Below are 57,671 nucleotides of genomic sequence, written 5' to 3'. Positions count from 1 at the left end.
ATTCAGATCAACAGCAAGCAAAGAAAAATCCAGATCCTCTGAAAAGCGTTCTAACCCGTAGAATATCCTGAGGGCAGTTCCGCCATAGAATGCCGCCTTTTCAAAAAAACCAGCTCGGTTAAGTCCTGCCAATGTGATCTCCTGCATGATTTCCCTCAATGCATCTTTAGCTTCCTCCTTGTTTGCGGGATGATAACCTTCAAGCCATTCCTTTATCATATTTTTTCGATCATTTTGATTAACATTTCCAGGCTTTCCTTTTTGGGTGCATTTTCGAGCCAGCTTAACATAACATTAAGATCAAATTTAGCAAGGTCTTCTTCCTCCATTCTCAGGTTTCCAAAAACATAATCCCTTGCAGAAGACTGGCTTCTTAAGATTATGCCTGCTGTTGTAGCTATTTTATCACATAGCGCCTTTTCCGGAATCGCTATTATTGCCTGTTGGTCTTTAGACAAGTTCACGGTAGCAAGACCGAAGGCGTAATAAGGCAATTGCAGGTTAGTGTAGGTAAATAGCCCAATATTGGTCTGAAATTTCCTAGAGGCTTTTGTAGTCATTGAAGTGACCGCAAAAACCTTCTCTGGAATTAGTCCGTAATGAGCGAGCGCACTTTCCATTGAAAGATAACTTGGTCCAAGTATATGGTTGGCAAGCAGCGCGCTTTCAGGTCGTTCAGCGCCAAGGGACCTACCTGCGATATAAAGCCCTTTTTTGACCGGCTCAATCAGACCATCTACTTTTAAAGATAATATTTTATCGTTTGGCCTTTTATAGTCTTTCAGAAGGCCTGCCAAAAGCTGGTGGGTCAGCGGTTGGTTAGATAACGCTCTTAGTGCCGCCTGGATATCCATGTTAAATATTTATAAGATAAACGGTTTAATTTCGTTTATCTTATGTCAAAAATACATAAAATATTTAGATATGCAAAATATCAACAAGATAAACGACTATCATTCGTTTATCTTATGTTATCCTTACAGCCACACTGAATTAATATAAACTTAGCACAGAAGGCAATAATCAATCCTTTCATCAGCCTTGGTCAAATACCTTGAGTTCATTGGCACTAAAAGAGGTGACGCTTCGGATAAGGTCCTGATGGCCAGTCTATAGCTGTCCAAATCGCTGGATTTCCTTTGTTAAATAATTTGTAAAAGTCATATACCCCTGTTGATATTGGGGTTTTTATCTGATTTTCAGACTTGAAAATCCTTGCTCCCTCTACTGAGCTTTTGGTATTGATCCCTGAACTCCCTGCGCTCAGGATAAATTTCTCGCTCAGTGCTAAACGCAAAAAACCCACAACTTTCGTTGTGGGTTTTGGCTCCCTCTGCTGGGCTCGAACCAGCGACCCTCTGATTAATCCCGCACGTACGGGACTCGAACCAGTTGAGCTAGTAGACCTGTAAGTATTTCACCGCCGATTATCCTTTCTATCAGCTTTCTGCTCTTTTGTCTTTTGATAAACCTCTCGATCCGTACTGCATCAACCTCTTGCCCGCCACAAGAGAATACAGCCTTTAGTGCCCAAGGTCTGTGTTTAGAAGTAAAAGTTGCCAGCTCAGACCCATTGTGCTCACCCAGTCTCCGCACGTAATCATTCGTATAGCCAACATAATAAATATCGGAAGTAAGGGAATAGAGGATATAAATGTAAAATTCCATAGAACACAAAAAAACCCACAACTTTCGTTGTGGGTTTTGGCTCCCTCTGCTGGGCTCGAACCAGCGACCCTCTGATTAATCCCGCACGTACGGGACTCGAACCAGTTGAGCTAGTAGACCTGTAAGTATTTCACCGCCGATTATCCTTTCTATCAGCTTTCTGCTCTTTTGTCTTTTGATAAACCTCTCGATCCGTATTGCATCAACCTCTTGCCCGCCACAAGAGAATACAGCCTTTAGTGCCCAAGGTCTGTGTTTAGAAGTAAAAGTTGCCAGCTCAGACCCATTGTGCTCACCCAGTCTCCGCACGTAATCATTCGTATAGCCAACATAATAAATATCGGAAGTAAGGGTATAGAGGATATAAATGTAAAATTCCATAGAACACAAAAAAACCCACAACTTTCGTTGCGGGTTTTGCTCCCTCTGCTGGGCTCGAACCAGCGACCCTCTGATTAACAGTCAGATGCTCTAACCAGCTGAGCTAAGAAGGAATATTTATTTATTCTGGTTGTGTTTTTATTAATACTGATCAAAATCCTTTGATCTTTTCTTAAACTCTGATTAATCCCGCTCCTGCGGGACTCAACCAGCTGAGCTAAGAAGGAGTACTGGTCATTTCCTAAAACGAGGTTCTTTGCACTTAACAGCACACATACCCTTGTTCGTTTTGGGAATGCAATATTAGGGCTTTTAAATTATTTATGCAATATTTGCAGTGAAAAATTTTAAAAAAAAATTAACACATAGATATGAGCCTGATAATCATAGGTACTGTAGCTTTTGATGCTATTGAAACTCCTTTCGGAAAAACAGATAAAATTGTAGGTGGAGCAGCAACTTACGCAAGTTTAGCAGCTTCCTACTTTTATAATAAAGCAAAAATTGTAGCAGTAGTAGGTGATGATTTTCATCAATCAGATATTGATACCTTCACCACACACGGTATTGACACCGAAGGACTACAGATTAAAGCAGGTGAAAAATCATTTTTTTGGTCAGGAAAATACCATAACGACATGAATAGCCGTGATACTTTAATTACGGAATTGAATGTACTGGAAAATTTCGATCCAATTATCCCAGAGAGCTATCAAGACTGCGAATACCTGATGTTAGGCAACCTAACCCCACAGGTACAGCAAACGGTAATCAAACGCCTTAAAAACCGCCCGAAATTAATCGTAATGGACACCATGAACTTCTGGATGGATATCATGATGGATGATTTATTGGAAACCATTAAAATGGTAGATGTATTAACCATTAATGATGCCGAAGCGCGTCAGTTATCGGGTGAATACTCATTGGTTAAAGCTGCTAAAAAAATCCTTGCCATGGGACCAAAATATTTGATCATTAAAAAAGGTGAACATGGTGCATTGTTATTCCATGAAGATCAGATTTTCTCAGCCCCGGCTTTGCCTTTGGCAGAAGTATTTGATCCAACAGGTGCCGGCGATACTTTCGCAGGTGGCTTTATCGGCTATTTAGCTAAAGTGGGCACAATTAACTTCAATAACATGAAAAATGCGATCATTTATGGCTCTGCTTTGGCTTCTTTCTGCGTAGAGAAATTTGGAACGGAAAGGTTATTAAATTTAACCAATGAAGAAGTTGCAGCAAGAATTCAGGAATTTGTAAGCTTAAGTGCTTTTACAATAGAAGTTTAATATAAATTAATTGTCATCCTGAGCCTGTCGAAGGACTTAACACGAGCTGTTTCGACAGGCTCAACATGACATATCTTAATTTTAATTGTACCGTTTAAATCTACTCTTACAAAAATCAATTTGGTATAGCCAATACGGCTATCGGTACAAATTTTTCAAAAACAGCTTCGGTATGGGGTGCATCAGGCAACTCGTCGGTTAAATCCTGCCCAGCCCAGTGCTCATAATGTTTACCGTTCCGCCACAGCCTGCTATCGGTCATATCGTAGATCAAACCTTTATAAGCCACCCATATTTGAGGTTTGTCCTGTCCGTTGCGTAAAGCGAGCTGCTGCTTGGTATAGCTGGGTAAATCCATTTAAATTAATTTCGGGTTGAAGATAATTAAAAAAGATTGTCCTTCGATTACGCTCAGGATGACATCTTTTTTAAAGAAACCATTGTCAGTCTGATCGGGTCGAAGATCTTTATATTGGGTATTTCAATTTATTATTCTCATTTGAAGCGCAAAGCTTTTACAAAATACCAAGTTCTCTCCCGTTTTACACTTTTACGCTTCGCTGCCTCGTACCTCGTTGCTGCACAGTATCGCTTCAACCGGGGCTAGGTGGACACCAGTATTTCATTTGTACGGCTGCACGGTGCACAACCCCTTGTTTCTAAACCCGACTGGAGCGAACACGAAGTGCAACGGAGTAAAGCGTAAGGCGGGACTGCCAGCCTCCAAGGACCGCAGCCCAATCATTTCCTAATTTTAAAACACTACTTTAAGATGTTCTTTTAACGCCCTTGCTTTTAAAAACCTCGTAAAGAAAAACATTCATCAACAACAGCCCCATTAAATAAAAATGATCTTCGAAAGGGATTGTACCCACTCTAAAACCAAGGTTTTGCTTATCGTTATACATCACCACAGGTATAGAAGTTAAAAACCCATTTACAATATAGAAAGGAATAAGCGAAATTAGGTAGGCCCTATAGAACTTGTACATAAACCTAAAATCGACATTTACATATTCTACATAGGCCAGCACTATAAATAAAAAGCCAAAATTGATCAGTGTGTACCACCTGTTATAACCAAAAAACAAAATGGCCACACAAAGCCCGAGGAACAAATTACTTACTGCGAGGCTATACTTTTGCAAGTCGTTTTTTGGAAAATAGGCATTCAAACATTCGTAAATAAACACACAGGCATAAGGAACTGTTAAAAAGAATAGAATCTCTTCTAAAGGTAGTCCCAAAAGATTTGCCCCAATAAGGTAATCGGGATTAAAAGACCACACATTGAGCTTGGTAAACAGGATATCCCAAATTAAAAACACCAAGCCCGTGATCAATATTGAAGGGAATACAAACTTCCATTTGCTAAAAAAATGAACCTTTTTATCGAATGATAAAACCAGGGGAAAGAAGATTACAGCAAGATTGATAAGTAGATAGGTATAATTCATGCTAAAGGTGTTTTGTCAAAATTTTAACTTCCGCTGGCGTACATTTTTTACTGTCGATCATAAATTTAGCTACGTTTTTAACCAGTTCGCGATCGGCTAGGCCAAAATTTTCATTTTGATAATGTTTAAGGATCTCTTTTTTATCCTGAGCTAAATCTTTACTAAAGCCGAGAAAAGAAGGTGTATAAAACTCAATAGAAAACCGCATAAATCGAATTTCCATATTTTCCTTATCCATATCAATTGCTTTTTGCATGGTTTTGAGCGATCGGCCCACATACTTAATCTTGTTGTATGGATTCCATGAGTGCTTGGCCTTAAGTGCCTCCAACGTTCCGGTGTAACCAGTAATTAAGGCGGTTTTATTGGCCAGCTTGCTCAGTTTGGTAAATAATGAGTCGGTTAGCTTCGAATTTCCTACCGCTTTAACCATATTAGTTTTTAATATCGCAATTTCTTGGGTAGATAACTGGGCGTAAGTAATATTGCTTGCTGCAAACAGCAGAAAAAATATAATGCGTAGTTTAATCATGAGTTTGGGCAAAGGTAAGAAAAGCTAAGCGCTTTTGCTCTCACTGTCATCCTGAGTGCAGCGAAGGATCTCTAACCGATGAAACACAGAACCCAACTATCGGTCCAACCGAGTTCCAATAAAGATTACTTCCAATAAAAGAAAGATTCTTCACTGCGTTCAGAATGACAAACCTCCCTTTACTGTCATCCTGAGCATAGCGAAGGATCTCCAACCGATGAAATACAGTACCCAAACTATCGATCGAATCAAGCCCCCATAAAGATTACCCCCAATAAAAGAAAGATTCTTCGCTGCGTTCAGAATGACAAAACACTTTAGTTAAAATCATAAAAAACATTTATTTTTAATTATGGATCATAATTATTTCGTTTACATTTTAACCAATAAAAACAAAACTGTGGTTTATACCGGAGTAACAAACGATCTAGAAGCAAGACTTAGACAACATATAGAGAACAAAGAAAATAAGTTCGCTTTTACTTATAAATATAATTGCCACTATATGGTTTATTTTGAGCGGTTTGAACACATTGAATATGCTATTGAACGAGAAAAAGAAATAAAAGGCTGGACAAGAGCAAAGAAGAATGCGTTAATTGAACGTAAAAACAAAAATTGGGATTTTCTTAACGACATGATTGTTGAAGGATAAATCATTTGTTGATCTTGGCGTTATAGTGTCATCCTGAGCATAGCGAAGGATTTCCAACCGATGAAATACAGCACCCAAACTATCGATCGAATCAAGTCCTCATAAAGATTACTACTAATACAAAGAAGATTCTTCACTGCGTTCAGATTGACAACCACACCGAATGACAAAAAACAAAAACAAAACGCAATAAAATTCCTTTATTTACACCATGGAGAAAAAACCCAGGGTTACCATTATCGGTGCTGGCTTTGCAGGTTTGACTGCTGCAGCTTTATTGGCTAAGGATGGTTGTGATGTTACGGTGATCGAAAAAAACGAAATGGCCGGTGGCAGGGCCAGAACCTGGCAAAAAGACGGATTTCTTTTCGATATGGGCCCCAGCTGGTACTGGATGCCAGATGTTTTCGAAAACTACTACAACTTATTTGGCAAAACGACTTCTGATTTTTATGCGCTAAAAAGATTAAGCCCTTCTTACCGTATTTATTTTGGCAAACAGGATACTATTGATGTTCCAGCAACATTAGCTGATTTATATGCTTTATTCGAAAAACTAGAGCCAGGAAGCAGCAAAAACCTAAAACACTTTCTTGATCAGGCCAAATACAAGTACGATGTAGGCATGAATGAGTATGTTTTTAAGCCTTCGCACAGTGTGATGGAATATTTCGATCCCAGATTGGCTGTTAGTGGAATCAAATTGCAGCTTTTGGGCAATATGCGTAAACATGTTTACCGGTTATTCAAGAATGAGCGTTTGAGGAAACTTTTAGAATTCCCGGTTTTGTTTTTAGGTGCCACGCCACAGAACACACCTGCCCTATACAGTTTAATGAACTATGCCGACCTGATTTTAGGCACTTGGTACCCTATGGGCGGCATGCACAAAATTGTGGCTGCTATGCAACAAATAGCCGAAAGTGAGGGCGCAAAATTTATTTTCGATACCGAGGTAACCAAAATTGAAGTGAAAAACAACCTGGCAGAGTACGTAATTACCAACAAGGGCAACTTTAAAAGTGATTTTGTGGTGGGCAATGCCGATTATCACCATATTGATCAACATCTTTTTGATAAACCTTACCGTAATTACAACGAAAAATACTGGAATGAAAGAACAATGGCTCCCTCCTGCCTTTTGTTTTATATCGGATTAAATAAAAAACTAGACAATATATTACACCACAACTTATTCTTTGATGAGGATTTCGATCAACATGCCGAAGAAATCTACACCAATCCGCAATGGCCATCAAAGCCCCTATTTTATGCATGCTGTCCTTCCGTAACGGATAAAAGTGTTGCACCGGAGGGCTGTGAGAACCTTTTCTTTTTAATTCCGGTTGCACCTGATTTAGCAGATAGCGAAAGTAAAAGGGAAGAATACTTTAATTTATTGATCGAACGCTTTAAAGATTTAACCGGTAACGATATTGGCGGTAACATTTTGTTTAAGCGCAGTTATGCCATGAACGATTTTGTGGAAGATTACCATGCCTTTAAAGGAAATGCGTATGGATTAGCAAACACTTTGAAACAGACGGCTTTTTTAAAACCTAAGATGAAAAGTAAGGTAACAAATTTTTTATACACCGGACAGTTAACCGTTCCGGGCCCCGGTGTACCACCTGCAATCATATCTGGGCAAGTGGTAGCAAAAGAAATAAAAAAAAAGTTAAAAAAAGCTTGACAAATTTAAAATTTCCCTTATCTTTATAACCACAAAACAAAAATACTGCAATAAAGCTTCAAAACACATAATCGTTCGGGGTTTGCATTTGTTTCGAAATAAGAGAGAAGGCGAATTGTTGAAAGAAAAAATAAGAATCAACTAACCAAATATATGATAAGCAAAAAGGCCTGATTTTTCAGGCCTTTTGCTTTTACGGTCTTTTCCACTTTTGGCTATTTCATGCTCCATAACTGTTTTTGAATACTGCCTTGGGTTGATAGACCCGATAGCGCGTAAAGCCAGCAACTGAGGAACGAAACGTGGACTTGAAGAGATAGCGGGAGCAACCGAAACTAAGAACTACCAAACATTGCGCTCCAAAAAGAAAATAAAAAGGCCCAGATAAATCTGAGCCTCCAGTTTTTCGATGGATGTATCTTAAGCCACTTCTGATGCGGCAATTTCTTTCGAATATGTTTTTAAGTATTTTTTAAGTATCCCTCTTGCTACATGGATACGTGTTTTTACTGTTCCAATCGGAATAGCCAACATATCTGCAATTTCGTGATACTTATATCCTTCAAAATAACGAATAAAAGGCACATAATACTCTTCAGGCAATTGCGAAAGGGCTTTATCGATATCGCCTAATACAAATTTACTTTCTGCCTGATTTTTAGTTGCACTAAATGAAAGGTTTGCAGAAGAAATATCTTCGCTCTGCGTAATTAAAGTATTCGTTTTTACTAAACGGCGATAGTTGTTAATGAAAGTATTTTTCATGATGGTAAATAACCAACCTTTTAAATTCGTACCCTCTTTAAACTTATTGTAATAAGTGATCGCTTTCAGCATGGTATCCTGAACCAAATCATTTGCGTCTTCTGCGTCTTTTGTAAAATTTAAAGCATAAGATCTAAGCGATACCGAGTGATGGTTAACCAGATGATTGAATTCAAATTTTGTCATGATATTTAGCTTTAGGTAGATAAAAAAAACAAATGAATTATTGTCCATTCGCTATAACCTAAACAAACTTAGTACCAAAATTTTCTGGCATGGCGCCAAAAGCGTATAACCACATAAGGGCTGGCTTTCGTCACAGAATATTTACTTCTCTTTCTAAAGTGACTCCAAAAGTAGACTTTACACTGTCTATAATCTGTTCAGAAAAATTATACACTTCTGTGCCAGTTGCGCTGCCATGGTTAACTAAAACCAAAGCCTGGTTTTTCCAGGTACCTGTTTGGCCTATCACTCTACCTTTCCAGCCACATTGCTCAATTAACCAGCCGGCGGCCAATTTAATTTTATCATCAGCTGTAGGGTAATGTACCACATCGGGGTGTTTCGCCACAATATCAGCAAATTCATATTTTTCAATCACCGGATTTTTAAAGAAACTACCTGCGTTGCCAATAGTAGACGGATCGGGCAGTTTGCTTACTCGGATATGCGATACAGCAGATGAAACATCAGCAATATCCGGCTTTTCGATGCCCCTGTTCAGCAGCTCGGTTTCAATGGCACCATAGGAGGTATTAATTTTTGCTTCCGCCGATAAACGGAAAGTAACGGATGTAATAATATACCGGCCCTTCAACTCACCTTTGAAAATGCTTTCGCGGTAACCGAAATGGCAATCGTCATAAGTAAAGGTTTTGATTTTTCCTGTTTTGATCTCAAAAGCGTTGCAGCTTTGGAAAACATCTTTAAGCTCTACCCCATAAGCACCAATATTCTGTATTGGCGAGGCACCCACAGTACCAGGAATCAGGCTTAAATTTTCTACGCCTGCAAAATGATGCCCAACACAGTAGTTCACAAAATCGTTCCATACTTCGCCGGCACCGGCTATTACCAACACTTTATCATCAATCATTCTGGATTGAATGCCTTTGATGCTGATTTTAACAACTAATCCCTTATAATCCTGAGTAAATAACACATTACTCCCTCCACCAATAACCAAGAGCTTTTGAGATTTTACGATTTCGTTTTTAAAAAGTCTGGCTAAATCTGCTTCAGAAAATATCTCGGCAAAGTAACTTGCCTTAACATCGATACCAAACGAATTATACGGTTTTAACGAAATATTTTCCTGGATTTGAAGCATATTGATTCTGGGTTATGCTGCAAAAGTAAAATAAAAAATAGTTAAGGAACGATTTTGGTAATCCCCTTATCGAAATTAAAGCTTAAAGTGTCGGCTTTTTCTCCTTCAACTACTACTTTCGAAAGCTGCCAGCCGATGAAAGCTGGTTTGGTTTTGGCAACGTCCAATAAATGATACCTTTCTTTGGTTAATTTAGCACTAATCAACCCTACACTATCCGACTCTGCCTGACTCAAATGTTCTATCTCACTCTCGAGGACAGCTAAAGTATCATCTAACTCATTTCCTTTTTTTAGACTATCAGCATAAGCCTGAGGAGAAATATTGTAAAGGCTATCTAATTTGGAACTATCAAAATTCAAATCCTGATTATTATTTTCGTGTTTAGCTTCTACAAGTGCAATAGCGCGATCTTTATTCGTTTTTTTACCGCATGATGTGATGACAACAAGCGACAAAAGCACAAAGGCATAGTAAATTTTTCTCATGGCATAGGTTTAATAAAAAAGAACAAGCATCCTGCCAAGAATGATTAAAGTATAAAACAAAACCTGTGGGCCTTATTTTTTTAATGCCTCATCAATTTTCTTTTTAATTGCCTTACCTTCATTACTCTGTTTTAACCTGCTCGAGAGTGCACTGTATAATTCTTCAGGCGAGCCAAAATCCAGCCCCATACCTGAGGAGCGGAATGGGCTATAATATAAAGGGATTAATTTACTCAATTCCATAAGCGCAATAGGTGAATCAGCATTTTGTTTAATAAAATTCAATTTTTTTTTATCTCTAAAGGCAGCTAATACATCTTTTGTTTGCTGAAGATAAATCCCACCACTAATTATCTTTGCAGGTTCCAAATTATATGGATTTTCAATATCCAATTTAACATCTTCCAAAAAAATTGTTTTCAGATTAGCACTTCCGCCCACATACCAAACCTTCTGTTTTATCTTGGCTTTTACTTCAGCTAAGGTAATAGCTCCACGTTCATCAATAAAAACAAAACCCGCTCGCAAAAGTTTACCCTCCAGGTCGGACGTGGCCGATAGTTGAAAATGATTGCCATCCATTGGCCTCACCAAAAACAAATCCTTTTTTCCTGCAACTGTTGCATTACTTACCAGGTAAGCAAATTTTGCATTTTTAGGATTTTGAACTACCCCTTCTACTGTGAATTTAATTGTTTGTGCATGTAGCGAGCCTACGAAAAGTAGCACCATGCAAAAAATTAGTTTTCTCATAGGTTATTATATTTATAACACTAAATATAAAACTAATTAGTTAGTTAAAAAATATTTTTAGTCGTTTTTCCTTACAATAATAGCCAAAAAGACTTCCTTTATCTCTAATTTCGAAAATTGCAAAAAACAGCACTAGATCTAAAATATTTTTTTTTCCAAACACTTCTATTTAATTACCAATTAATATTTAAAAATCTTTTTTAGTTCTTTTTCTAAATTTTCGCCGCGTAAATCTCGACCAACAATCATACCTTTTGGGTCAATAAGATAATTTACAGGAATGGTTTCAATGTTATAAATCTTTTGTGCTATATTTTTAAAATCGCTTAATTGGAGCCACGTTGTTACCTTATCTTTTTTAATAGCTTCAAGCCAGTCTGTTTTCCGTGATAATTCGTCTCTCGTTATGCTTATTATCTGAAATCCCGATTTTTTATATTTATTAAAAGCTTTAATAAGGTTAGGGTTTTCTGCTCTACAGGGCATACACCAGCTTGCCCAAAAATCGACCAATAAGTATTTACCTTTAAAATCATTTATACTATAAATTTTACCGGTAACATCGGGCAATGAAACGTTTTTCATCATGTTACCAACTTTGAGTTGTTTTCCTAGTAGTATTGCATTGATTAATTTTTCTGCTGACGGGAGTGCCTTTATTTCAAGACCTAAAGTATTAAGTAAAGAATCGATTTCTTTTGGTTCGGCTACAATTCTTGGTTTGCCATGAGGCCTATCTGCATACTGCCAAAGTGCATATAAACCTACCGGGGAATTTGCATTTAATTTTATTGCAGGTAAATAAATATTTTGATCAAGTGCAATATCTACCGAATCTCTTATTTGCCAAATCTTTTTTTCGACATCGGTTATTTTTTGATTTTCGTAGTTAACATTACTAACCAATGTTTCAGCCTTTTTTGAAAAAGCATTAGCGTGTTGATCAAGTTCAATTATGCCTAATGCTATTTCCGTGTATGTTTCTGGAATTTTTGGAATCAGATCATTGCTGAATGTAATATCATAACTCCCTGGAGTCATCCAAAACCTATTTGAAGTAAGCCTCTTATCTTTCCAATAAAAATCCAATATTAAATTTAATGGTTCGGCAAGTTCAGTTTCGTAATTAAAATCCTGATTTTTAACTATAACAGTATCAATTTTTCCATTTAACCTTGCTAGGTCATATCTTTTTATTACAACTTTCAACGGCTGTAGGCTAAGTGAATTAAAATCTGCTTTTAATCTCAACATGCCCTTCACAGCTTGTTGGGCATTTGCAAAGGTTATAAAACTGATTAATGTTGCAAGAATGAGTAAATACTTTTTCATATTTTATAAATACGACTGGCAATTCAATTATAGTTTTGCCTTGGCATCGATACTTTTCTTCAGTTCAATACCTTGTTTACTGTTTTGAAGTTTGGGTGAAAGTTCATTAAACAATTCGCTTGGCGAACCCCAGAGGCTGGTAAATTTGTCTCTGTGAGCGGCATCAAACAGGGAAGTGGTTTCTTTAACACCATAATATGATATTGGAGAATCTGGATATTTCTTTATAAACGAGATCAATTGCCTTCCCCCATCCCTTACGGCCATTTTATACTCATCATCTTGTTTTGTTAGGATTCCACCTTCAATGATTTTGGACGCTTTGGTTTTGCCATATTCGTCAATCGATAAGGTTAAATTCTCTAGGACTACAAGCCTTGCATTCCTCCTACGACCTGTTACCCAAATTAAATTTCTAAATTTCGACAACGCCTCTTCTTTAGAAATATTCCCTCTTTCTTCAACAAAAACACTTGCATACTGATAATCTTTACCTTCGAGATCGAATGTTCCATTAAACTCAAATTTCCCATTTACCACAGGTGTTACCATAAATATTTTCTCATCTGAAAGTGGGATCTGTTGAGATAGGGTTGTTAAATAAACATATTTAATGCTATCTGTATTTGCAATTACCCCCTTAATCGTAAACTTGGCGATTTGGGCACCTGCCGACGACGCAATAAAAACCAAAAGAACGAATAAGTACTTTTTCATATTTATCTATTTATAAAGTAAATATAAACTAATTACCTAGTTAAATTACATCAATCAGTTTTTATTAAGTTCTTCCTTACAAACAACAAACCAAAAGCCTTTCCTTTTTCTTTGCCTCTATTTTTATGATGAACCTTATGTGCTTTTCGCACGGCTTGCAAATAAGTGTTGTCGCTTTTAAAAGTTTTAAATCTCCGGTGCACAAACCAATCGTGTACCACAAAATAAATCAGACCATATAAAGTAATCCCTAAACCAATAAAAAACCGGTAACTTAAATTATCTCGATCGGCATACATTAAAAACAAGGATACTGCAGCAAATAATGCGGCAAACAGATCGTTCCATTCGAAGAATGATTTTGCTTTTTGGTGATGGCTTTTATGCATAAACCATAGTGGTCCATGGAATAAATACTTGTGTATAAACCAAGACAAACACTCCATTGCTAGGATGGTAAACAATACAATAAAGATGTTGATTAGTGCTGACAAATTTTCTAAACGATTGGTTTGTAAAGATATATAAACAGCGCAAGAAACAAAATTATGTCATAAAATTGTAAGCTTAATGCGCTTTTCAACAAACCTTTCATGACTAATCATTTTTTAGCACTATTTTTGACTAAAATATTAAAAAAGTCAGAAAGTAGAAAAGTAAAATGATTGTAGCCGATAAAAAGAGAGAGCAAATTATTGATGGCGCTATAAAACGCTTTATCCATTTTGGTATTGGTAAAACCACAATGAACGATATCGCAGAAGATCTTTCCGTTTCCAAACCATCGCTTTATTATTATTTCCCGGATAAAAAGCATTTAATTATTGGAGTAATAGAAAGGGTATTTAACGACTTCTTTGAGTTGATTAAAAAGAAATACAATCCAGATCAACCTTTGGAAGACATTCTTTTTAGCACCATAGAAGTGAGGAACACTTTCTTCCAAAAATATTACATGTTAAGGATTACGGAAGGCATTCCTGATTTATTGAACGATGATGTGATCAAAGGGAAGTTACAAACGCTTAAAAGCTCGGAAAAAGATTTCTTCGCAGAAATTTTTAGTCAGGCAAAAGGAAAGGGAGAAATTGAGCACGATGATACTGCGCATGTTGCAGAACTTTATCTGGAAAGCTTGATGGGCCTTTGCACCATGTGCATTATGGAAACCGGTAAAGATCTTTTCCCCGATAAAAAAGCATTAAACAAAATGACACTGAAGCAAAAAAACCTCACCACCATATTTGTGAGAGGTTTACGATGTTCAGACTGAAATACGGCGGCCGCAACAACTGACAAACCGGTTGTAAACAGGCCACAAATTTTAAATAGATAAGAACCCAAAAACAAAAAAACAATACATTATGCTTAGAGTAAAAATGGTAAGGTTAATGCTCATACTGCTAATCGGCTCGGTTTTACCGCAGCTGGTGCTTGCACAGCAGCAAGTTACCTTAAAAGATGCGCTAACCTATGCGCTCCAAAACAACACCAAGATTCGAAACTCGAAATTGGATATTGAAGGCGGAAGATACAAGGTGGAGGAAGTTAGGGCACAGGCCTTGCCTCAAATTACAGGAAATGTTGGTTTAACTTATAATCCTATTATCGGTCAGCTGGTTGCTAATTTCGGCGGACAGACACAGGCGATCAAATTAGGTCAGAACTGGAATTCGACTGCAGGTGTTCAGCTTTCGCAACAATTATTCAATCAACAGGTTTTTACTGGTTTACAGGCTGCGAGATCGAGTGAGGAATATTACAACCTTACTTCAAAATTAACTGAAGAGCAGATTATCGAGCTGGTGGCCAACAATTACTACCAGGTTTTGGTAAACAGACAACAGTTAAACGTAATTGATACCAATATTAAAAACGTTAAAATTGTAGAAAAAATTGTTTCAAACCAGTTTAAAAACGGTTTATCCAGAAAAATCGATGTTGACAGGATCAATGTAAACCTAACTAACCTGAATACACAACGTGAGCAGGTGATTAATGCCATTACCCAATTGGAGAATCAGTTAAAATTCTCGATGGGTATGCCGGTTTCTACGCCGATCAGCTTACCATTTACCGAATTAACAGAAGTAACTACTTTACCTGTATTTACAGACTCTATCGATCTGGCAAACAGAACAGAGGTTAAACTTTTGGATAATCAGGATAAACTTTTATCACTACAAAGAAAGGCATACGTTGCCGAATACTATCCATCATTGGCTTTAACGGGTAATTATACCTACTCGAGCCAAAGTGATGGTTTCGATTTCTTAAAGTCGAATGCTGCTGCAATCGGATACGGCGCATCGGCAGTTGGTCTAACTTTAAAAGTGCCAATTTTCAATGGTTTTTTAACACGTTCAAAAATCCGCCAGGCAGATGTAGATATTAAAAAAGCAAGAGAGAGCAGAAAAGAATCTGTAAACTCCTTAAACCTGGCTTATGAGAACGCAAAAATCCAATTGCGCAACAACATCAACACCATTAAATCGCAACGTAAAAATGCCGATTTAGCGCAGGAAATTTACAAAAGCACACAAAACAATTATAACAATGGCTTAGCTTCTTTAACCGATCTTCTGGATACAGAAAATGCACTTACTGAGGCGCAGAACAGTTATACACAGGCTTTATTAAATTACAAAATAGCCGAAATACAATTAATCAAATCAAACGGAAATATTAAATCACTAGTACAATAGAAATGAAAAGAGTAATTACCATAATTATCGTAATTGTTGTTGCACTCGGTGCAATAGCTTATGTTCTAAGCAACAATAAAAAGAAGAACGAAGAAAAAACTGCTTTCATTGCTAAAGGTGGTGGTGCTGTTGCCGTTCGGGTTGCTCAGGTAGAGAGAAAAGCTGTGAATTTAGATTTCAGTGCAAACGGAAACTTCATTCCTAAACAAGAACTTAACTTCTTATCAGAAAATGCAGGTCGTGTTACGGCTATTTATGTTGATGAAGGTGACCGCGTAAGCAAAGGCCAGGTTTTGGCACGCGTTGATGCAGAAATTATCAATACAGACAGAGAAACTGCTGAAGCAACTTACCAGAATGCAGTGAGAGACGAGGCCAGATACCAGAGCTCATTCTCAACTGGTGGTGTTACGCAACAACAGTTAGATCAGGCTAAATTGGCTACAAAAAATGCAAAACTGCGTTTACAGGCTTCACAAAGAAGACTAAGTGATGCCAACATCAAATCGCCTATCAATGGTATCGTAAACAAAAGATACATCGAAGTTGGTGCTTTTGTAAATACCCAGGGCACCGAGTTATTCGAATTAGTTGATGTTTCTAAATTGAAACTGAAAGTAAACGTTAACGAATCGCAGGTTGCCAATCTTAAAATCGGCGATCAGATCGAGATCAAATCTTCGGTTTTCCCAACTGATAATTTCTCCGGAAAAGTAACTTTCATCGCTGCTAAAGCTGATGCAACATTAAATTTCCCGATTGAAATTGAAGTAGAGAATAGTCACAAAAACACTTTAAAAGCCGGTATGTACGGAACTGCAATATTCAAGTTCCCTAAACAAGCGCCAAGCATCCTTATTCCACGTACTTCGTTTGTAGGTAGTGTAAGTAGCAATCAGGTTTTTGTATTGGATAAATCTAACAACACATCTAAAACCCGCACTGTTGTGGCTGGCCGTATTTTAGGAGACAATGTTGAAATTCTTGATGGCTTAAAAGAAGGTGAAACTGTAATCACCAGCGGGCAGATTAACTTAACTGAGGGTACTCAGGTAAGTATTGTAAAATAGTCCACTTGGCAGTTATCAGTCTACAGTTTGTCATCCTGAGCCTGTCGAAGGACGATATTAGTTCAATTGCAATAAATAATTAAAATGAAGATAACAGACATATCTATAAAAAGGCCTTCGCTGGTTATTGTGGTGTTTACCGCACTTACTTTGCTTGGGCTACTAAGTTACTTTTCGTTGGGTTATGAATTACTTCCAAAATTCTCTAACAACGTAGTATCTATTTCGACCATCTACCCTGGTGCTTCACCAAATGAGGTTGAAAATACCGTAACCAAAAAGATTGAGGATGCGGTATCATCGATGGAAAACATCAAGAAAATCAACTCTGTATCGTTTGAGAGTTTATCTACGGTTACCATCACCTTAACTGATGCGGCAAACATCGATATTTCCTTAAATGATGCACAAAGAAAGGTAAATGCTATCCTTTCTGATCTGCCAGAGGATGTAAAAACGCCGTCATTAAGTAAATTCTCTTTAGATGATTTACCAGTAATTACCATGTCGGCATCAGCCAATATGGATGACATTACCTTTTACGATTTAATTGATAAACGTATTGCTCCGGTAATTTCGAGGGTGAGTGGTATTGCTCAGGTTAACTTAGTTGGTGGTTCGGAACGCGAAATTCAAGTATCGTTAGATGCTGATAAATTACAAGGCTACAACCTTTCAGTTCCACAGGTGCAGCAATTAATTTTAAGTTCTAACCTAGATTTCCCTACAGGAAGTGTTAAAACCCAAAACCAGGATGTATTGATCCGTTTATCGGGTAAATACAGAAGTATGGAAGAGTTGAGAAACCTGGTTTTAACAACGACTAAAGATGGTGCACAGATCCGTTTAGGTGACGTTGCCGACGTTCAGGATTCGCAAAAAGAAACTGAAAAACTGGCACGTATCGATCGTAAAGCATCTATCGCCATTCAGATCATTAAACAAAGCGATGCAAATGCGGTAGAAGTGAGTAAAGGTGTACATGCCATTATTGCCAAACTAAAAGGTGAATACAAGGCCAATAACCTCGACATCAGAATTGTAAACGATAGTTCAATCTTTACCTTAGAATCAGCTGATGCGGTAATCCACGATTTAATCCTGGCGGTTATCTTGGTGGCTTTCGTAATGCTTTTCTTCTTGCACAGTTTACGTAACGCGTTAATTGTAATGGTATCGATTCCGGTTTCATTAATCGCTACGTTTATCGGGATTAGCTTGTTCGGCTTTACCTTAAACTTAATGTCGTTATTGGGACTATCACTCGTGGTAGGTATCCTGGTGGATGATGCGATTGTGGTACTGGAAAATATCCAGCGACACATGGAGATGGGCAAGAACAAAGTAAGAGCAGCATCTGATGCAACAAGAGAGATTGGTTTTACCGTAGTATCTATTACTTTCGTAATTGTGGTAGTGTTCTTCCCGATTGCGGTAAGTACGGGTTTGGTATCGAACATCTTACGTCAGTTCTGTATTGTGGTAATTATTGCAACGTTGCTTTCGTTAGTAGCTTCATTTACCATTGTACCTCTTATCTTCTCTCGTTTTGGTAAGTTAGAACGTATTGAAGGTAAAAACCTATTTGGCCGTTTCATTCTTTGGTTCGAAAAACAATTAAAGAAATTTACCCTTTGGATTACCAGCATTTTAACATGGTCGTTAAACCACAAAGCCTTAACATTAATTATTGTTGTGGTGATGTTCTTTAGCTCATGTGGATTATTGGTAGGCGGTTTTATCGGATCGGAGTTTTTCCCTAAATCAGATAAAGGTGAGTTCCTGGTGCAGTTAGAGTTACCAAAAGATGCCTCTTTAGAGCAAACCAACTTTTTAACGCAAAAAGCTGAGGCTTTCTTGGATAAACAACCAGAAATTACACAGTTAATTACTACAGTTGGACAATCGACCGGTGATTTCGGTGGTACACAGGCTACAGCCTATAAATCGGAGATTAATGTTAAACTGGTTGAACGCGATGAGCGTAAAGGCGTTTCTTCAGATATTTTTGCCACTAAAATGAGCCGTGCACTGGCTAAAGAATTAATTGGAGCAAAAGTTAAAACCGTTCCGATCAGTATTTTGGGTATTGCAGAAAACGCACCGATCCAATTGGTGGTGATGGGTTCTGATTTAGACAGCGCATTGAAGTATGCTGAAGGTGCTCAAAAAGTGCTTGCGGCTATCCCTGGTGCTACAGAGATTAAATTATCAGTAGAAAAAGGAACGCCTGAGATTAACGTTCAGGTAGACCGTGATAAGATGTCGGCCGTTGGCTTAACTTTACAAACTGTAGGCTCAACCATGCAGACTGCTTTTGCGGGTAATACCGATGGTAAATACCGTAAAGGTGAATACGAGTACGATATCAATATTCAGTATCAAAACTTCAACCGCCAGAATATTGATGACGTGCGTAACCTGATTTTTGTAAACAGCGATGGTAAACAGATCAAGTTATCACAATTTGCAACCATTACAGAAGGTTCAGGTCCGAGTCAGTTAGAGCGTTTAAATAAATCTACTTCGGTATCAGTTAAGGCACAGTCAATCGGTAGACCAACAGGAACCGTGGTTGCTGAGTTCCAGGCGAAACTGGAAGAGCTGCAAAAAAATGGCAAACTTAAAGCCCCAATTGGCGTAAGTTATAGCTGGGCGGGTGATCAGGAAAATCAGAGCGAAGGTTTTGGTACTTTAGGTATTGCTTTATTGGCTTCGATCATTTTGGTTTACCTGATTATGGTTGCGCTTTACGATAGTTTTATCTATCCATTGGTGGTAATGTTTTCGCTGCCTTTAGCGGTAATCGGAGCATTGTTAGCTTTAGCTTTAACCAATAACTCAATCGGTATCTTCACCATTTTAGGTTTGATTATGTTAATGGGTCTGGTAGCGAAAAACGCGATTATCCTGGTCGATTTTACCAACCACTTAAAGGCCGAAGGCAAAGAGACTAAAGAAGCGCTTGTATTAGCCAACCACGCACGTTTACGCCCAATTTTAATGACCACCATAGCCATGGTATTCGGTATGCTTCCGATTGCATTGGCAAGCGGTGCAGGTGCCGAATGGAAAAATGGTTTGGCCTGGGTTATTGTTGGTGGATTAACCAGTTCATTATTCTTAACCTTAATTGTGGTACCAGTGGTATATTTAATATTCGACAGAATGTTAGAACGTTTAGGCTTTAACAAAAAAGGAAAAACAATCGATGAGTTAATGGTAGAACCATACAAACACAAAGATGTAAACGAATACGATTTAGATCACGGACATTAATAAACATCCAGATTAACAATCAATTTAGCCCCGATCCCAAATCGGGGCTTTTTTATGGCTTTTTTTTTTAGCCACGCAAGCACAGAAAACAAGAAAAATTTATCCGCGAACGGGTATCCCAATCCGCAGCCATGGTTCGTGTCCGCACGAACCATTTCTTTTTGCCACGGAACGCGGAGGCATGGAAAATTATGCCTAAGGAATGTCGCCCATCAATTTGCTAACCCAATACCCTCGCCATATTGTGGGCTCTACCAACCATTTTATTTTTCACTTGCTGCATTTAGAAATTTTGATGCCCGGATAATATACAATGTTGTCTTCAAACAAATTATGTAGCAACATTGTATATTAGGGATTATGTTTAAACTCATTCTAAGTCTGTTCCTGATCTGTTCTACCCTTCTGGTTAATGCGCAACACCCTCCTGTTTTCCCGGCGATGACTACTGATTCGAACTTCGTTAAGGTTTCAAACTTAGATATCACGCTGGTAAAATACAGTTACAAACCTAATGGCATTAAATTTTTAGTTGTACATGATAATGAAGATACTGGTGTAAAAGCAGGTTTTGATTATATCCGTTGGAGCGGTGGCGAGCTCATCGACAGTCAGTATGGCGGTGTAAGAGATTATTATTTCACCTATATGGATGATCAATATCGTATAGATCCCAACGCCATTTATACCGAGGCAGGTGTAAAAACAAGGTTAAAAAAAGACTTTTTCAGCTCTAACGAAGTTGAAAAAGCAATACTTAATGCAGGCAAACAAATTGTCGATTTTTACGATCCAAAAGCCACAGGTTATTTTTTAACCTTGCATAACAATGCCGATGGTGGTTTTGGCATTTCCTCTTATTTGCCAGGTTACGATTTAGCGAGTACGGCCGATTCGGTTTACATCAACTTCCAGATGGATGGCGATGATCTTGTTTACGTAACCGAGCCAAGGTTGTTCAGCAGTTTAAAAAAGGCAAATGTGAATGTAATTCTTCAATCTAAATTTGTTTCCAATGACGGTTCGCTTTCGGTGTATGCCATGCAAAATCACATTCCCTATATTAATGTGGAAGTGCAGCATGGGCATCAGGACGAAAATTTAAGATTGATTGAGCTGGCTGTCGCAGCCCTTAAAGAACATGGATTGGTGAAGAAAGAGTAGATTATTAAGCATTTTCATAACTCTCCTTACTAAATTTTGATATTTATGTACAGGTAGCGCACTCCAAATGAAATAATGGTTTTAAAATTAGGAAATGATTGGCCTGTGGTTCTTGGAGGGCAACAGTCCCGCTCATTTCAAGTCCTCGCTGCACTGTGGGCTTTACATTGCAATCGGGTTTAGGAACGAGGGTTTCTGCATCTTGCAACCCAACAAATGAAATGCTACCTTCATCAATAGCCCCGGTTGAAGTGTTACCCTGCAGCAACGAGGTACGAGGAAGCGAAGCGTAAAAACGTAAAACGGGAAGGAACTTCATGTTTTGCAGAAATCCTGCGCTACAAATGGAAATTGGTGTTTTAAATGAGGAAATGAGTTGCCTGGGGTTCTTGGAGGGCTTCAGTCCCTCTTTTTCATTTCAAGTCCTCGCTGCGCTGTGGGCTTTACATTGCAATCGGGTTTAGAAACAGAGGTTTCTGCACCCTGCAACCCAACAAATGAGGAACTTAATGCTTTGTGGAAACCCTGCGCTCCAAATGATAAATATAATTTATTTAACAGTCACAGCTAATTTATCGCTTTTATTTTTGTGATCAGGAAAGTAATCAGCAAACCAAAAACAGAAATTATCCCGAAAGAATAACGCAGGCTTGATAGTTGCGAAACATAGCCTATTAATGGCGGGCCAAACAAAAAGGCAAAATAACCAATACTCGAAACCATGGTTATTGCTTTACCAGCAGGCACTTTCTTATTGTTACCAGCTATGCTATATACCATTGGTACAATACTCGAAACACCCAAGCCAATAAGCATAAAACCAAAAATAGCGACAATTAGGTTTGGAAATATTACGGCAAGCGCCATCCCTATCGATATAATGGCACCGCTGATCTGAAGGAGGTTTTTCCGCCCGAATTTACCAATTAAAAACACCCCTAAAAACCTTCCGCTTGCCATCATAAACATGAACGACGCATAACCTATAATCGCCTTATTATGAGGTAATTTTACCACATCTTCGAAGTAAATAGCGCTCCAATCGAACATTGTTCCTTCGGTGGCCATACTACAAAATGCGATAACGCCCAGTAACACCAAAATACCCTGTGGCATGGTAAAAAACTTCGTTTTCTCAACCACCGTATCTGGTTTATTATAGTTCAGCAACTTTTTCCAGTTAAGCGCAACATTGCTTAAGGATATCAGTGCAATGATCCAAAAATGGGTATACATGCCTAATTTTAGGTTAACCAGCCCCAGGGCAATTAAAGCCCCCGTTAAATTACCAATACTCCAAGCCCCATGGAAAGAACTCATAATGGGTTTGCCGTAATAATTTTCACCTGCGACACCCTGTGTATTTAAGGCGATGTTACAAAGGTTCCCGGTTATACCAAACATCACCAAAAAAGCAGCCAACTGCCAACCAGTTGTGGCTAATGCTAAAAAAGTTAATGCAATTGCATAAAGTGGCGCAGTTGCCCTTAGCATTTTCTTGCTGCCAAAATGAGTGGTCAATTTCGCCGAAAAAAACATCGTTATAATCTGCCCCGCAGGTAACGCAAAAAGAATAGAGCCTAATTCTGCATCGTTTAGGCCCATAGAAGCTTTAAAAGTTGGAATCCTACTGGCCCAACTTGCAAAGCACACCCCTTGCATAAAATAAAAGGCAGATATTGCAAATCGTACTTGTTTCGGAGAGCTTTGCGCTAATACAGGTTTATCTTCTTGTTTACTTAAAATCCCCTGTTCTTGCGTACTTTCTTCCAAAATGATGTTTTAAATTATAGATTGAATTGCAAAGTTCTTTAAATCTATTGGAAATACCGACAAGTTTTTAACATTTTATCAAAGAATTTGGAGAATACAGGGTTAAAATATTAAACTTTCCATTTTTCCAGTTCATAAGCACTATCCCAGAACATCCATTCTAAACGGGTTGCCATTTCGAAAGCATCCAGCATTTTTTGTTGGGTTACTGCATTAGCCTGCGCTGCCATTTGATCAGTAATATCGATCGCCTTTTCTACCGCAGCAGCAAATTCGACGCCCGCATACATCTCGATCCACCTTTTGTAAGGATTCTGGTCGCTATTTTGCTGTGCAAAAATATGATCGCCAACGGCTTTATAAATCCAAAAACATGGTAAAACAGCCGCCACTGCAATTTCTACATTGGCATACGCAGCCTGACTAAGGATATAATTGGTATACAAAAGTGTAGATGGCGTGGGCTGCACTTGGTTAGCTAAACCAAATTCCACAAAATAACTTTCATGCAAACTACGCTCGGCAAAAATTGCCCCTGTAGAAAACCCGGCAAAGGTCATCACCAAATCTGCATCCTGCATTCGGCTACTAATGGTGCTTAAAGTCCGGCCGAATTCTAAAAGGTAATAAGCATCCTGAGCTAAATAAAAGATAAATTTCTCTTTGGGTAAAGTTCCATTGCTCAACTCTTGGTTAAAAGGCATTTTTAAAATTTTGCCATAAATGGGTTTAACTCTTTCCCAGGCCTGTGCGCTCCACTTCATTGTACAATTAGTTTTAAAGGTTCGAAAAAGTGATTTAATGGCCCATTGCCCTTGCCAGTTTTTACCTTGCTACCAGTTTGTAAGGCCCGGCTGATGTAGTTTTTCGCATTTTTTATTGCGATAAGTAGCGTGTTACCCTTGGCCATTTCGGCGGCTATGGCAGATGAAAGTGTACAACCTGTTCCGTGTAGATTTTTAGAAGCAATAAAGACACTTTCTAATACTACTGGTGCATCGTTTCCAGAGATAAAAACATCGTAAATGATTGGGCCTATTAAATGTCCTCCTTTTATTAAAACGGCTTTTGCACCTTTCTCGATGATTTTTCTACCCCCCGCAATCATGCCATCGAGGTTATGGATCTCCTGCCCTGAAAGGATAATGGCCTCGTCTATATTTGGGGTAACCAATGTTACCAAGGGGAATAATTTTTCAACTAACTGGGTAACGGTATCAGCTTCGATTAACCGATCGCCACTGGTGGCTACCATAACCGGATCTAAAATCACGGGAACATATTGATTATAGGGTTTTAATTCCTTTTCGATTACCTGTACCACTTCAGCACGGTTGATCATGCCGATTTTAATGGCCACTGGCGCTATATCATCTAATACCGCCTGTAACTGATCTTTAATCATTTCTGCTGGAATGCCATGCACTGACCGCACCCCCACTGTATTTTGTGCCGTTACAGCTGTGATTACCGAGGTGCCAAAACAGCCCAAAGCAGAAAAGGTTTTTAAATCGGCCTGGATGCCTGCACCGCCTCCACTATCTGAGCCGGCTATTGTTAATACATTAATATAATTCATTGCTAAATGACTTCATTTTGTTGTACAACTTCAGGAGTCTTCAAATGCAGTATGCATTTTTGCGCAATTTTTGCAGACAAACTAATTTCCTACGCCGGCATTATCCGGATCAGGTTCATTTATACGGCATAGGGTGTAAGGTCTAGGGCATAGGGTTTTTCACCTTCCGCCTTTTACCTTTTTACCTTTCACCTATAAAATGGGTATGTTCTCAGCCAACTTATTTGAAGGCACCCCTAAAGTTTTATTTTGTAGCGCAATATAGGGCTTTTTTTATTCTTCGTTTATATAAAGGAATTATATAAGAAGAGTTGTCAACTTAATAGCTTTCGCTATTAAGTTGACAACTCTAAAAACAAAAAACCCCGATATAAAACCGGGGCTAAAACATAATAATTAATAAAGGGATAGAGAGACTATATTTTATCGGGCTGATAGAACCGAACGGTACCATCAGCCTCGTTTGACACAATTAACAAACTTCTTCCATTAGGGCTATCTTTTGGTTTAACAAACAATAAACCTTCAGGGGCATCGCCCGTAGAGAATAGTTGAACAAATTTTGGTGAGGCTGGTATAGTTACATCATAAACAGCAATCATATCTGCACGTTCCATACCAATAAAAGCTAAGGTTTGCCCATTTACCTGTGCAACGGTTACACTTTCAACCTCTACACCTTTATTGTCAGACCGGTCATCGTCATATTTACCTGCATCAATTACATGCTGTTCTAAATCTTTACCAATGTTGGCTACCAAAGCCCCAGTATTTGCATTAAGGATGCTCACACTTCTTCCACCTGTTGAGTATAATTCCTGATATACTTTATTGGCACCTACCATAGTATACCCGGCAGTATTTGTTACCGTAAGTCTTCCTAAATTAGCATCTAACTGTAAGGTTGCTGCGTTAGGAAATTTAGCTGCATCTAAAACAAGGTCCTTTACACGTACTTCTTCCTTTGCATCTTTTGGTGTGTAATCCTGCCTGGTATCCCCTTCATTGGCCAAGGCCAGATAGGCATTACCACCAACAGTAAAATACGAAATTGCATCTGGCAGATAAAAAGCCTTGATTGGCCATGTACCTAAAACTTTTTTACTGTCTTTATCGCTTACATCAAAGGCATTGTCGGCCTGGCTGATGTCTCTAGTGCCTAAGGGATTGATTTTGGTAATTGTTCCTGCAACAATATCTACTTCGGCAACGCCATTGTTTTCTTGTAAGGTAACGTACGCTTTTTTAGAATCAGGGCTTACTGCAATATATTCTGGTTCGATATCTTGTGTAAAACTTGCATTTAAACCATAAATCCTGAAGCCACCTGCAAGCAAAGTTGCTTTTTGTGATTCAAAAGCGGCGAAATCTAATGTTTTTACAGAATAGTTGTCTTTGATGTTAATGATCGAAATGGTTCCTTTAGGATCAACGGTATATGCAAGATCTGGTTCGCCTTCGTTAGCCGATAAAATATAGTTTCCATCAGGACTGAAAGTTACCATATCGGGCATGGCACCTACGGTAATTTTTTTAACTTCTTCTAAAGTAGATGTTTTTAATACCACTACATCACCATTTCCCTGCTTATCTGCGCCATCTAAAGCGATTACTAATAAACCATTACTTACAGCCACACTATTAATACCAGCATTACCTGCAAAGGTTAAAGTCTGCAATTTTGTAACGGTTGGGTATTTGCTCATATCAACTACATCAACCTTGGTTCCGCCATCGTTACTCACCACAAATAATTGCTTGGTTAAGGGATCGTAAGCTGAAATTTCTGAAGCAAATTCTCCACCTAAATCAATGGAAGCAATTTCTTTAAAACTGTCGATTTTTTCAGGAACGATAGCTTCCACCGGAGGATCTACAATCGGATCATCAGTTGGATCTTTTTTGCAGGCAGTAAATGCCAATGAAGCAATAAGGATTGCACCAAATAGTTTTTTACAGTTCATGGTTTGTTTAATATCTGAACCGCAAAAATAGAAGCACACAACGCTAATTTTAGGCGTTAATTGTTATCATTTTATTAAGAAAATATAAAGCGATTACAATAAAGTCTTGTGATCAAACAATGCAGATCTTCACCCAATTTGAGGGTTCAAGAAAAGAAATGTCATCGTTATAGAGTTGTCAACTTTAATAGCCAGTTGGCTAGAAAGTTGACAACTCTAAAATTAAAAAAGCCGACAATTTCTTATCGGCTTTAGATTTTTGCATGAGGGATAGCAGTGTAAATCCTTTTGTTGTTAGCTGAAAGCACAACAAAAGATTGAAACGTATAGCCCGACCCTTGCGCAGCTTGGGGCATGCCCAAATATTTAACTTTAATTAATCGACAGTAACATCGATCGATTAAATATGTATTGCTCTATTATCAGTTGCAGCAAGTGCAGCTTCTTTTAAGGCTTCGGTATAAGTTGGGTGGGCATGGCAGGTACGTGCAATATCTTCTGCAGATGCACGGAATTCCATTGCAATAACTGCTTCTGCAATCATATCTGCTGCACGCGGGCCAATCATGTGTACACCTAAAACTTCATCAGTAGCGGCATCGGCCAAAACTTTAATGAAACCATCGGTATCCATACTCGCCTTTGCACGTCCACTGGCTTTGAAAGGGAACGAACCAGTTTTATATTTAACACCTTTTTCTTTTAACTGCTCTTCGGTTAAACCTACAGAAGCAACCTCTGGCCAGGTGTAAACCACACCAGGGATTAAGTTATAATTGATATGTGGTTTCTGACCTGCAATGGTTTCGGCAACGTATGTACCTTCATCTTCTGCTTTGTGTGCCAACATAGCACCCGAAATTACATCACCAATAGCATAAACACCTTTAACCGAAGTTTCTAAATGCTCATTAACCGGAATTTTTTTACCTCTTTCTTCAACAGTGATACCGATTTTATCTAAACCTAAACCTTCGCTGTAAGCCGTACGACCAACAGCAACGATACAATAATCGGCTTCTAAAGAAATGGATTCACCCTTAGGGGTATCAGCCGTAACAGTTACCGTTTTACCTTTTGTGGTGGCGCCGGTAACTTTATGGCCCATGTAAAACTCCATACCTAAAGTTTTCTTTAACACACGCTGAAGTTCTTTACCCAAACCAGCATCCATAGTTCCGATGATAGATGGTAAAAACTCAACAACAGAAACTTTAGTACCTAAACGGGCATACACCGAACCTAACTCTAAACCGATTACACCACCACCGATTACCACCATTGTTTTTGGCACTTCTTTAATATTTAAAGCTTCGGTTGAGGTAATAATGCGTTTTTTATCGATTGGTAAAAATGGTAAAGCGGTTGGTTTAGAACCAGTAGCAATGATTACGTTTTTAGCAGATAATGTTTCAGTTGAACCATCAGCCTTAGTAACCAGAATAGTATTTTTATCCACAAAAGAACCAACACCTTCGAAAGAATCGATTTTATTTTTCTTGAACAAATAAGTGATACCCGCTGTATTTTGGGCAACAACATCGTCTTTACGGGCGATCATTTGTTTCATATCAACCTTTAAATCTTTTAAGTTGATACCATGGGTAGTAAACGTGTGAGCAGCGTTGTGAAAATGCTCTGAAGAATCTAATAAAGCCTTAGATGGAATACAACCTACATTTAAGCAAGTACCTCCAAAAGTTTTATATTTTTCAACAACTGCAGTTTTTAAACCTAACTGAGCACAACGGATTGCGCCTACATAACCGCCCGGCCCTGAACCGATAACAACGACATCGTATTGCATAATTTCTTGATAATTTTGATTAGCCAAATGTAGGGAAAAAAGGCGGAAAGCTGAAAGTCGATTAGGCAATAGTCGTTGGTAATTAATTCATAGTAGAGGGTTTGATGGTCAATAAAATAGATAATCGGGGTTCAAAAGTCCGTAGGTTGATAAACATATGAAAACATTTTACTTTAGAACTATAAAAACAAGTGATCAACTTACACGCTCTGCCCAAAAGTGAGTAAATTACTATCTGGATCGAGCATTGCAAATTCCTTTTGTCCCCATGGTTTTGTTTGTAAGCTTCCATTGGGATGAATGCTTTGTTTAGTTTCGACCATCGATTTGTACAGCCCTTCAATATCGTTTGTACGGATATAAACTTGCCCATAGTTTTCTTTCGGATCTAGTGTTTCGAACAGAAAAAAGTGGATCTGAACCTGATCCTTTTGTACAATCAGGTAATCTTTAAAATCGGCACTCCCAATGTCTTTAAAGCCTAATTTATTCACATAAAAATCTCTGGTGATTGCTTTATCACGCATGGGAAGTTTTGGGTTGATATCTGTTAGCATATTTTTTTATTTCAAAAATCGGTATTTTCCCGAAAAGCTGCACTTGACCGAGATCAGGAAATTCATTGATTTGCCCTTACCCTGCTCAATGTTTCGGGGGCAATCTTAAGGTATGAAGCGATCATTTTAACGGGAAAAACCTGTACAATGAGCGGCTTGGCATTTTTGATGTAATTATATTTTTCAACTGGGCTTAGCGAACGATCAAATAAATATGTTCTGTTATTGGGCTGGTCAAAAATTCTACCCAGGCTTAAAAAGGACTGTGATTTGGCGATTAAACTATGTAAATTAGTTAAACTAAGCTCCAACACTTCAGATTTTTCAAAGGCCTTGATCGTTGTATCGGAAGGTTTTTGCTCAATCAGGCTTGGGTGATTGTACATCCACTCTTTTGGTAAATGCAAATCAATGATTGTTTCGGTGATATCGTTAGACTGAAATTGAAAAAAAGAACCCAATAAAATGAAATAAACAGATTGACAAATCTCACCTTGACGCAATAGCACATCATTTTTCTTAAATAATTTTCGCACCGTCTTTTCTTCAAAAAGAAGCAGATCATGGTATGAAAATGATCCGACACTAGCTAAAATTTCCTGAGCTGACATCATGTAAAACTAAATTATTTTAGCGGATGAGGTATCAAAACAACTTATTGATTAGCGGCTTTTCTGGTGATTAAATAGGCAACAATCAAATTTGGAATCCAGCACAACCAGGCAACAACCAGGTAGGCTTTTGAAAAATCGCCATAAACCATTGTCAAAATTGGCAGCCAAATCCTTAATGTTACCGCAGCAAAACAAGCCGCATAACTATAAACCATCATTTTTTGATGTTTTTCAATTTCTGCGCTTTTGATGTGTAAATAAGCCTTTAGAGTAGTGTAAAACCAAACGAAGCCTAAGCAAATAAATCCCGCGGAAGAAACCCATCCCCCTGTTGCAAAAAAGCCAATATAAATACCCGTTAATGCGCTAAGCAGTACAGCAACCACATAAACTTTACCCAGTTTTCGGTGAAGTGCCATGCGCCTATTTCTCATTTTCGGACTAAATTGTGTCCAACCGATAAATAAAGCGATTCCTCCGAAAATGATATGCATATAAAAACCAATGTTCCAGAAAGTATTGGTCAACAACTCAACCGATTTTGAATTTAACAATCCAAATTTCCTATCGATCAAAAAGTAAATCGTTGGGTAGAGTCCAATCAGCAATGCGAAGGTTGCAAATAAAATCCATAATCCTTTTTTTACCATACAAAATTCTATTGCTTTATACTCTATTGCTTTATACTAAGCTAGTTAATTTTCAAGAACTAAATCAATTCCTTTTGCAGCATAAATTCTTTAGCATTCGCAAAGCTGAGGAACAATTCGTCAGCTATTTTTAGTTTTTGATGCGCCCGTACATTGCTCTGAATGGCGTAACAGGTTATGCCTGCAGCCAGAGCAGATTTAACCCCATTTAAAGTATCTTCAAAAACGATACATTCATCTTTTTCAACGCCTAACCGCGCTACGCATAAGTTATAACTTTCTGGATCAGGCTTAGATTTACTTACATCTGTTCTGGTAATAAATAAACTGAAATACTTAGCCAAACCGTTCCGCTCAAAAACGGCTTCAACATCAATTTTAGGACTAGCAGTAACCACAGCCAGAATAAGCCCCTTTTCATAAGCAAACTTGATAAACTCTAATGCAAAGGGCATTAACTGAATATCTGTTGTTCTAAAACCATCAAAAGTTATCTTTTCTCTTCTGTTAATGAAGCCTGCTAACTCTTCTTCAATTTTATACCTGTCTATTATAGTCTTTGCATTTTTGGGCAAGGGGATTCCAGCGTAATTTGTCAACCAATCCTTAAAATCCAGTGTAACTTCGTATTCACACAAAAACTTATTCCAACAATCGAAATGAAATTGCTCAGAATCAATTAATGTACCATCTAAATCAAACAGTAATGCTTTTATTTTACTCATTATAAATTTTTACAGAAATGATGATTATGGAATCATCTCAAATAAGAAAAATTGTTGTACCTGAGATTTACCGAAATTATTATCAACACAAAAAATCAAAGAGAGATGCCCATTTGGCAATTTTGGTCCAAATGTTACCCCTTCAAAATTATCGATATGTCGGTTCAAGGAATCAAAGTCGAAAAGCAATTTCTTGTTTAAGGGCTTTGGAGGGTTTTGCACAAAAGAGCTATTATTGATTTCATTTTCAGCACTCCGTAAATCAACCAGGTAAAGTTTTAAAAAGGTATGATCATCGTGGCCTTTTGCCCAGGCTCTTTCCATTACCAAAAGCGTATAATTATTAATGGCTAGTATTTCGGAAATTCCATTTACATTCCAATCGTTTTCAACGGTAGGTTTAACTGGCATTGCCCCCAGATTATAAGCATACTGGGCAATATTCTTTTTAGTAGCTACATCAAACTTTAAAATCCGCGTTAAGGCTTTATCATATTCAAAAGCAGCCTGAGGTCCATCCTGATAAAGTGGTTCTTCTAAACTGGCATACAATGTTTTGTACTGATCAGCATAAGTTAAACCTTCAAATAAAGCATTTTTGCGCGGCCCGGTTTCGGTTTTTGCAAACTGAAAGCCCTTAGGCATTGGAATAGTATCCAGAAACTTTCCTTCGGTAGAAATAAAGGTTAAGCTGGGCTGAACTATCGTCGTATCACCGTCCTTAAACAACCTTTCTCCCTCACTGCTCCAAATCCATTGTTTGGTTAAGGGGTTATAACGAACCGATTCGCCATCAGGTTTTACAGTTTTATCAGTTCCGTATTTTGGGTATGGTTTTCCGTTTTCCTGTAAGATATAAGTAACACCAGTTACCCGAACGGTATCGATCTTATTTTCTTTGATATCAATCTTTGCGGTATAAATCCTCGCCGGACTACGTTGTGATGGATCATCACTGATCATATAATACTGGTTTTGCTTTACATCGTAATCAATCCCCGACAAACCACCAACAACCGTATTTTGGGAAATTGGATTTAAGGGCATAATGTATTCATCCAGAAACTTTAAAGAAGAAATACTGGTTTCATTTTGCTTAACCGCAGTATACTTAGTTGTAGAACAAGATGAGAGCACAATAGCAAGAACTGAATAAACAAAGAAGAGCTGCGATACAGGTTTCAAATCGAAATGTTTAGGCTGTAAAAATATGGAATTTTGGCGGCTTGAGATACGTCACCCTGAATTTATTTCAGGGTCTTCTCGTAAGCAATTTGCTCCAATCGGAAATTCAGTTGTGTTGGATATTCCGATCTGACACAAAGTGAATACAGATATTGAAACAAGTTCAGTATGACGTACAGCGAGAAATTAAACAAAAAACAGTTGGACATTACCATCCAACTGCACATCTACTGGAATTATAAGTAGTGTCAGATGTTACCATCTGACACTGATAAAACTAAGATTAAAACAACTTACCAATTACACGGTAAGTAATATTTGTTCCATCTACTATTTCTTCATAATAAACATCATCAGGCGAAACAAAATACTTTTCGTTTTTAATGGTTACTTCTCTGCATCCCTCTGGCAATTGATTAATTATATCGCCGATATTATGCGTATCAACGGGGCCGTCAGTTGTGTTTAAAATACCGTCTTTCCCAGCAACCACATATACGGTTTTACCATCAGCATTTTCTTTTTGGGTATAATAAACGCCTTTGTATTCGTAATAATCAACCCCATTAATGGTAACCAGATTAGCATCCGATGGTAAATTCGGAACCTCAGCACCAACTGGTGGGGTTACCACTTCGTATTGACTGTTGTTTTGTTGATAAAACAATCCGCCAGAATAATAGAACTGGTTAGCGCCATAATAAAACGGATAATAGCCATAAGGCAATACGCCAATCCTGAAACCTAAAAAGGGCCTGTAAAAATTATAATAGCTATAATATGGTCTGTAATAAGGCCTTCCATAACCCGGGCGATAACCATAACCTGGCCTACCATATCCCGAACCTGGGCGATAACCTGGTCTGTTATAACTGTAATTAGGTCTTGGTGGGCGACCGCCATTGCTTGGTGCATAACTACCTCTACTTGGCGCATGCATAGATGGCTGTCTGGAAATAGAACCACCGCCTCTAGATGGGCTTATCGAACCAGATCTACCACCTCCGGAAGAACCTCCACTCCTACTTGGCCGCTGTGCAGAAACGCTTTCAATGCTTAAGGTTGCAATCATCGCTGCTGCAGCGAAAACAACCAATCCTTTATTAAATAACCTATTCATTATTTCGTGTTTATGTCGATTATGTATATGACGGTGAAAACTCCTAAAAGATTATCCCTTAACACTATTTAACTAAATTTTGATAAAGTGATGACGAAGGGAGGGTTTTAATGGCAAAATACATCAAAATCCTTCCATCTTACATGATTCCATCTTTGCTAACAAACCTTTTACGGGCGATTTTTTCTAATCAACCACGAATCACCTATATTTAAATTTTATTCCTAAAAACTAGCTTAAATGAACCTTACAAGAATTTTCAGTCTTTTATTTTGTCTGTTTATTTCTAATGAATTAATAGCCCAGCAAACCGATTCGGCATATGTTAGAGAAAACTACACTAAAATTGAACGCCAGATCCCCATGCGCGACGGGGTTAAACTCTTCACTTCTATTTATATACCCAAAAATCAAACCAAAAAATATCCATTTTTAATTAACCGAACACCCTATACCGTTGCACCTTATGGTGAAGATAAATATAAGCTTAGTTTGGGGAATTTTCCGGCGATGATGCGTGAAGGATTTATTTTTGTATATCAAGACGTGAGGGGCCGATGGATGAGTGAGGGCACTTTTGCCGATATCCGTCCTCAACTGGTTGGAAAAAAATCTAAAACAGCTATTGATGAAAGTACGGATACTTACGATACCATCGACTGGTTGGTTAAAAACGTAAAAGGCAACAATGGCAATGCGGGTATTTATGGCATTTCCTACCCTGGTTTTTATTCTACCACTTCTTTGCCAAATGCACACCCAGCGCTAAAAGCCGTTTCGCCTCAGGCGCCAGTTACCGATTGGTTTATGGGTGATGATTTCCACCACCGTGGTACATTATTTCTGATGGATGCTTTCAGTTTTATGGGCAATTTTGGTGTGCCGAGACCTAAACCGATTACACCAGATAAAGGACCTAAAGGTTTTCAGTTCCCTATTCAGGATAATTATCGCTTTTACTTAGAAGCCGGATCGGTTAAGAACCTAAAAGACAGATACTTTGCAGATAGTATTAAATTCTGGAACGATTTATTTAAACATCCAAACTTAGATACCTTCTGGAAAGCACGTTTAATTACTCCGCATTTAACCAATGTGAGGCCTGCAGTGATGGTAGTGGGTGGCTTTTTCGATGCTGAAGATGCCTATGGAACTTTTGATACTTACAAAGCAATTGAGAAACAGAATCCTGGCGCCAATAATATCCTGGTTGCAGGACCTTGGTTCCATGGCGGCTGGGTACGTAGTGATGGTTCTTATTTCGGCGATATCCCTTTCAGCAAAACCACCAGTATCGATTACCAGGAGCAGTATGAACTGCCTTTCTTTAAACATTATTTAAAAGGTGAAGGCGATTTTAATGCAGCAGAAGCCAATATTTTTGTAACAGGAAGTAACGAATGGAAAAAGTTCAAAACATGGCCACCACAAGACGTAGAAAACAAAAACCTGTATTTACAACCTAATGGAAAGCTCAGTTTTGAAAAAGTTGGCAGAACCGATAGCTGGGATGAATATGTGAGCGACCCTAATAACCCTGTACCTTACCAGGATGGCATTCAGGCCAAACGTACCCGCGAGTACATGATCGATGATCAGCGTTTTGCTGCCCGCCGTCCGGATGTAAAAACTTATCAAAGCGACGCTTTAACAGAAGATATTACCTTAACAGGTCCTGTTTTGGCCAACTTGGTGGTTTCGACTACTGGAACAGATGCCGATTATGTAGTTAAACTGATTGATGTTTATCCTGAAGATGCACCAAATCCAGAACCTAACCCTAAAAACCTGATTATGGGTGGTTACGAAATGCTGGTTCGGGGAGAAATTATGCGTGGAAAATACCGCAACAGTTTCGAAAAACCTGAGCCATTTGTTCCTGGTGCCATCACAAAAGTAAATTACCCTTTGCCCGATGTGGCGCATACTTTTAAAAAAGGCCATAAAATTATGATCCAGATTCAAAACTCATGGTTCCCTTTAGCCGATCGCAATCCGCAGAAATTTATGGATATCTATCAGGCAGAACCACAGGATTTTCAAAAAGCTACACACAAAATTTATCACGACGTGCACAACAGCTCGTTTATTACAGTTTCGGTGTTGAAATAATAAAATCCATCATTGCGAGAAGGCTTTTTCAGCCGACGAAGCAATCTTAAAACGATGGTATTAAGATTGCTTCGTACTTCACAATGACGAAAATAATACTATAGTGCCTTGGTTCGTGTCACCACAAACCAAACACATGAATAACTAACTTATTATAATAAAATGAAATACTTAAAACTAATGATTATCCTGCTTTCGGCATCCTCTGCCTTTGCGCAAAGTGATGCAGGGTATCCAAAAGCCAATTACACCAAAAAAGAAGTTTATATCCCAATGCGCGATGGAACTAAACTTTTTACCGCCATCTATACCCCTAAAGATGCAGCCAAGAATAAAAAATATCCGATGATAATGCAACGTACCTGTTATAGCATTGCCCCATATGGCGAAGATAAATTCCCTGTAAAATTAGGCCCGTCAGAATTGATGATGAAAGAGGGCTATATCATAGTGTATCAGGATGTGCGCGGTCGCTGGAAAAGCGAAGGCACCTGGACCAATATGACCCCAGTTATCGATAACAAAAAAAGCAAAAAAGAGGTTGATGAAGGTTCTGACACTTACGATACCATTGATTGGCTGGTTAAAAACGTAGCCAATAACAACGGCAAAGTTGGCCAATGGGGAATTTCTTATCCGGGCTTTTATACCGCGGCAGGGATTTTAAGCAATCACCCTGCATTAAAAGCATCATCGCCACAAGCACCGATTTCAGATTTCTTTTTTGATGACTTCCATCACAATGGATCATTTTTGCAGAGTTATTTCATGACCTATCCGGTATTTGGTGTTCAAAAAACCGATACTACCTCTAAAGCCTGGTATAATAACCAGTTAATCCTTCCAAAAACAAAAGATGGTTATCAGTTTGCGTTAGATTTAGGCCCTTTAAGCAATGCAGACAAATATTACAAGGATAATTTTTTCTGGCAAGAAACCGTTAACCACCCAAACTATGATGAGTTTTGGCAAAAACGTGGATTGTTGAAACATTACAATACCATTAAACCTGCAGTGATGGTTGTTGGTGGATGGTACGATGCTGAAGATTTATCAGGCCCGCTAAACATTTATAAAACCATCGAAAAGAAAAACCCTAATGCCTATAATACAATTGTAATGGGTCCATTTGGACATGGAAGATGGAGCCGCGAAACCGGTCATACCATGCATAGTAATGTGTATTTCGGAGATAGCATTGCTACCTTCTACCAGAAAGAAATTGAAGCTAAATTCTTTAATCACTTTTTAAAGGGCAATGGCGATAAAAACGCTGGCCTGCCTGAAGCCTATATGTTCGATACCGGTAAAAAACAATGGGAAACTTTTGCCAAATGGCCAACAGAAAAGGCGACTAAACAAAAATTATATCTAGGTGCTGATGGTAAGCTTAGCATGACTGCACCCAGTGCGGCCAGCTCAGTAAACTACATTAGCGATCCATTAAAGCCTGTTCCATATACCGAGGATTTAACCACTACATTGGGCTTTACACCACACAATTACATGAGTGAAGACCAACGTTTTGCGGGCAGAAGACCAGATGTATTGGTCTATCAAACCGATATATTGGATAACGATATTACCTTGGGAGGCGAAATTATGTCGCACCTTAAAATTGCAACCACGGGTACCGATGCAGATTTTATTGTAAAGCTGATCGATGTTTATCCTGCCGATGAGCCGAACAACTCTTACATGCCAAACAAGAATATCATTTTGAGCAATTACTGGCAAATGGTGCGTTCGGAAGTTATGCCTGCACGCTTCCGCAATAGTTTCGAAAAACCCGAGGCCTTGGTAGCCAACCAGAAAACGGATGTGAACTTTCAGCTACAGGATGTATTACACACCTTTAAAAAAGGACATAGGATTATGATCCAGGTACAGAGTACGGCATTTCCTTTGTTTGCACGTAATCCACAAAAATTTGTAGAAAACCCATATAAAGCAACAGAAGCCGATTATATTAAAGCTACGCAGACTGTATTTAACGATAGTTTTATCGAAGTTGATGTGATAAAATAATTTGATAAGCTCACGCTCGTTCTAACGGGTGTGCAATTACCAATCGTTTTGAACGATCAACAAAAACATAACAAATGAAAAAGTTACTATTCATCCTTTCCATAGTCATCAGTATTTCAGCTGCGCAGGCACAACTACTCGGCAAGAATCAAGTGAACTCCAGAGCCGATAGCCTCCGTGGAACACTCACCCCTTTACGTACTTGTTACGATATTAGTTATTACCACCTGGATGTGAAAATAGATATCGACCAGAAAACAGTAAGTGGCAGCAATGAATTTTCTTTTACCGCCACACAGGATTTCACCAAACTACAATTCGACCTTTTTGACAACCTAAAAGTAGAAAAGGTTGTTTACAAAGGCTCCGATTTACCTTTTACACGAGAATATAATGCCGTTTTTGTAACCTTCCCTAAAGCCGTAAAAAAAGGGAGCAAAGATAAATTCACTGTTTTCTATTCAGGCAATCCTACGGTGGCTAAAACACCACCCTGGGATGGTGGTTTTATCTTCAAAAAAGATGAAGTAGGCAATCCTTTTGTTTCTGTGGCCTGCCAGGGTTTAGGAGCAAGTGTATGGTGGCCAAATAAAGATCACCAGAGCGATGAGGTAGATAGTATGTTAATCAGCATTAGTGTCCCTAAAACTTTGCAGGAAATATCTAACGGAAGATTGAGAAATACTGTTGATAAACCCGATGGTTACAAACAATACAATTGGTTTGTCGCTAATCCCATCAACAACTATGATGTAACCTTTTACATTGGCAAATATGCCCACTGGCAAGACAGTTACGATGGTGAAAACGGAAAACTCAGCATCGATTACTGGGCGCTGCAAACCGATAGCGCCAAAGCCCGCCCACATTGGGATGCCGATGTTAAACCGATGCTAAAATGTTTCGAATATTGGTTTGGTCCTTACCCATGGTACAAAGACGGTTACAAACTGGTTCAGGCACCACATTTAGGGATGGAACACCAAAGCGCAGTAGCTTATGGCAACCAGTTTAAACCAGGTTATTTAGGCAAAGATTTAAGCGGTACCGGCCATGGCTTAAAGTGGGATTTCATCACCATCCACGAGAGCGGCCATGAATGGTTCGGCAATAACATTACCTCAAAAGATATCTCCGATATGTGGATTCATGAAGGTTTCACCAATTATTCGGAAGTATTGTTTACCGAATGTACCGAGAACAAAGCAGCTGCAGACGAGTATGTAATCGGATTACAGAAAATTATCCAAAATGATATTCCGGTTATTGGCCCTTATGGTGTAAATAAAGAAGGCTCGGGCGATATGTATCCCAAAGGTGCAAACTTGATTAGTACCATCCGCCAGTTGATTAATGACGATGAAAAGTTCAGACAGATTCTTCGCGGGCTAAGCAAAACATTTTACCATCAAACGGTTACCACTGCTCAGATCGAAAATTACATCGCCAAACAAAGCGGGCTTAAACTGGATAAAGTTTTCGATCAATATTTACGTTATACAAAGATCCCTGTTTTAGAATATAAAATCAACAATGGCACTTTATCTTATCGCTGGATAACCGATGTTAAAGGTTTTGATATGCCTGTGCGTGTAACATTAAAAACAGGTACTTATACCTTGATTAAGCCTACAAACGATTGGAAAACAGTTAAAGTGGATGCCAGCATAAACGATGATAATTTCAAACACGATCCTTTGTTTTACATCAACATAAAAAAAGGATAATAATATTTCATCGGCGCTCGTCATTCCCAATTCAATTGGGAACCACGATTGCTCATCGAAGATAATCGTAATGCAATAAGCTTTAAGATTCCCGCCTACGCGGGAATGACGAGCGTCCTAATTATAATTTGTCAATCCGACTATAGTCGAAGTCCCTCATAAAGAGAATTAAATTTCATCTTATGCAACTTTTCGGCAAAACCATCGTCTTATAAGAAAAAGCTCATTATTCATCTAAAAAAATAAAATCTATAACCATGAAAAAAGTATTTGCCATATTATTAGCCTCCCTAACATTAACCTCTAGTATTAATGTAATCGCAAAAGATCAAACCCACATCAAGTCATCAAAATACAATAGTGATGAAAGAGATGTAGCTAACTTTACCTCAGTTGCGGGTGCAGGGCCAATCAATATCGTAATCACTATAGGTTCAAAAGCAAGCTGCCGTTTAGAGGGTGATGCTGATGCTATTGCCTCTATTGTAACAGAAGTAAAAGGAAATGCACTCATTATCCGTCCGGAAACTAGCATTACCAGCTGGTCTAGAAAATACGAAGACAAAAAAATAACGGCTTACGTTACTGCACCTTCGCTAAAAAGCTTAACCATGAATGGATCTGGAGCAATGACGGTAAATGGCAAAGTTAGTGCTGGAGATTTCGCAACAGTTTTAAGCGGTTCTGGCAGTATAAAAGTAAATGCCGATGTTGACAATTTTAGCGGCGTAATTAGCGGTTCAGGGGCAATAAATATTACAGGTAACGCAGATCATGCTAAAATAGTAATCAGTAGTTCAGGCACTTTTGGTGGCAAATCTTTTGCAGTAAAAACATTATCAACAACGATCAGCGGATCAGGAACGGTTAACATTGCGGTAGATGAAAGCATTAGTGCCGTAATCAGCGGATCTGGAAGTGTAAATTACTCAGGCGACCCAACTGTAAGTAAAACAGTTGTTGGCTCTGGAAGAGTGAGAAAAGTATAAATTAAAGCCTTTTTAATAGAGAAACACCTGCAAGAAAATTGTAGGTGTTTTTTGTTGGCAAAGGATCAATTATTAGCTTCATTTCCCAACGCGATCGTCCTGAACTTGTTTCAGCATCTTTCTAACCTGAGTTTGATTAATAATGTGGGCTTGGTTCATGATATTGGCATTTTGTATTCGGCGGTCGTCACCCTGAATTTATTTCAGGGTCTTACTTGCCTAAAAGATGCTGAAACAAGTTCAGCATGACGTAACGCCTAGTCTCGCGTAAGAAAACAATCGAACTCAGGTTTCTAGATAAGATCATAGGTCGAAAGGTGCTTTAACATTCTTTCTTTATTTCGAAAAGCAAACTCAGTGCTACTATTAAATGTTAGTCCCGCTATTATTCCAAGTCCTCATCCCGATGAAGGATCGGGCTTCCGGGCTTTCCATTTTATCGGGTTTAGGCACTCAGATCTGCAAAGGAAATCTAACCGTTACTTAAAGAAATTATAATTTATGTGGTATTGGGCAGTATTCATTTGTATATTTAAACCACGCTATAATCACAATACTAGCCATCAAAAACATAATGTATAATGGGTTTATTCAACGTATTTAAAAAGAAAAACATTGTAGAAGAAAATGAACAGATAGTAGAAAATGATCCGTTAGAGAATTTTCCGGAACTGCTTAGCGCTAAGCTTTTATTCCTTGACAAACCCAACTTTAATAGCAATCAGGTATTAACCGAGGTAAAAAAACATTTTGAAAATGCCGAGCATTCCTTCTCAGAAAACACTTTCATTTTTTTATTCCCCGATCATCCCATTCAATTTGCGGATGCAACAATTCCCGCACAGTGCACCATAATGATACCTGATCAGGGCAAGCCTGAGGTAGAAGTTCCAGATGCCGCTTTTCAACAAAACTGGCATTGGCCTGAAGCCAATCAAACTGCAAGAAACTGCACTTATGAAATATTGGTAACTGATTTAATGTCGAGAACATTACCCTATAAAGAACGCTTAAATATATTTATGGATTTCTTAGTAGCAGTGATCAAGATAACTCAACCAAATGCGGTTTATTCATCTTCAGCACAAAAAATCTTAAACCCTACCGATATCATTAACATTTGGGATACCGATAAAATACAAATATTATGTGCAATTTGTAACGTACGGTTATACAATGCAGGCAGCAATACGGGCCACAAAGAATTGCTGATGGATACCGTAGGTCTTCACACCATTGGACTACCAGATTTTCAAATTCGGTTCTCTACAGCTGATGAAAATGAAATTGCAAATTTATTATGGACATACGCTTACTATGCTTATGAATTTGGCGATATTATAGTTGACGGGAACACACTTGAAGGATTAAAAGCTGGCTCAAAATGGAAATGTGAAAAGCAATTTTCGCTAGTAGCCCCAGAGAGAGTTGTGATAAATGTAACGCCAGATTAACGATTCCAGCAACAGAAATCCTGTTTCGGCTTTAAACATTTATTCGCCTAACAACATTTCAAATAATCCCTTAAAAATTCGCATATGCTTACCGAAACCTTAAAAACACTTTTCAACCGTGATTTAAACAAGCTAAAATCCGAAATCGCGTCGTATAAAAACGAAGCGAACTTATGGATTATAGATAAGGAGATCGCAAATTCCGCAGGGAACCTTTGTCTGCATTTAATCGGCAACCTCAACACTTACATCGGTGCAACTTTGGGTGGCAGCAATTACATCCGAAACCGCGAACTGGAGTTTTCGTTAAAAGAAGTTCCTAAACAGGAACTTATCAACATGATCGAAGCAACCCTAGTGGTGGTTAATGAAACGTTGGGTAAAATTACAGAAGAACAGCTCAATAGTGAATACCCAATGTTAGTATTTCAGGAGAAAACATCAACCGAATTCTTCCTGGTTCACCTTGCCACACATTTAACTTACCATTTAGGGCAGATTAATTATCACCGAAGGTTACTGGATGTATAATTTATTGTCATTAGAAACAGAAGCCAAGCGTTGGGCATCTAGCGTAAAGCGGTCTACGCTAGATCGTCATTGCGAGGCTGGGTCAGCGGGAGCAGAAGCAATCTGCTTTGCAAAATAGAATATATGTAGATGAAAACCATAAAAGCAATCGTATACCTAACCGTCTTATTATTGATCATTTCTACTTTAGCAACATTAAAACTAGAGGCTGCATCTGACGGATTTGATCAATACGGATTCCCATTAACTTTTTACGATAGTTTTTCTGGAAAGTGCGATAATTGCTACCAGAATTTTGGTTTTAAACCGTTCAATTTGCTTTTGGATTTTTTAATCGCCATTATTTGCGCCTATATAATGGTTAGGCTTAAAAGTATATTTGGTGAAAAACAGCATTAAAATAGTATTTAAATTACCCATGATACAACAACTCTTTGCCCAAAATGCAACCAAAATATTAGAAAGCGATGAATCTGTTATCGGGTTAGCCGTGGGCGGCTCCTGGCTCAGCAACGAAATCGACGAATTTTCAGACCTCGACCTCATTTTGGTTACCAAAGAAAAACTATCAACAGATAAATCGAAAATGCTGCAATATGCCAGCCTTCTTGGCGATTTAATTTCTGCATTTACAGGAGAGCATGTCGGCGAACCTCGCGTATTGATCTGCCTTTATGACAAGCCATTGCTCCATGTTGACATTAAGTTTTTAACCCTTGATGAATTTGTTTCAAGAGTAGAAAACCCGATACTATTAATAGACAGAGACAATCAATTACAGCAAATTCTTGATCAAACTGAAGCTAAATTCCCTTCACCAGATTACCAATGGATTGAAGACCGCTTTTGGACCTGGATGCATTATGCCCTCTTAAAAATCGGCAGAGGTGAGTATCTGGAAGCTTTAGATTTCTTTGGTTTTTTAAGAATGGTGGTGTTTGGTCCTCTACTACACATCAAAAGCAACAACCTACCTCGGGGTGTGCGTAAAGTAGAATCGCAGCTCTCTTCCGAAGATTTTAACTTACTTAAGGGTACCATCGCCGAATACAATAAAACATCTTTAATTACTGTGTTAGAAAATGCGATAGCGCTTTACAAAAACCTGAGAGGTGATCTTTATACTGCAAACATCAAGCATAACCCAAAAGCAGAAGATGCTGTAATGCAATATTTAGCCATGATAAAAGAAAGATAGTAATTTCTTGCAGCTGAAATCAAAAGCTACAGCATTAAGATTCCCACCTGCGGGGGAATGACGAAACGCGAGATTATTCAATATTTTCTGTGTTTCCGTGGCAATTCTAAATTGAACTTAAAACAAAAAAGGAGGCTTAAACCTCCTTCAATATCTTTTAAAACTGAACCCCGATTAACCACATATTTTCGATGTAGTTAATCTTCTGACTGGCCTTATCGTACTCATCCCAGCCAGTGGTATGCACATTGGTTAAATTGGTAGCGCCGAATTTAGTGGTATTTTGTAGGTAAACGTTTTTCCACACATAAAACTTAAGTCCAACTTTTGCAGAAACACCGTAACCCGAAATACTGAAGTGGTTATTTCTGCCCTGTCCGAACAAACGTACATCTGAACGCGGAACCATCATGCCACCACCTAAACCGGTTTCTAAGGTTAAGGAAGTATTGCCGCCCGGAGCCACCCAAATATCATCATAACGTTCAATTTCGATATTTGCATAATTAAAACCATCAGTATGCTCGTAGGTTATCATGCTCTCTTTAACATTAATGCTTTGCCCGTTATAATCGCCTGCCAAATTACCCGTAGGTGTATTGGTTGGAGAAATATTTGGCCCGATGTGACCAGTGATCGCTACTGTTTGTGGGATGTCCATTACATATTTCATGTGGTCCCAACCGATTGAGATGCTGTAGTTATCTTTGATAAAATAACCTGCACGGATATTGTATTGCGGTACGGTGATAAGTCCCGGATTTAAATAAGCCCAGCTCAATTTCGATTGTCTATCGTGTGCAACTACATCTTTTAAAGTAAAATCGTAATTCGGGCCTTGAAACCTGATATCACTTTTCCCATACCACGAGCTGTTGTATCCCCAGTGAAAAAAGAAATCGCCTTTACGCGAAAAATTCCTTTTATGCTCAGGGTTAAATAAACTTTTTGAGGTTGGGGTATGAGCGGTTGAAGACGTCTGAATCTCTTGAGCCTGCATCCGCTTGCCAAACAAGAGTGCTAAAAATAGAATGGTAAATCTTTTCACGCGGCAAATTGAGCAAAAAGACCAATCATTTACAACAGGTTTAACATTTTGTAAGAGTTGTTGTACAAAAAATGACTTTAAAACATTAAAACCTTGTGTAAACAGCCAACTGAATAATATTATTTACCGTATTATTTAAAACACCATGAGTAGCCTGATTCATATAACCAGCTTCCAAATCAAACTGTTTCGAAAAACGGTAACCTGCAGCGAGATATAACCTGTTCTGATCGAAAACACTACTGTTAATTTTATCCTTATTCTGAAGATTTAAAAACACCTCGTTCTGCAAAGCCACAAATGGTCCTTTAGTAAACGTTGGTTGTGTTTTTTGAAGTGGCTGAACAAGCCTGAAAAAATAACGGAAACGCTGCGAAAAAACATCTTCACCAGTACGACCGATGAAACGTTGTTCTACCCTAAACCTATGGCTGGCAAAAACCGATTTTATTTTATGACTATAAATGTATTGCTCAAATATTCGGTGCTCATGTAGGGTAAGATCAGGGCTCTCTGCCGATTCTGTATGTGTAGTTTGCCATAAATACCCTAAGGCTACATTGTGCTTATTGTTAATAAAATATTGTAAAGCCGGGCGCACCAATGTATTTCTCAAATAACCCCAATCATCAGCCGAACGCAGTTGAACATCGAACTGAAGCCCCCATTTATCATTAAATTTGGTGTTATTTAAAAACATAAACCAACCCGAATTTTGATGTTGGGTTTGCGCATAAAGCTTTCCAGAAGCCATGATGATGAGCACCACGGCAGACAATACTATTTTTTTCATAAGAAGAGATAACCGGTTTTATCTGTGTGGCGCTAAATTAAGAGAAATATAGTAAAGTGAAAAAAGAGTTGTTAATTAGTTAGATAGTTAGGGTTCGGAGGTCTAAAGTTCAAGGCCTAAGTCTGTAGTCCATTGTACAATTTATTAAAAACTGTGCTCTCCTGTTCTCTGTGTAAAACTCAATGTCCTCTGTGGTAAAAACATAACCACCTTTGCGTTTCTTTGCGAAACACTTTGCGCTCTTTGCGGTTAAATACGTTCATTATTAAAATTTCATTTAACGTTAAGCGATTAAAAATTTATCTTCGTTAAAGATTTGGGCATTACGGTATTTTCAATACCCTTAAAATTGCGCTTATTTTAACATTACAAAACGTAAAATAGAACAAAAATGATTATCGAACCTAGAATGAGGGGCTTTATCTGTTTAACCGCACACCCTGATGGTTGTGCACAAAACGTAAAGAATCAAATTGAATATGTAAAATCTAAAGGAGCTATAGATGGTCCTAAAAAAGTATTGGTAATTGGTGCATCAACCGGTTTCGGTTTAGCTTCGCGTATTGCTGCTGCTTATGGATCTGGCGCTTCTACAATTGGCGTATTTTTCGAAAAAGCACCTTCTGAAGGCAAAACTGCATCACCAGGTTGGTACAATAGCGCAGCTTTTGAAAAAGAAGCACATGCTGCTGGATTATATGCAAAAAGTATTAATGGCGATGCTTTCTCAAAAGAAATTAAAGAAAAAACAATTGAATTAATCAAGGCTGATCTGGGTCAGGTTGATTTAGTCATTTATAGCCTGGCGTCGCCAGTGAGGAAACATCCGGATACAGAAGTGCTTCACCGCTCTACATTAAAGCCTATCGGTGGAACTTATACTAATAAAACCGTCGATTTCCACACTGGTAATGTGACCGAAATTTCTATCGAGCCCGCTACCGAAGAAGATATTGCCAATACCGTTGCTGTAATGGGTGGCGAAGATTGGGCCATGTGGATTGATGCCCTAAAAGCAGAGAACCTACTTGCCAATGGTGCAACAACAGTAGCTTATTCGTACATCGGCCCTGCTTTAACTGAGCCAGTATACCGTAAAGGAACCATTGGCAGAGCTAAAGATGATTTAGAAGCAACTGCTTTTAAAATCAGCGATAAATTGAAAGATATTGATGGCAAAGCTTATGTATCAGTTAATAAAGCATTGGTAACGCAGGCAAGCTCTGCTATTCCGGTGATCCCCTTATATATTTCATTGTTGTACAAAGTAATGAAAGCCGAAGGTGTGCACGAAGGTACAATTGAGCAGATTCAACGTTTATATGCTGATCGCTTATATACTGGCAGCCCTGTTCCTCTTGATGAAAAAGGAAGAATCAGAATCGACGATTTGGAAATGCGTGAAGATATCCAGGCAAAAGTTGCCGAACTTTGGAAAGAAGCAACAACCGAAACTTTACCAGCAATAGGTGATTTACCAGGCTACAGATCTGATTTCTTAAGCTTATTCGGTTTCGAAATTGATAAAGTTGATTATCAAAAAGATGCCCAGGAAGTGGTAGAAATTGAAGGTTTAGTAGATTAAATTAATAACTACGAAAGGTTCGTCATTCCCAACTTGATTGGGAATCGTAATGCAATAAAAGATTCCCACTTGTGTAGGAAAGGCGACCGTTAAATATGAAGTACTCCATCGTCATTTCGACTGGAGCAAAGCGGAATGGAGAAATCTAATAATTAATTATAAACGGCTGGCCTTATAGCCAGCCGTTTTTATATTCAAGCCATATGAATTTCGATTTACAGCCTATATTAGCAAACGATTTAATTACGATAGTTCCCTTAAAAGAAGAAGATTTTGAATCCCTTTTTGTAGTAGCATCCGATCCCTTGATCTGGGAGCAGCACCCCAATAAAGACCGCTATAAAAGAGAGGTCTTCGAAAATTTCTTTAAAGGAGCAACAGAATCGAAGGGTGCTTTTATTGTTTATGAAAAAGAAAGCAACAAAATTGTGGGCAGTTCCAGGTACTACGAATTGGATGAAACAGACCATTCAGTTGCCGTTGGTTACACTTTTATTGCCCGCGAGTTTTGGGGAAAGGGGTATAATAAGGCTTTAAAAACTTTAATGTTTGATTATGCTTTTCAATTTGTGGATAAAGTAATCTTACATATTGGGGCTACTAATTTCCGTTCACAAAAAGCAACAGAAAAATTAGGAGCCCTTAAAATCGCCGAATTAGAAGTAGCCTATTATGGTGAGCCCTTAAAATGGAATTTTGTTTATCAGATCGATAAAGATAAGTGGGTAAACCGAGCATCATAAAAGGAATCAATCACAGATTTTCAGGGATAAACACAGCTATATTCTTAAATTCAATTGTCCTCGTTTGTCACAAAGTGATTCCTTTGGAATAACGAGGATGACCATGGGTTTGCATTTGTAATGCAATAAGTAGCTAATTAATAGCCGGTTTTAACCACAGATTTTCACAGATCAACACAGATACTATATCCTCCTTATCTGTGTTCATCCACTTCATCCGTGGTAAAAAGAAAAAACTAGTGGCGGCAAAGACACTTAAATTAGGAAAAAAAATAATTCCGTGTAAATCTGTGCTTCTGTGGCAAACACATTTATATTCATCTGTGGTTCGCATCCAAATGACAAGAGCATAACCGAATAAAATCGTGTTTATGCTTTAGTATTGTTATCTTTGTATAATTCTCCATTCCACTCACCTTTCAAAACAATACAATTAAATAAAATATGGCTAAATCTCAGGCAACATACAGTAAAAAAGAGAACGAAAAAAAACGGTTAAAAAAACAAAAAGACAAACAAGAGAAAAAAGAAGAGCGTCAATCTAATGCAAAGAAAGGTTTAGCGCTTGAAGAAATGTTTGCGTACGTTGATGAGAATGGTAACATTTCGTCTACTCCACCTGATCCGAAAAAGAAGAAAGTATTCAACATTGAGGATGTACAGATTGGTATAACAAGACAAGAAGACATTATCGATGAAAACCCGGTTAAAAAAGGAACAGTAACTTTCTTTAACGAGAGTAAAGGTTATGGTTTCATCAAAAACACTGAAACACAAGACAGTATTTTCGTTCACGCAAACGGTTTAATCACCCAGATTAAAGAAGGTGATAAGGTTACGTTTGAAGTAGAAATGGGTCAAAAAGGACCAACTGCTGTTAAAGTATCAAAGGTTTAACAACCACAATTCAATTCTTTTTGCAATTCCTAATTGCAAAACATGATTAAAATTCTGCAGAAAACTCTGCTGCGCTAGGTTTTATAACCATTTATAATTCCGTCTATTTAAGCATAAAACCTTGCGCATAATTTTACTCTCTTTCTATTTATTTTAGAAAATCAGGTTCAATCTGCATTGGCTACCTCGGTCCCGCCATCGCTATTTTCCTCATTTCGCTGCGCTTTCATTCCGGGCTATCCGCTTTGTCGGGTTTAAGTGGCTAGAACAGCAGCTTTTTTTAATGGATAAGATACACGGATGAATATTTACATGATAAAAAGAACAATATTTTTCAGCTTAAAAATTACTGTAGTCGCAATTGCTTACCCTTGATAGATTTTTTAGATAGTAGCATAATCCTTTGTTAATAAACCCGATAACAACGGCAGCCCCCGATTTTCCTTCGGGGCTAATTGTATAGCGGGACAGGTTTTGCCCTGAAATACTGACGCTCATTTCCAAAAAATTAAAAAAAATGATAATCTCGGTGTGGAATTTGTGCACGGTTTACATCATTACAGTACACACAAAGAAAATACACATTATGAAAAAGTTAATAGCACTTGCACTGGTTGCATTTTTAGGATTATCATCAGCGATGGCTCAACAAGTAGATTTACGTAGAAAAATTAACGTTAGCGGAACTGCAGAAACAGAAGTAACACCAGATATTATTTATATCGGTATTTCGCTTAAAGAATACCTAAACGGAAAGAAAAAAGTAGACATTACCGAGTTAGAGAAACAATTATTTGCAGCAGTACAAAAAGCAGGCATTGCAAAAGAAAATTTAACCATTAGCAATTTAAGCAGCTGGAATTATGCTACAGAAAAAAAGAAAAATCCCGATTTCTTAGCCAGCAAACAATACCGCTTAAAAGTTAGCGATCTAAACAAGTTTAATGCAATATTAGAGTCGATAGATGCTAAAGGAATCGCCAACACGAATATTGAAAGCTACGATTACTCTAAAATTGAAACCATAAAAAAAGAGCTTAAAATTAAGGCTTTATTGGCAGCAAAAGAGAAAGCAGCTTATATGGTTGAGGCTTTAGGCGATAAATTAGGTGGTGTAATTGAGATACAAGATGGTGGAGACAATGTAATACAACCTGTTTACAGAAATTACGCGATGAAAGCTGAAATGGCCGATGCCGCTGGCGCTCCTGAAATTGATTTCAAAAAAATTAAGCTGAATTTCACGGTAAACGCCGTTTTCGAGATCAAATAAGACTTTTAACCGTTAAATCAATGCTTTTTAAAACCTACCAGAACATTTTGGTAGGTTTTTTGTTACGTAGAGATCGAACACTAAAAAATTAGATATTATGAAAAAATTCATCTACACGTTAGCCTTGGTTTTCTCTTTAGGCATTAGTTTTAATTCAGCTCAGGCAGCTGATAAACCTGCGAAAAACCCAACAGAATTAACTGCCGAACAAGCAGTGAAACTGGAAAGAATTAAAACCCGTGTTGAAGAGATCAGAGACATGGATAAATCGAACTTAACAAGAGCAGAACGTAAAGCTTTACGTAGCGAGTTAAGAGAATTAAAAGGTCAGGCCCGCGCAGTTTCTGGAGGTGTTTACCTTTCAGTTGGTGCAATCATTATCATCATTTTATTGTTGATCTTGATTTTATAATCAATACCGCATCACATCTATCTATATAAAAACAAAAAGCTTTGCATTACTGCAAAGCTTTTTTTATGCTCGTCTTGTGAAGTTTACTCAGTCTTGCGCGAAAGAAAACTTCGCAAGTCTCCGCGGCGGTCTAAGCAAAACTAACGAAGTTCACTGCGTACAAGCCCATTGAAACTTCATTAGTTTCCCTGACTAATCTATAATATCAAAACCGGTATATTTCACTAAAGCTTCCGGAATTTTAATTCCGTTTTCGGTTTGGTAGTTTTCTAAAATAGATGCCACAATACGCGGTAATGCCAATGCGCTTCCATTTAATGAGTGAGCCAGTTGAGCCTTCCCTTCTTTTCCTTTAAAGCGTAATTTTAAACGGTTACTCTGATAAGTTTCGAAATTTGATACAGAAGAAACTTCTAACCAACGCTCTTGTGCGGCACTCCAAACTTCCATATCGTAAGTCATGGCAGAAGTAAAGCCCATATCGCCACCGCATAAACGCAATACGCGGTAATGTAATCCCAGCTCCTTTAATAAAGACTGAACATACTGGCTCATATCCTCTAAAGTTTCGTAAGATTTATCAGGATGGGTAATCTGCACTACTTCAACCTTATCAAACTGATGTAAACGGTTTAAACCACGTACATGTGCACCGTATGAGCCCGCTTCTCTACGGAAACAAGGCGTATAAGCGGTATTTTTAATTGGAAGATCTTCTTCCTTAACAATTACATCACGGTATAAATTGGTTACCGGAACTTCGGCTGTTGGAATTAAATATAAATCATCAACAGTTGAATGGTACATCTGTCCTTCTTTATCTGGCAACTGCCCGGTACCAAAACCCGAGGCCGCATTAACCAAATGAGGTACCTGCATTTCTTTATAACCTGCTTCAGTAGCATGATCTAAAAAGAAATTAATCAAAGCACGTTGTAACTTTGCACCTTTTCCTTTATAAACCGGAAAACCTGCACCAGTAATTTTCACACCCAACTCGAAATCGATAATATCATATTTCGCAGCCAATTCCCAGTGCGGCAAAGCCTTACTTGGTAGCTCAGCAGGCGCTCCATGCGTTAGAACAACCTCGTTTTCTTCTGCCGTAGATCCTTGCTTTACCAAATGGTATGGTAAATTTGGCAACTGAACAATTAAATTATGCTGAGCCGTTTCCAACTCATTTAATTTATCACTCAGATTTTTGATATTTTCCTTATGAGAAGCCGTTTGTGCTTTGATTGCCTCGGCTTCTTCTTTTTTGCCGGTACGCATTAAATCGCCAATTTGTTTGGCAGCTGCATTCGCTTCAGCAGAAATATTATCCAGGGAAGTTTGTGTAGAACGGCGGTCTTCATCAATTTTGATGATTTCATCTACCAGTTCTGGCTGTTTAAAATTACGGATACTTAAACGTTCTAAAACTTTCTCTCTATTTTCGCGGATATAGTTAACTTGCAGCATTATTTAATTTTTTAAGCAAAGATAATAATTAAGTCGTCATTGCGAACGCAGTGCGGCAATCTGTCAACAAAAAGATTGCTTCGTCGTTCCTCCCCGAGAAATCGGAGCCAGCTCTCGCAATGACGGACACAGAAAAATATGGATGGCAAACTATTTCTTGTACCAACGCCTATAGGCAATTTGGAGGATATGACCTTTAGGGCAATCCGTATATTAAAAGAATGCGATTTAATCCTGGCGGAAGATACCCGCACGAGTGCCCCGATGCTTAAACACTTCGGCATCGATAAAAGGGTTTTTTCTCACCATCAGCATAATGAACATAAGGCCACTTCAGAAATCATTAGGTTTTTAAATGAAGGGCAAAAGATTGCCTTAATATCAGATGCCGGAACACCTGCCATTTCCGATCCGGGTTTCTTCCTGGTACGCGAGGCCATTAAAAATGAAATTGCAGTAGAATGTTTACCAGGAGCAACAGCTTTTGTACCGGCTTTGGTTAATTCGGGCTTACCTGCAGATGCATTCTGTTTCGAAGGTTTTTTACCCGTAAAAAAAGGCAGGCAAACAAAGTTTAAAAAATTGGCAGAAGAAGACCGCACCATTATACTTTATGAAAGCCCACACCGTTTATTAAAAACTTTAGAGGAATTTGCACAGTATCTGGGTGCCGATAGGCAAGCTTCGGTAAGTAGAGAACTCACCAAGATGTTCGAAGAAACTGTTCGTGGAACTTTGGTGGAAATAAAATCACATTTTGAAAACAATACTTTAAAAGGAGAATTTGTAATTTGCATAGCGGGGAAACCCAACATTAAAAGCAAAAACAAATATGAAGATGCTGAAGAGTAGCATCGAAAACGTAACCAACACAACAATTTAAAAATATTATGATTAGCATAGATAGATTTCTGAGTGACGAACAAGACCCAAAAGCGGTTGAAAAAGTTATTGGAAAATTAAACGACCTTTTAACAGCAGGCGAAGAACTTTTATATTTAGCTGTACAGAAAAAACCAGCGGTAAACTTGTTACCAGATAGCATCGCGATTTCTAACAAGCGCATTTTTTATTGCGAGCCTGGTAATTTAGGTTTAACCATGAACTTCAAAGATATTTCGTGGAAAAGCATTAAAGAGGTTTCGTTTAAGGAAGAATTTTTTGGTTCTAAATTTATCTGTGTACCACAACATGGCGAAAACATCGTAACCGAATTTATTCCGAAAGTACAGGCGCGTAAGTTACATCAGGCTGCAAACCAGCAATTGGATGAGTATAAGGAAATGCTCCGTCAGCAAAAACTGGAAGAAAACCGTGCAACGGCTTCCCCCATCAATTTAAATGCACAACCTCTTGCCGAAATTCCTGCTTACGAACCGACGCCTGAGCCAGTACAACCCATTATTCAAATAGCTGAAGTTGTAGAAGAGCCAGAAGACGAAACCACCTTAAAATTACGCAAGCTTAAAACTTTGTACGATAAACACCTGATTACCCAGGAAGAATATGAAGCTAAAAAAGCAAATATTTTAGATAGTTTGTAAATAAAAGGCCGTCACCCTGAACCGAGCCCTAGCGAGCTCACCGAAGGTAATTTATTTCAGGGTCTTAATTGATGTAAAAGATGGAAAGAGGCGGATGTGTTTATATATTAAGCAATTTTAAACATACAGTTCTTTATATTGGCGTAACATCAGAGTTGTATTCCAGGATTAAAGAACATAAAGATAAGTATTATCCTAATTCATTTTCTGCAAGATATAATTGCAATCTTTTGGTGTTTTTTGAACAATTTGACAGTATTGAAGAAGCCATAATAAGAGAAAAGCAATTAAAGAATTGGAAAAGGGCATGGAAAACAACCTTAATAAATGAATTGAATCCTAATTGGGATGATTTATTCTTAACCCTTGAATAACTGCTCCGCTCCTTTAAGCCCTTATAATAAAACAGCATTTAAGATGCTGAAATAAATTCAGCATGACGATTTTACCGATTAGTAATGAAATCTAAACAAACTTACCTCCTCGCCCTCTTAAGTGCATTTTTGCTTTGGCTAGCCTGGCCACCAATGCCTTTTACCACACCTTTGTTGTTGATCGGCCTGGTGCCTTTGTTTATTGCGCTCAATTCCATTTCGGACAATGCTGAAAAAAAGCAGGGGAAAAGAATTTTCTTGACTGCAGGCTTAACATTTTTGGTTTGGAATACAGCATCAATTTATTGGGTGCACAATGCTATAAGTGCGTATAATGGTCCGGCAGTAGCCCTCCCCGTTTCTTTAATTCCTTATGGATTAGGTGCACTTTTAATGACTTTTGCTTTTTGGTTATACTATCGATTGGGCAAATACGTAAATAAAAAGATCGCCTACCTTGGGTTAATTGCCTTTTATATCGCTTTAGAATATTTGCAACAAACCTGGGATTTAGCTTTCCCCTGGATGACTTTAGGTAATGGTTTAGCAGGAATGCATCAGCTGGCGCAATGGTATGATTATACTGGTGTTTACGGAGGTTCACTGTGGATTTTAGTGAGCAATATCCTAGCTTTTGAAGCTTACAAGAAATTTAAATCACAAACAGGTTATTTAAGGTTTAGAACCGCAGGAATCTGGGCTTTGGTGGTGATTATTCCCATCAGCATTTCATTAGCCAAATACTTTACAGCAGAACAAAAAGGGACGCCAAGCAATGTGGTGGTGGTTCAGCCCAATATAGATCCTTATCAAAAGCTGGAGAATATCCCACCTTTGGAGCAGGTTAAAATCTTAACACATTTATCCGATTCGATCGGGCAAACCAACACCGAATATTTTATCTGGCCGGAAACGGCTATACCAAGTTACGACAACGAAGATCGGATCCGCGAAACGACAACCTTTAGCACCCTACAAAACTTCATCAGTAAATATAAAAACGGCACACTGATCACTGGAATAGAAAGCATTAAAATCTATCCCGACAAAAAAACACTTTCTGCACAGTACGACCAGCAGGCAAACCTTTACGTTGATCATTTCAATACGGCCATGCAGATTGAAAATTCTGCAGATGTTCGCTTTTACCATAAATCCAAGCTGGTACCTGGGGTAGAAAAAATGCCGTTTCCGAAAGTATTTTCCTTTTTAGATGGGGTTTTCGCGCAACTTGGTGGAGCAGTTGGTGGATGGGGCTGGCAAGAAAAACCGAGTGTGCTTTATGCACAAAGTGGAATCGGAGTTGCACCGGTAATCTGCTACGAAAGTCTTTGGGGCGATTGGATTGGCCAATCTGTTAAAGATGGAGCACAATTTATTGCTATTATCACTAATGATGGCTGGTGGGGAAATACCTCGGGTAAAGACCAGCACATGATGTACGCCAAACTCAGAGCAATTGAAACCCATCGTGATGTGGCCCGTTCTGCAAATACTGGAATCTCCTGTTTCATTAATCAGCGTGGCGATATTACACAAAGCACCAAATGGTGGACAAGAACTGCAATAAAGTCCAACATCAACCTAAACGACGAGATTACCTTTTATGTAAAAAGCGGAGATATTATTGCAAAAATATTGAGTGCTTTAGCGATTGTCTTAGCATTGATTATTCCTTATAGAAAATGGGTGAAAAAATAAAAACCCGTCTATAAACTTCTAATTATAAAAACATGCAACAATTTAAAAACCTTAGGTGGTCTGTTTTATTATTACTTCTCACATTAAATTTTGGTTGCGATCAGATTTCTAAAAAAATTGTGCGTACCGAGATTAGCGATTACGAACACATCAGCATTATAAAAGACCGTTTTACCTTAACCAAAGTAGAAAACAGTGGTGCATTTTTAAGTCTGGGCGATAATATGCCCTATATTTTTAGACTCATTATTCTAACAGGCTTGCCATTACTATTTTTGGGCTATGGCTTATATTTCCTCTTTGCCAAACGCAATTTACCAATGAGTATGCAAATTGCTTTGTGCTTTCTGATAGGTGGTGGAATTGGCAACCTATATGATCGGATTGTACACGGATCGGTTACCGATTTTATGCATATGGACTTTTACCTCTTCCAAACAGGTGTTTTCAATTTTGCAGATATTTCGATCATGATTGGTGTAGGTATATTGCTTTTCCAGTCGATTAGAAGTAATAGACTAAAACACCAGGTAGATTAGGATAGTAGGCAAGATTTCGTATCGCTAATTAAGAATACAAAATAAACATGTATTAAAATACAAATATGTATTTTTTGTATTATATTTATTCATGTAATACTCAATTGCAGCATATTACGATCTAAACCAAAAACCTAAACTATGAAACACCTATTAACAAAAACTATGCTGATTGCATTGCTCTCAGTAATGGTAATCTCGTGCTCGAAGAAAAATGAGATACCAGCAGATCAGGAAAACGAAACTGTTCAAAACCAAAAAGTTCTTGCTTACATCAAAAATCTTGGATTTACAGATGCACAGATTGTAGAAAGTGGCAATAATTACGTTGTAGACGGCGATATCGTATTTAGCAAAACCATGGAAGTTCCTGCCGATAATGGAAAACCAATAACAGAGCAATATTATAATGGAAATATTGTAACCAATAGCAGCAATATCCGTGTTAAAATCGATCCTTCTATAAATGGCATGATCAGCGAAATCAATTCTGCAATCAACCAATGGAATACGGTGCCTAATTCTAAAATCAAATTTGTAATTACAACAGGTACTATTTATGATATTCTAATTAAGGTAGACAATACCATTGGAAGTTCTACTTGTGGACAGGCTTATTTATCAACTTCTAACGGTAAAGCTGGCAATACAGTTTGGATTAACCAGAACCTGATCCAAAACAATTCTTTTGCGCAGCGACAAAGAACCATAACACATGAATTTGGGCATACCATTTCATTTAAACACACCAACCAATCTACAACCATTAATGTTCCAGGGGTTGGAGGAACCGACGCACTATCATTAATGAACGGTGGGCAATGTGGAAGTGGCGCAACTGTTTTATCAGCAAAAGATAAACAGGCTACTGCAGTATTGTACCCTTTATAATTAAAAATCAGATAAATAACCTAAAAAGATCGTAATGCAATGGAAGCTGTTTCATAGAAACAGCTTCTTTTTTTGAAATAGTATTTGTCAATTATTTTAATACAAGGATTTCTTAACAAAGAATTACCAGCTTTAAACAAACATATTTTTATCTTTAGGTGTTAAACAATCTAAAAATAAAATCCAATCATGAAAAGAAATGCAACAGCCATATGGCAAGGTTCTATTAAAGAAGGTAATGGTAACATCACTACACAAAGCACCACTTTAAATAACACTCAATATTCTTTTAATTCTCGCTTCGCAGAAGGTGTTGGCACAAATCCTGAGGAATTAATTGCTGCTGCACACGCAGGCTGTTTTACCATGAAATTATCTGCTAACTTAACTGAAGCCGGATTTGTAGCTGATAAACTGGAAACTAAATGCGAAATTAACCTGGATCCATCAAAAGGTGAAATTGTAGAATCACACTTAACGCTAACCGCTTCTGTTCCTAATTTAACACAAGAAAAATTTGATGAGTTAGTAGCCGATGCAGAAAAAAACTGTCCTATATCTAAATTATTAAACACGACGATTACCGTTAATGCGACTTTAGCGTAAATAAATAATCTTTTTTGTCATGCTGAGGCACGAAGCATCTGAAATCGGGACTTCGTATCTCAGCATAACTATCTATTTGTGGATTACTGCGATATTAAATTAATTGTATAACTTAGCTTTACAAGCTAAGTTAACATGAAAAAATCTCTCCTATTCTTAAGCACTGTTTTATTCCTAAGCAGCTGCATCAGCTTTAGTAGCCAACCGGAAAGAGCCGCCAACTCAAGTGGTAAAAAAGAAAATACTGAAATCAGTGACGTCGACTTTAGCAAACCTGTTTCCGAGCGAGATTTGGTTGCAATTGCAAAAGGCACCGAAATCAATAAAGTCAAAAAATTAGCGATCAATTCGCTTAAAGATGAAGCTAACTTATTTCATATTGCCAGTTTTGACGATGATATAGCGGCAAGAAAAATTGCAGTTGCCAGGTTGACCAATCAAGCTAATTTATTTCACATTGCCAGTTTTAATGACGATGCAGATGTAAGAAAAATTGCTATTGCG

The 57,671-nt window shown here is 38.1% G+C and carries 58 protein-coding genes and 1 tRNA gene (1 of these 59 only partly in view); 29 read left to right on the top strand and 30 right to left on the bottom strand.

What is annotated here, in order from left to right:
• The 5 genes from J7E57_RS02455 to J7E57_RS02435 form a co-directional block, all read right to left on the bottom strand.
• Positions 1 to 219, bottom strand: the start of a protein-coding gene (locus tag J7E57_RS02455; RefSeq protein ID WP_215130255.1) for a nucleotidyl transferase AbiEii/AbiGii toxin family protein. Its footprint begins 642 nt before the window's first position; only the first 219 of its 861 coding nucleotides appear in the window; its start codon is at positions 217 to 219; the stop codon falls past the left edge of the window.
• Complete coding sequence (locus J7E57_RS02450) at positions 216 to 854, bottom strand: hypothetical protein (protein ID WP_215130253.1); 639 nt, start codon at positions 852 to 854, stop codon at positions 216 to 218. Before J7E57_RS02450 ends, J7E57_RS02455 begins: the two co-directional genes overlap by 4 nt.
• Positions 855 to 1,362: 508 nt before the next feature.
• Positions 1,363 to 1,668 (bottom strand): GIY-YIG nuclease family protein, encoded by a 306-nt coding sequence (locus J7E57_RS27420; RefSeq protein WP_410522677.1) that lies wholly within the window; start codon positions 1,666 to 1,668, stop codon positions 1,363 to 1,365.
• Between the two features lie 75 nt (positions 1,669 to 1,743).
• Positions 1,744 to 2,049, bottom strand: a complete 306-nt coding sequence (locus J7E57_RS27415; protein ID WP_215130249.1) for a GIY-YIG nuclease family protein — start codon at positions 2,047 to 2,049, stop codon at positions 1,744 to 1,746.
• A 39-nt stretch (positions 2,050 to 2,088) separates the two neighbouring features.
• Positions 2,089 to 2,162, bottom strand: a tRNA-Asn gene (locus tag J7E57_RS02435).
• Positions 2,163 to 2,420: 258 nt separating this feature from the next.
• Here J7E57_RS02435 and J7E57_RS02430 point away from each other — a divergent pair.
• The gene (locus tag J7E57_RS02430) at positions 2,421 to 3,341 is read left to right on the top strand and encodes a PfkB family carbohydrate kinase (RefSeq protein ID WP_215130247.1); all 921 of its coding nucleotides are present in this window, start codon (positions 2,421 to 2,423) and stop codon (positions 3,339 to 3,341) included.
• 115 nt (positions 3,342 to 3,456) lie between these two features.
• On the opposite strand, the gene J7E57_RS02425 is transcribed toward J7E57_RS02430, so the two are convergent.
• The 3 genes from J7E57_RS02425 to J7E57_RS02415 form a co-directional block, all read right to left on the bottom strand.
• The gene (locus tag J7E57_RS02425) at positions 3,457 to 3,699 is read right to left on the bottom strand and encodes a cytochrome b5 domain-containing protein (RefSeq protein ID WP_215130245.1); all 243 of its coding nucleotides are present in this window, start codon (positions 3,697 to 3,699) and stop codon (positions 3,457 to 3,459) included.
• A gap of 409 nt (positions 3,700 to 4,108) precedes the next feature.
• A complete protein-coding gene (locus tag J7E57_RS02420) occupies positions 4,109 to 4,798 on the bottom strand; it encodes a lycopene cyclase domain-containing protein (protein ID WP_215130242.1) in 690 nt (229 codons plus the stop codon).
• Position 4,799: 1 nt separating this feature from the next.
• Complete coding sequence (locus J7E57_RS02415) at positions 4,800 to 5,330, bottom strand: hypothetical protein (protein ID WP_215130240.1); 531 nt, start codon at positions 5,328 to 5,330, stop codon at positions 4,800 to 4,802.
• Positions 5,331 to 5,682: 352 nt separating this feature from the next.
• Between J7E57_RS02415 and J7E57_RS02410 the strand changes: the two genes are divergently transcribed.
• Positions 5,683 to 5,985, top strand: coding sequence for a GIY-YIG nuclease family protein (locus tag J7E57_RS02410; RefSeq protein ID WP_215130238.1), 303 nt, complete (start codon positions 5,683 to 5,685; stop codon positions 5,983 to 5,985).
• 211 nt (positions 5,986 to 6,196) lie between these two features.
• Entirely contained in the window at positions 6,197 to 7,678 is a 1,482-nt protein-coding gene (locus J7E57_RS02405) for a phytoene desaturase family protein (RefSeq protein WP_215130236.1), read from the top strand.
• A gap of 420 nt (positions 7,679 to 8,098) precedes the next feature.
• Here the strand turns inward: J7E57_RS02405 and J7E57_RS02400 are convergent, their stop codons facing one another.
• The 7 genes from J7E57_RS02400 to J7E57_RS02370 form a co-directional block, all read right to left on the bottom strand.
• The gene (locus J7E57_RS02400) at positions 8,099 to 8,629 is read right to left on the bottom strand and encodes an RNA polymerase sigma factor (protein WP_215130234.1); all 531 of its coding nucleotides are present in this window, start codon (positions 8,627 to 8,629) and stop codon (positions 8,099 to 8,101) included.
• Between the two features lie 130 nt (positions 8,630 to 8,759).
• Positions 8,760 to 9,776 (bottom strand): UDP-N-acetylmuramate dehydrogenase, encoded by a 1,017-nt coding sequence (gene murB / locus J7E57_RS02395; RefSeq protein ID WP_215130233.1) that lies wholly within the window; start codon positions 9,774 to 9,776, stop codon positions 8,760 to 8,762.
• A gap of 41 nt (positions 9,777 to 9,817) precedes the next feature.
• Complete coding sequence (locus J7E57_RS02390) at positions 9,818 to 10,264, bottom strand: hypothetical protein (RefSeq protein WP_215130231.1); 447 nt, start codon at positions 10,262 to 10,264, stop codon at positions 9,818 to 9,820.
• A 72-nt stretch (positions 10,265 to 10,336) separates the two neighbouring features.
• Positions 10,337 to 11,017 carry a hypothetical protein gene (locus tag J7E57_RS02385; protein ID WP_215130229.1) on the bottom strand — a complete coding sequence of 227 codons (681 nt, stop codon included), beginning with the start codon at positions 11,015 to 11,017 and terminating at the stop codon, positions 10,337 to 10,339.
• A 180-nt stretch (positions 11,018 to 11,197) separates the two neighbouring features.
• Positions 11,198 to 12,349, bottom strand: a complete 1,152-nt coding sequence (locus J7E57_RS02380) for a TlpA family protein disulfide reductase (RefSeq protein WP_215130227.1) — start codon at positions 12,347 to 12,349, stop codon at positions 11,198 to 11,200.
• 27 nt (positions 12,350 to 12,376) lie between these two features.
• The gene (locus J7E57_RS02375; protein WP_215130226.1) at positions 12,377 to 13,066 is read right to left on the bottom strand and encodes a DUF4369 domain-containing protein; all 690 of its coding nucleotides are present in this window, start codon (positions 13,064 to 13,066) and stop codon (positions 12,377 to 12,379) included.
• 50 nt (positions 13,067 to 13,116) lie between these two features.
• The gene (locus J7E57_RS02370; RefSeq protein ID WP_410522676.1) at positions 13,117 to 13,530 is read right to left on the bottom strand and encodes a sterol desaturase family protein; all 414 of its coding nucleotides are present in this window, start codon (positions 13,528 to 13,530) and stop codon (positions 13,117 to 13,119) included.
• 197 nt (positions 13,531 to 13,727) lie between these two features.
• Here J7E57_RS02370 and J7E57_RS02365 point away from each other — a divergent pair, with 197 nt between their 5' ends.
• From J7E57_RS02365 to J7E57_RS02345, 5 genes are all read left to right on the top strand, one after another.
• Positions 13,728 to 14,339 (top strand): TetR/AcrR family transcriptional regulator, encoded by a 612-nt coding sequence (locus J7E57_RS02365; RefSeq protein ID WP_029279769.1) that lies wholly within the window; start codon positions 13,728 to 13,730, stop codon positions 14,337 to 14,339.
• Positions 14,340 to 14,430: 91 nt separating this feature from the next.
• A complete protein-coding gene (locus J7E57_RS02360; RefSeq protein ID WP_215130224.1) occupies positions 14,431 to 15,771 on the top strand; it encodes a TolC family protein in 1,341 nt (446 codons plus the stop codon).
• Positions 15,772 to 15,773: 2 nt separating this feature from the next.
• Positions 15,774 to 16,841, top strand: coding sequence for an efflux RND transporter periplasmic adaptor subunit (locus J7E57_RS02355; RefSeq protein WP_215130222.1), 1,068 nt, complete (start codon positions 15,774 to 15,776; stop codon positions 16,839 to 16,841).
• Between the two features lie 84 nt (positions 16,842 to 16,925).
• Positions 16,926 to 20,120 carry an efflux RND transporter permease subunit gene (locus J7E57_RS02350; protein ID WP_215130221.1) on the top strand — a complete coding sequence of 1,065 codons (3,195 nt, stop codon included), beginning with the start codon at positions 16,926 to 16,928 and terminating at the stop codon, positions 20,118 to 20,120.
• A gap of 360 nt (positions 20,121 to 20,480) precedes the next feature.
• Positions 20,481 to 21,284 (top strand): hypothetical protein, encoded by an 804-nt coding sequence (locus tag J7E57_RS02345; protein ID WP_215130219.1) that lies wholly within the window; start codon positions 20,481 to 20,483, stop codon positions 21,282 to 21,284.
• Positions 21,285 to 21,327: 43 nt separating this feature from the next.
• Here J7E57_RS02345 and J7E57_RS02340 read toward each other — a convergent pair whose 3' ends face one another.
• From J7E57_RS02340 to J7E57_RS02285, 12 genes are all read right to left on the bottom strand, one after another.
• Positions 21,328 to 21,603, bottom strand: coding sequence for a hypothetical protein (locus J7E57_RS02340; protein ID WP_215130217.1), 276 nt, complete (start codon positions 21,601 to 21,603; stop codon positions 21,328 to 21,330).
• Positions 21,604 to 21,851: 248 nt separating this feature from the next.
• The gene (locus J7E57_RS02335; protein ID WP_251029760.1) at positions 21,852 to 23,057 is read right to left on the bottom strand and encodes an MFS transporter; all 1,206 of its coding nucleotides are present in this window, start codon (positions 23,055 to 23,057) and stop codon (positions 21,852 to 21,854) included.
• A 110-nt stretch (positions 23,058 to 23,167) separates the two neighbouring features.
• Entirely contained in the window at positions 23,168 to 23,821 is a 654-nt protein-coding gene (locus tag J7E57_RS02330) for a TenA family protein (protein ID WP_215130215.1), read from the bottom strand.
• Complete coding sequence (thiD, locus tag J7E57_RS02325) at positions 23,818 to 24,636, bottom strand: bifunctional hydroxymethylpyrimidine kinase/phosphomethylpyrimidine kinase (protein ID WP_215130213.1); 819 nt, start codon at positions 24,634 to 24,636, stop codon at positions 23,818 to 23,820. The genes J7E57_RS02330 and thiD overlap by 4 nt, the downstream gene beginning before the upstream one ends.
• Positions 24,637 to 25,052: 416 nt before the next feature.
• Positions 25,053 to 26,600, bottom strand: a complete 1,548-nt coding sequence (locus J7E57_RS02320) for a choice-of-anchor I family protein (protein WP_215130211.1) — start codon at positions 26,598 to 26,600, stop codon at positions 25,053 to 25,055.
• A gap of 400 nt (positions 26,601 to 27,000) precedes the next feature.
• A complete protein-coding gene (gene lpdA / locus J7E57_RS02315; RefSeq protein ID WP_215130209.1) occupies positions 27,001 to 28,407 on the bottom strand; it encodes a dihydrolipoyl dehydrogenase in 1,407 nt (468 codons plus the stop codon).
• A gap of 200 nt (positions 28,408 to 28,607) precedes the next feature.
• Positions 28,608 to 28,964, bottom strand: a complete 357-nt coding sequence (locus J7E57_RS02310; RefSeq protein ID WP_215130207.1) for a bleomycin resistance protein — start codon at positions 28,962 to 28,964, stop codon at positions 28,608 to 28,610.
• 62 nt (positions 28,965 to 29,026) lie between these two features.
• Positions 29,027 to 29,578 carry a Crp/Fnr family transcriptional regulator gene (locus J7E57_RS02305; RefSeq protein WP_215130205.1) on the bottom strand — a complete coding sequence of 184 codons (552 nt, stop codon included), beginning with the start codon at positions 29,576 to 29,578 and terminating at the stop codon, positions 29,027 to 29,029.
• A 41-nt stretch (positions 29,579 to 29,619) separates the two neighbouring features.
• Positions 29,620 to 30,228, bottom strand: a complete 609-nt coding sequence (locus tag J7E57_RS02300; protein WP_215130203.1) for a DUF2306 domain-containing protein — start codon at positions 30,226 to 30,228, stop codon at positions 29,620 to 29,622.
• 59 nt (positions 30,229 to 30,287) lie between these two features.
• Entirely contained in the window at positions 30,288 to 30,953 is a 666-nt protein-coding gene (locus tag J7E57_RS02295; RefSeq protein WP_215130201.1) for an HAD family hydrolase, read from the bottom strand.
• Positions 30,954 to 30,977: 24 nt separating this feature from the next.
• Positions 30,978 to 32,138, bottom strand: coding sequence for an esterase-like activity of phytase family protein (locus J7E57_RS02290; protein WP_215130199.1), 1,161 nt, complete (start codon positions 32,136 to 32,138; stop codon positions 30,978 to 30,980).
• A gap of 283 nt (positions 32,139 to 32,421) precedes the next feature.
• Complete coding sequence (locus J7E57_RS02285; protein ID WP_215130197.1) at positions 32,422 to 33,258, bottom strand: DUF6515 family protein; 837 nt, start codon at positions 33,256 to 33,258, stop codon at positions 32,422 to 32,424.
• 240 nt (positions 33,259 to 33,498) lie between these two features.
• On the opposite strand from J7E57_RS02285, the gene J7E57_RS02280 reads away from it, so the two are divergent.
• From J7E57_RS02280 to J7E57_RS02245, 8 genes are all read left to right on the top strand, one after another.
• Complete coding sequence (locus J7E57_RS02280) at positions 33,499 to 35,370, top strand: CocE/NonD family hydrolase (RefSeq protein ID WP_215130195.1); 1,872 nt, start codon at positions 33,499 to 33,501, stop codon at positions 35,368 to 35,370.
• Positions 35,371 to 35,532: 162 nt separating this feature from the next.
• Positions 35,533 to 37,398, top strand: coding sequence for a CocE/NonD family hydrolase (locus J7E57_RS02275; protein WP_215130193.1), 1,866 nt, complete (start codon positions 35,533 to 35,535; stop codon positions 37,396 to 37,398).
• A gap of 74 nt (positions 37,399 to 37,472) precedes the next feature.
• Complete coding sequence (locus J7E57_RS02270) at positions 37,473 to 39,125, top strand: M1 family metallopeptidase (RefSeq protein WP_215130191.1); 1,653 nt, start codon at positions 37,473 to 37,475, stop codon at positions 39,123 to 39,125.
• A 257-nt stretch (positions 39,126 to 39,382) separates the two neighbouring features.
• Positions 39,383 to 40,114 (top strand): head GIN domain-containing protein, encoded by a 732-nt coding sequence (locus J7E57_RS02265; protein WP_215130189.1) that lies wholly within the window; start codon positions 39,383 to 39,385, stop codon positions 40,112 to 40,114.
• Between the two features lie 581 nt (positions 40,115 to 40,695).
• A complete protein-coding gene (locus J7E57_RS02260; protein WP_215130187.1) occupies positions 40,696 to 41,568 on the top strand; it encodes a DUF4261 domain-containing protein in 873 nt (290 codons plus the stop codon).
• An 84-nt stretch (positions 41,569 to 41,652) separates the two neighbouring features.
• Positions 41,653 to 42,099, top strand: a complete 447-nt coding sequence (locus J7E57_RS02255; RefSeq protein ID WP_215130185.1) for a DinB family protein — start codon at positions 41,653 to 41,655, stop codon at positions 42,097 to 42,099.
• A gap of 129 nt (positions 42,100 to 42,228) precedes the next feature.
• On the top strand, positions 42,229 to 42,498 hold the full coding sequence (locus J7E57_RS02250) for a hypothetical protein (RefSeq protein ID WP_215130183.1): 270 nt from the start codon (positions 42,229 to 42,231) through the stop codon (positions 42,496 to 42,498).
• Positions 42,499 to 42,517: 19 nt separating this feature from the next.
• Positions 42,518 to 43,297, top strand: coding sequence for a hypothetical protein (locus J7E57_RS02245; RefSeq protein WP_215130181.1), 780 nt, complete (start codon positions 42,518 to 42,520; stop codon positions 43,295 to 43,297).
• Between the two features lie 157 nt (positions 43,298 to 43,454).
• Here the strand turns inward: J7E57_RS02245 and J7E57_RS02240 are convergent, their stop codons facing one another.
• Together J7E57_RS02240 and J7E57_RS02235 are read right to left on the bottom strand one after the other, a co-directional pair.
• Complete coding sequence (locus tag J7E57_RS02240; protein WP_317196508.1) at positions 43,455 to 44,345, bottom strand: hypothetical protein; 891 nt, start codon at positions 44,343 to 44,345, stop codon at positions 43,455 to 43,457.
• A gap of 85 nt (positions 44,346 to 44,430) precedes the next feature.
• A complete protein-coding gene (locus J7E57_RS02235; protein ID WP_215130179.1) occupies positions 44,431 to 45,138 on the bottom strand; it encodes a DUF2490 domain-containing protein in 708 nt (235 codons plus the stop codon).
• Between the two features lie 391 nt (positions 45,139 to 45,529).
• Between J7E57_RS02235 and fabV the strand changes: the two genes are divergently transcribed.
• The 5 genes from fabV (at position 45,530) to J7E57_RS02210 (ending at position 50,048) form a co-directional block, all read left to right on the top strand.
• On the top strand, positions 45,530 to 46,723 hold the full coding sequence (gene fabV / locus J7E57_RS02230) for an enoyl-ACP reductase FabV (protein WP_215130177.1): 1,194 nt from the start codon (positions 45,530 to 45,532) through the stop codon (positions 46,721 to 46,723).
• A 203-nt stretch (positions 46,724 to 46,926) separates the two neighbouring features.
• Positions 46,927 to 47,466: a GNAT family N-acetyltransferase gene (locus J7E57_RS02225; protein ID WP_215130175.1), complete on the top strand. Its 540-nt coding sequence runs from the start codon at positions 46,927 to 46,929 to the stop codon at positions 47,464 to 47,466.
• Positions 47,467 to 47,910: 444 nt separating this feature from the next.
• Positions 47,911 to 48,363 carry a cold-shock protein gene (locus tag J7E57_RS02220; RefSeq protein WP_215130173.1) on the top strand — a complete coding sequence of 151 codons (453 nt, stop codon included), beginning with the start codon at positions 47,911 to 47,913 and terminating at the stop codon, positions 48,361 to 48,363.
• 586 nt (positions 48,364 to 48,949) lie between these two features.
• Positions 48,950 to 49,636 (top strand): SIMPL domain-containing protein, encoded by a 687-nt coding sequence (locus J7E57_RS02215; protein ID WP_215130171.1) that lies wholly within the window; start codon positions 48,950 to 48,952, stop codon positions 49,634 to 49,636.
• A 97-nt stretch (positions 49,637 to 49,733) separates the two neighbouring features.
• Entirely contained in the window at positions 49,734 to 50,048 is a 315-nt protein-coding gene (locus J7E57_RS02210; protein ID WP_029277363.1) for a seryl-tRNA synthetase, read from the top strand.
• A 192-nt stretch (positions 50,049 to 50,240) separates the two neighbouring features.
• On the opposite strand, the gene serS is transcribed toward J7E57_RS02210, so the two are convergent.
• Entirely contained in the window at positions 50,241 to 51,512 is a 1,272-nt protein-coding gene (gene serS / locus J7E57_RS02205; protein ID WP_215130169.1) for a serine--tRNA ligase, read from the bottom strand.
• 138 nt (positions 51,513 to 51,650) lie between these two features.
• On the opposite strand from serS, the gene rsmI reads away from it, so the two are divergent.
• From rsmI to J7E57_RS02165, 8 genes are all read left to right on the top strand, one after another.
• Positions 51,651 to 52,364 (top strand): 16S rRNA (cytidine(1402)-2'-O)-methyltransferase, encoded by a 714-nt coding sequence (gene rsmI, locus J7E57_RS02200; protein ID WP_215130167.1) that lies wholly within the window; start codon positions 51,651 to 51,653, stop codon positions 52,362 to 52,364.
• Between the two features lie 38 nt (positions 52,365 to 52,402).
• The gene (locus tag J7E57_RS02195; RefSeq protein ID WP_215130165.1) at positions 52,403 to 53,056 is read left to right on the top strand and encodes a PH domain-containing protein; all 654 of its coding nucleotides are present in this window, start codon (positions 52,403 to 52,405) and stop codon (positions 53,054 to 53,056) included.
• 80 nt (positions 53,057 to 53,136) lie between these two features.
• Positions 53,137 to 53,430 (top strand): GIY-YIG nuclease family protein, encoded by a 294-nt coding sequence (locus J7E57_RS02190; protein WP_215130163.1) that lies wholly within the window; start codon positions 53,137 to 53,139, stop codon positions 53,428 to 53,430.
• Between the two features lie 84 nt (positions 53,431 to 53,514).
• Positions 53,515 to 55,131 carry an apolipoprotein N-acyltransferase gene (gene lnt, locus J7E57_RS02185; protein WP_215130161.1) on the top strand — a complete coding sequence of 539 codons (1,617 nt, stop codon included), beginning with the start codon at positions 53,515 to 53,517 and terminating at the stop codon, positions 55,129 to 55,131.
• A 32-nt stretch (positions 55,132 to 55,163) separates the two neighbouring features.
• On the top strand, positions 55,164 to 55,670 hold the full coding sequence (gene lspA / locus J7E57_RS02180) for a signal peptidase II (RefSeq protein ID WP_215130159.1): 507 nt from the start codon (positions 55,164 to 55,166) through the stop codon (positions 55,668 to 55,670).
• A 141-nt stretch (positions 55,671 to 55,811) separates the two neighbouring features.
• Positions 55,812 to 56,561, top strand: coding sequence for a M57 family metalloprotease (locus tag J7E57_RS02175; RefSeq protein ID WP_215130157.1), 750 nt, complete (start codon positions 55,812 to 55,814; stop codon positions 56,559 to 56,561).
• Positions 56,562 to 56,750: 189 nt separating this feature from the next.
• Positions 56,751 to 57,167 carry an OsmC family protein gene (locus J7E57_RS02170; protein WP_215130155.1) on the top strand — a complete coding sequence of 139 codons (417 nt, stop codon included), beginning with the start codon at positions 56,751 to 56,753 and terminating at the stop codon, positions 57,165 to 57,167.
• 135 nt (positions 57,168 to 57,302) lie between these two features.
• Positions 57,303 to 57,671: hypothetical protein (locus J7E57_RS02165; protein WP_215164911.1), on the top strand; the 369-nt coding region annotated here is incomplete at its 3' end.

Origin of the sequence: Pedobacter sp. ISL-64 (genome assembly GCF_018613605.1) — a bacterium.
Classification (GTDB): Bacteria; Bacteroidota; Bacteroidia; order Sphingobacteriales; family Sphingobacteriaceae; genus Pedobacter.
The sequence above is the reverse complement of the archived record's forward strand: the minus strand, read 5'-3'. Positions and strand labels throughout refer to the sequence as shown.

Excerpts from the sequence above, each read along its gene's own strand:
- J7E57_RS02450 (WP_215130253.1), bottom strand. The coding sequence starts at position 854 with ATGGATATCCAGGCGGCACTAAGAGCGTTATCTAACCAACCGCTGACC.
- J7E57_RS27420 (WP_410522677.1), bottom strand. The coding sequence starts at position 1,668 with ATGGAATTTTACATTTATATCCTCTATTCCCTTACTTCCGATATTTAT.
- J7E57_RS27415 (WP_215130249.1), bottom strand. The coding sequence starts at position 2,049 with ATGGAATTTTACATTTATATCCTCTATACCCTTACTTCCGATATTTAT.
- J7E57_RS02430 (WP_215130247.1), top strand. The coding sequence starts at position 2,421 with ATGAGCCTGATAATCATAGGTACTGTAGCTTTTGATGCTATTGAAACT.
- J7E57_RS02425 (WP_215130245.1), bottom strand. The coding sequence starts at position 3,699 with ATGGATTTACCCAGCTATACCAAGCAGCAGCTCGCTTTACGCAACGGA.
- J7E57_RS02420 (WP_215130242.1), bottom strand. The coding sequence starts at position 4,798 with ATGAATTATACCTATCTACTTATCAATCTTGCTGTAATCTTCTTTCCC.
- J7E57_RS02415 (WP_215130240.1), bottom strand. The coding sequence starts at position 5,330 with ATGATTAAACTACGCATTATATTTTTTCTGCTGTTTGCAGCAAGCAAT.
- J7E57_RS02410 (WP_215130238.1), top strand. The coding sequence starts at position 5,683 with ATGGATCATAATTATTTCGTTTACATTTTAACCAATAAAAACAAAACT.
- J7E57_RS02405 (WP_215130236.1), top strand. The coding sequence starts at position 6,197 with ATGGAGAAAAAACCCAGGGTTACCATTATCGGTGCTGGCTTTGCAGGT.
- J7E57_RS02400 (WP_215130234.1), bottom strand. The coding sequence starts at position 8,629 with ATGACAAAATTTGAATTCAATCATCTGGTTAACCATCACTCGGTATCG.
- murB (WP_215130233.1), bottom strand. The coding sequence starts at position 9,776 with ATGCTTCAAATCCAGGAAAATATTTCGTTAAAACCGTATAATTCGTTT.
- J7E57_RS02390 (WP_215130231.1), bottom strand. The coding sequence starts at position 10,264 with ATGAGAAAAATTTACTATGCCTTTGTGCTTTTGTCGCTTGTTGTCATC.
- J7E57_RS02385 (WP_215130229.1), bottom strand. The coding sequence starts at position 11,017 with ATGAGAAAACTAATTTTTTGCATGGTGCTACTTTTCGTAGGCTCGCTA.
- J7E57_RS02380 (WP_215130227.1), bottom strand. The coding sequence starts at position 12,349 with ATGAAAAAGTATTTACTCATTCTTGCAACATTAATCAGTTTTATAACC.
- J7E57_RS02375 (WP_215130226.1), bottom strand. The coding sequence starts at position 13,066 with ATGAAAAAGTACTTATTCGTTCTTTTGGTTTTTATTGCGTCGTCGGCA.
- J7E57_RS02365 (WP_029279769.1), top strand. The coding sequence starts at position 13,728 with ATGATTGTAGCCGATAAAAAGAGAGAGCAAATTATTGATGGCGCTATA.
- J7E57_RS02360 (WP_215130224.1), top strand. The coding sequence starts at position 14,431 with ATGCTTAGAGTAAAAATGGTAAGGTTAATGCTCATACTGCTAATCGGC.
- J7E57_RS02355 (WP_215130222.1), top strand. The coding sequence starts at position 15,774 with ATGAAAAGAGTAATTACCATAATTATCGTAATTGTTGTTGCACTCGGT.
- J7E57_RS02350 (WP_215130221.1), top strand. The coding sequence starts at position 16,926 with ATGAAGATAACAGACATATCTATAAAAAGGCCTTCGCTGGTTATTGTG.
- J7E57_RS02345 (WP_215130219.1), top strand. The coding sequence starts at position 20,481 with ATGTTTAAACTCATTCTAAGTCTGTTCCTGATCTGTTCTACCCTTCTG.
- J7E57_RS02340 (WP_215130217.1), bottom strand. The coding sequence starts at position 21,603 with ATGAAGTTCCTTCCCGTTTTACGTTTTTACGCTTCGCTTCCTCGTACC.
- J7E57_RS02330 (WP_215130215.1), bottom strand. The coding sequence starts at position 23,821 with ATGAAGTGGAGCGCACAGGCCTGGGAAAGAGTTAAACCCATTTATGGC.
- thiD (WP_215130213.1), bottom strand. The coding sequence starts at position 24,636 with ATGAATTATATTAATGTATTAACAATAGCCGGCTCAGATAGTGGAGGC.
- J7E57_RS02320 (WP_215130211.1), bottom strand. The coding sequence starts at position 26,600 with ATGAACTGTAAAAAACTATTTGGTGCAATCCTTATTGCTTCATTGGCA.
- lpdA (WP_215130209.1), bottom strand. The coding sequence starts at position 28,407 with ATGCAATACGATGTCGTTGTTATCGGTTCAGGGCCGGGCGGTTATGTA.
- J7E57_RS02310 (WP_215130207.1), bottom strand. The coding sequence starts at position 28,964 with ATGCTAACAGATATCAACCCAAAACTTCCCATGCGTGATAAAGCAATC.
- J7E57_RS02305 (WP_215130205.1), bottom strand. The coding sequence starts at position 29,578 with ATGATGTCAGCTCAGGAAATTTTAGCTAGTGTCGGATCATTTTCATAC.
- J7E57_RS02300 (WP_215130203.1), bottom strand. The coding sequence starts at position 30,228 with ATGGTAAAAAAAGGATTATGGATTTTATTTGCAACCTTCGCATTGCTG.
- J7E57_RS02295 (WP_215130201.1), bottom strand. The coding sequence starts at position 30,953 with ATGAGTAAAATAAAAGCATTACTGTTTGATTTAGATGGTACATTAATT.
- J7E57_RS02285 (WP_215130197.1), bottom strand. The coding sequence starts at position 33,258 with ATGAATAGGTTATTTAATAAAGGATTGGTTGTTTTCGCTGCAGCAGCG.
- J7E57_RS02280 (WP_215130195.1), top strand. The coding sequence starts at position 33,499 with ATGAACCTTACAAGAATTTTCAGTCTTTTATTTTGTCTGTTTATTTCT.
- J7E57_RS02275 (WP_215130193.1), top strand. The coding sequence starts at position 35,533 with ATGAAATACTTAAAACTAATGATTATCCTGCTTTCGGCATCCTCTGCC.
- J7E57_RS02270 (WP_215130191.1), top strand. The coding sequence starts at position 37,473 with ATGAAAAAGTTACTATTCATCCTTTCCATAGTCATCAGTATTTCAGCT.
- J7E57_RS02265 (WP_215130189.1), top strand. The coding sequence starts at position 39,383 with ATGAAAAAAGTATTTGCCATATTATTAGCCTCCCTAACATTAACCTCT.
- J7E57_RS02260 (WP_215130187.1), top strand. The coding sequence starts at position 40,696 with ATGGGTTTATTCAACGTATTTAAAAAGAAAAACATTGTAGAAGAAAAT.
- J7E57_RS02255 (WP_215130185.1), top strand. The coding sequence starts at position 41,653 with ATGCTTACCGAAACCTTAAAAACACTTTTCAACCGTGATTTAAACAAG.
- J7E57_RS02250 (WP_215130183.1), top strand. The coding sequence starts at position 42,229 with ATGAAAACCATAAAAGCAATCGTATACCTAACCGTCTTATTATTGATC.
- J7E57_RS02245 (WP_215130181.1), top strand. The coding sequence starts at position 42,518 with ATGATACAACAACTCTTTGCCCAAAATGCAACCAAAATATTAGAAAGC.
- J7E57_RS02235 (WP_215130179.1), bottom strand. The coding sequence starts at position 45,138 with ATGAAAAAAATAGTATTGTCTGCCGTGGTGCTCATCATCATGGCTTCT.
- fabV (WP_215130177.1), top strand. The coding sequence starts at position 45,530 with ATGATTATCGAACCTAGAATGAGGGGCTTTATCTGTTTAACCGCACAC.
- J7E57_RS02225 (WP_215130175.1), top strand. The coding sequence starts at position 46,927 with ATGAATTTCGATTTACAGCCTATATTAGCAAACGATTTAATTACGATA.
- J7E57_RS02220 (WP_215130173.1), top strand. The coding sequence starts at position 47,911 with ATGGCTAAATCTCAGGCAACATACAGTAAAAAAGAGAACGAAAAAAAA.
- J7E57_RS02215 (WP_215130171.1), top strand. The coding sequence starts at position 48,950 with ATGAAAAAGTTAATAGCACTTGCACTGGTTGCATTTTTAGGATTATCA.
- J7E57_RS02210 (WP_029277363.1), top strand. The coding sequence starts at position 49,734 with ATGAAAAAATTCATCTACACGTTAGCCTTGGTTTTCTCTTTAGGCATT.
- serS (WP_215130169.1), bottom strand. The coding sequence starts at position 51,512 with ATGCTGCAAGTTAACTATATCCGCGAAAATAGAGAGAAAGTTTTAGAA.
- rsmI (WP_215130167.1), top strand. The coding sequence starts at position 51,651 with ATGGATGGCAAACTATTTCTTGTACCAACGCCTATAGGCAATTTGGAG.
- J7E57_RS02195 (WP_215130165.1), top strand. The coding sequence starts at position 52,403 with ATGATTAGCATAGATAGATTTCTGAGTGACGAACAAGACCCAAAAGCG.
- J7E57_RS02190 (WP_215130163.1), top strand. The coding sequence starts at position 53,137 with ATGGAAAGAGGCGGATGTGTTTATATATTAAGCAATTTTAAACATACA.
- lnt (WP_215130161.1), top strand. The coding sequence starts at position 53,515 with ATGAAATCTAAACAAACTTACCTCCTCGCCCTCTTAAGTGCATTTTTG.
- lspA (WP_215130159.1), top strand. The coding sequence starts at position 55,164 with ATGCAACAATTTAAAAACCTTAGGTGGTCTGTTTTATTATTACTTCTC.
- J7E57_RS02175 (WP_215130157.1), top strand. The coding sequence starts at position 55,812 with ATGAAACACCTATTAACAAAAACTATGCTGATTGCATTGCTCTCAGTA.
- J7E57_RS02170 (WP_215130155.1), top strand. The coding sequence starts at position 56,751 with ATGAAAAGAAATGCAACAGCCATATGGCAAGGTTCTATTAAAGAAGGT.